Genomic DNA, 55425 nt, shown 5'->3' with positions numbered 1-55425 from the left:
GGGGCGGCGGCCATACCCTGCAGTTTCAGCACTGCTTGCTGATGGTGGTCGCCTGGTTGTGGATGGCGGCGCATCTCGGGCAGCCCTCGCCAGTCTCGGGCCGTGCGCTGAGTGTGTTTTTTGGCTTGGCGGCGTTGCCGCTGCTTGCCGTTCCGGCAATTTACCTGTTCGTTCCGGCAGGTTCATACGAGCACATGGATCTCTTTGCCCGGCTGATGATCTGGGGACACCCGTACATGGCGCCGCTCATCGTGCTCGCGGCGCTCCTGCTCTGGCGCGTACGCAAGGTGCCGGCCGCTCCCGCGAAGTCGGCTTTCGTCGCCTCGTTCGTGCTTTTTGCCCTGGGCGGCGTGCTTGGCTATCTGATTCAGGGAGTGAACGTCGTCATCCCGGCGCATTACCACGGATCGACGGTCGGTGTGACTCTCGCCTTCATGGGATTGGCGTACGTTCTACTGCCGCAACTCGGTTTTGCCCGTGCCGACGGGCGGCTGGCACTCTGGCAACCTTATGTCTACGGCGCCGGACAGTTGATCCACGTTGTCGGTCTGGCGTGGTCGGGCGGCTACGGCGTGCAGCGCAAAGTCGCCGGTGCGGAACAGATGCTGATCAGCTTGCCGCAGAAGATCGGCATGGGGATGATGGGCCTCGGCGGGCTGATTGCCGTCATCGGTGGCCTGATGTTCGTGCTCGTCTGTCTGCGCGCGATGAGCCGGCGCCAACGCACATGACACGTTCGGCGGCATTCCGGCTGGCGCTGGCCGCCGGCATCGTGACGCTGGCGACGGTCGGGCTGCTCGGCTACCGCCTGATCGCCGGCACGCGCAGCGCGAGTGACGGCTTGCCGCCGGCTGGCGCGGTCGCGCGCGCGCTCACCCGCGAGGACGCGCAGGCGACCGCGCAGGCGGTTTCCCGCCTGCGCTTGACCGATCTTGACGGTCGGTCGCAGCCGCTCGCGCAATGGCAGGGCAAGGTGCTGGTGATCAATTTCTGGGCGAGCTGGTGCGCGCCTTGCGTTGAGGAGATGCCCGTCTTTTCCCGTCTGCACGAACGCTATGTCGGGCAGGGGGTGCAGTTTGTCGGCATTGGCGTGGACGAAGCCGACAAGTTGCGCAGCTTCGTCAATGCGCGACCGGTCAGCTATCCGGTGCTCGTAGCCGGGGGCGAAACGACTGCGCTACCCGGAGTGAATTTGCGTGGCTTGCCCTACACGCTGGTGCTCGACCGTAGCGGGCAGGTCGACAGCTTCCGCCTTGGACGTCTCGACGAAGCGACACTCGACCCGATTCTCCGCCGCCTGTCGGCGCCATGAGCTTGGCTCGCTCGATCAGCGTTTCTCTTCGCTGAGCGACAGATTCTCGACATGCAGCTGTATTGGCGGGCTGAAGGCCAGTTTGCACGCGTGTTCGTGCCCGACCAGCGCCTTCGGCAGGGGAACGACGTCGACCTCGGTCACTCCGACCTCGATCATCCCCAGGCGTACCGCTGCCTCGCGCGACAGGTCGATCAGGCGCGTGCGATGGCCCATCCGGTCGTTGATCTTGACGACGATACAGCGCGCCGACGTCTGGCGGCGGACGGCGACCAGCGTTCCAAGCGGGAAGCGATTGCTCGCCGCGGAGATGCTTTCATGGTGGAAGGGCTCGCCGGAAGCGGTTTTTCGCCCGGTGAAGCTCGCTCCGTAGAAGCTCGCGCGTCCGGATACGATTGGCGGCGTGCTTGGCCATTGGCCAAGTGCGCCGAGCAGCGGGGTGGTGTCGGCGGCAGCGGCAAAGCCGGGCAAGAGTGCAGTCAGAAGAAGCCCGACGAGCTGGCGTGCATGGCTGGCTTTGGCGATCGGTGAGCACGGCCCGGGCGGCCGGCTGTTTGGCGGCAGCTTGTCTGAGGCGGCTGGCGGGCTGTTCGCCGGAGGTCGTCGCTGCGTCGTCGCCAGGCTGCGTGTCGCTACCGCTGGGTAGCTCACTTGCCGAGCGCGCCGAAAACGCTTTGCAGGAGTTTTGATCCGGTGCCGATCGGGTCCTTGCGGATCGCCTTTTCCTGCTCCGCAATCATCAGGAACAAGCCGTCGAGCGCTTTCTGGGTGACGTAGCTGTCGAGGTTTGCATCCTTGTCGTCAAGCAGGCCGAGCTTGGCTGCCTGGCCGGCGTAGCGGTTGTATTGATCGCTCAACTGGACCTTGGCTGTCGCCTGTTTGACGATCGGCAGGAAACGTTCGCCGATCGGCGCGGAAGTCGTGCGCTTGAAGTACTGTGTGGCTGCGTCGTCACCTCCGGTGAGGATTCCTTTCGCATCGCTGAAGCTCATGTTGCGCACCGCATCGAGAAGGATGGGTTTGGCTTCGACCACCGCCGACTCGGCCGCGCGATTCATCGTCGCGATCAACTCGTCGGCTTGTTTCTTCATCCCGAGACGGCGCATCATTTTCTCGGCAGGGCGCAGCGAGTCGGGTAGTGGGATGCGCACGCGCGCGTCGCCCATGTAGCCGTCGGTCTTGCCCAGCTGGCTGACGGCGACGTCCGCGCCGCGTATCAGCGCCTCTTTCAGACCGGACGAGGCGTCGCCCGCCGACAGTTCGCCGAGACCGCCGGCGAACGCGTGTCCACCGATCAGCAAAGCGCTTACAATGCCAAGAATTCGTAGCAGGCGTCGCATGATGAGTCTCTCCCAATGGTCGGTTGCCGGCGATCAGCGCAAAAATCCGACAAGGATAGCCTGTGCGCGGCGCGAAGTACAAGCCTCAAGGCCACCAGCGGGCCGCCGATCGCTCGTCAAACCCGCTCAGATCCGCCGCGCATGAGGACGCACGTTCTGCCCGACTGGTTGCGCCGTCTGCTGATGCGCAGCGTCGGCCATCGCTACTACTCGCTCGTGGTGAGCGTGATTGCTTTTGCGGCGACCATTACGTTCAGCTTTCCCTTTGTTGCCGTCCTCATCCCGGCAGTTCTCCTGGCGCCCAGGCGTTGGCGCACGCTCGGCCTCTGGTGCGGCGTGGCGAGCGGCTGTGGCGCTGCCGTACTGGTCGAAATCTTCCAGTATCTGGGCTGGGAGTTCATCCTGGTCCGCTATCCCGAGTTGGTGCACAGCGAGGCTTGGCGCATGGCCAGCGAATGGCTGCAGCGCTGGGGACTTGTCGCGATGCTGGTGATCGCCGGCTCGCCGATGCCGCAGACGCCGGCCTTGCTCTTCTGCGCGCTGGCCAACGTGTCGACGCCTGGCATCATGCTTGCGGTCGGCGTTGGCAAGACGGTCAAGTATCTGTTTCTCGCCTGGGCCACCGCCCATTACCCGGCGCGCTTCGTTCGCTACCACTGATGCCGTCAGGTGGCGCGGCGTGCCCGGCCCGCCCGGTGCGCCACGCTCAGGTGAGCCCGGCGTCGTGGGCTTGCGCATCGGCCCAATAGCTTGAGCGCACCAGCGGACCGCAGGCAGCAGCACTGAAACCCATTGCGCGGGCTTGCTCTGCGTACGCGTCGAAAGTTGTCGGATGGACGTAGCGAGCGACTGGCAGGTGGTGGGTCGAGGGCGCCAGATACTGTCCGATAGTGAGCATGTCGACCGCATTGGCGCGTAAGTCGCGCAGGACTTCGATGATTTCTTCGTCGGTCTCGCCGAGTCCTACCATCAGGCCGGACTTGGTCGGCACCTGCGGATAGCGGGCCTTGAAAGCACGCAGGAATGCCAGCGAGTGCGCGTAGTCTGCGCCCGGACGCGCTTGCCGGTAGAGGCGCGGGACCGTTTCGAGATTGTGATTCAGGATGTCCGGCAAGGACTCGCCGAGTACCTCCAGGGCAAGCGGCATGCGCCCACGGAAGTCGGGAACGAGCGTTTCGATCGTCGTTTCAGGTGAGGCCCGGCGAACGGCGGCGAGTACCTCGACAAAATGGCGAGCGCCGCCGTCGCGCAGATCGTCGCGGTCGACGCTGGTGATCACGACGTAACGCAACTTCAGACGGGCGACGCTGGCGGCGAGCTTGGCCGGCTCCTCGGGGTCGGGTGGTAGCGGCTTGCCGTGGCCGACATCGCAGAACGGGCAGCGCCGCGTGCAGATGTCGCCGAGGATCATGAAGGTCGCGGTACCGCGCCCAAAGCACTCGCCGATGTTCGGGCAGGCTGCCTCTTCGCAAACCGTGTGCAGCTTGTGGTCACGCAACAGGCGTTTGATCTCGCCGAAGCGGCCGCTCTCGTTTCCCGCCTTGACGCGAATCCATTCCGGTTTTCGCTGCGGTGGCTGCGCGACGATGCGTAGCGGAATGCGCGCCGTCTTCAGTTCCCCCTTCTGCTTGCTGCCGGCAATGCGCACGTTCAATGGCGCTGTCGCATCGTCTCTGTCGTGCTCGTTCATGAGCGGCCCTCCAGTTGTCTTGCCAGTTGCTCGACGAGCGCTGCCGACGCCTGCCGGGGAGTCAGCGCCAGGCCAAGGTCGCTGGTCTGCGTTACCTGCAGGCCAGGATAGCCGCAGGGGTTGATCGCCGCGAACGGGGCCAGATCCATGTCGACATTGAGGCTCAGTCCGTGGTAGCAGCACGCTCGACGTACGCGCAGGCCGAGCGCGGCGATCTTGGCGCTGCCGACATAAACGCCGGGTGCGGCCGTGCGGCGCTGTGCCGCGATGCCGTGTCCGGCGAGGAATTCGATGACCGACTGTTCGATCAGGGTGACCACCTCGCGCACTTTCAAACGTCGTCGGTTCAGGTCGAGCAACAAGTAGATGACCACCTGGCCCGGCCCATGATACGTAATCTGCCCGCCGCGGTCAGTGCGCACCAGCGGAATGCCGATGTCGGCGAGCAGGTGCTCCGGCCGCCCGGCTTGTCCCAGGGTGAACACCGGTGGGTGCTCGCAGCACCAGATCTCGTCGTCGGTTTCCGCCGTCCGTGCCAGCGTGAAGTCGACCATGGCTTGCCAGGTCTGCCGATACTCGCAGCGGCCGAGATTCCGGATACGTAAGAGGCACGCTGCGGCATCAGCGGGATCCGGTGGCCAGGCCGCCCGGTCAGCGCCGGGCGCGCCGGGCGTTTCGTTCATAGCACCATCCTGACCAGCGCATGCGTGCACAGTTCCCGATAAAGTGCGTCGAGCTGTTGCCGGCTGACGGCGTTGATCGTACAGGTCAGGCTGAGATAACTGCCGGCGCGCGAGGCGCGCACCTGCATGCTTGCGCCGGAGAAGTCGGGTGCGTGCCGCTGGACCACGGCAAGCACCGCTGCGGTCAGGTCAGGGTCGGCCCGCCCGATGATTTTCAGCGGAAATGCGCAGGGGAAGCCGAAGAGATCGTCCGCCGGGTGCGACGCCGGCGGCGCTTCTCCTGCGCCGTTCACGGACACGCGTCAGGCCGCAGCCGACCGTCGTGCAGGCGGGCGCGCCTCATTTCTGCGTTTCGACCATCACCAGCGGCTCGTCGGAGCTCTCCACCGGCACACGCTGCCGGCGGGGAGGTCGCGGCGCGCTCGCCGCAACGGCGGGCGGCAGCGGCGAAAGCTTCTGCGGGCTGGTTTCAACCATGATCAGTCCGCTGCTCGCCGCCGTTTCGCGTATCGTTTCGCGCAGGTTCTGAACAGGCACTGTGCTCACTGCTTCGGCTACCTCGCCGGTGGCGTCGGCCGCCTTGGTCTGCAGGACGCGCTGCTGGAGCGTTTGCTGCGTCGGCGCAGGCCGGTCCTCCGGCGGAGCTGCGGGAACCTGTGCCAACGCATCCGTCCTGTTGGGCGCGCTCGCCGGCACGCCGTTCGCCGTGGCAATGGCGGGCGGTGCGGGCGCTTCGCCGTCTGCCGCTGGCGGGCGATCGGGTGGATGGGTCACGCCACCCACCTCGCGCGCACTGACGGGCAGCAGTGCGGTGCCGCCGGCCATCGCATCGACGACAAGCGCCTTGGCCTGATGGTGCTCGACCGCCCGCGGCGCCGATTCCGGCACGTTGCGCCGCGCTTGTCCGGCTGACTCGGCGGCGACCGATGTCGCCTCAGCCGGTGGACCTGCATCAGCCGGCCGCTGGCGGTTGCTCGGTGCGCTTCTGATCGCCCCATCGGCGGCGCCAGCGGTACCGTTGAGCAGATCAAGCTGGCCTTCGGCGGGCTCGCCGCGCTCGCGTCGGCCGCCGCGCCGACCGCGCCGACGCGTTCCGTTGGCGGTCTCGTCGACGCCGGTTTCGTTCGCCGCGACCGGTGTGCGTGGCACTGCCGGGAGTGTTGCCGCTACGCTTTCGCTCTTGTTCTCGTTGCCAGCGGGCGCCGCCGCCGGGTCGCGCCGCTCGCCGCGCTGGCGACGTGCTGGGCGCGGCTCGCGGGGTTCACGCGTTTCGCGCACCTCGCGGGTGTCACGTGCTTCGCGCGGTTTGCCCGCCTCGCTGCGCGTGCTGCTGTTCATCATCGGCCCAGCCTCGCGCGCGTTGCGGGCAGCTTCACCGGGTTCGCGGCTGTCCTCACGACGGGTGGAACGAGGATTCTCACCACGGGCAGCCTCGCGCGTCTGGCTACGCGCTGCGGCGACGCGCTGCGGGCGCGCTTCCGGTTGCTCGCTGGGCGCCGCCGGCTCAGCTTTGTGGCGGAACCAGGAAAGGACCCGGCTGAGGAAGCGGCCGGCCGCAGTTGGCGGTTTCTCACTACGCGGCTCGGCAGGCTCGGCGACGATCGGGGCAGGTTGCGCGGCCGTGACCCCCTTGATTGCGGCTTCTGCGCGCGGCGCGCGGCTGTCCGCCGTGCTTGTTCCTTCCTTGCCGCTCTCCTCGGCCGGTGTGCCGACCATCCGGTACGACGGCTGCTGAAGCTCTTCCTGACCGGTTTCGTCGTGTCGGATGCGGCTCACCGAATGCTGCGGCGTCTCCAGGTGCATATTGGGGATCAACAGAATGCTCACCTTGTGCCGCTGCTCGACGGCCTGCACCTCGCTGCGCTTCTCGTTCAACAGAAAGGTTGCGACGTCGATCGGGACCTGCGCGTGCACCGCTGCCGTGCTGTCCTTCATCGCTTCCTCTTCGAGGATGCGCAGGATGTGCAGCGCGGCCGACTCGGTGCTCCGGATATGGCCGGTTCCCGAGCAGCGCGGGCAGGGGATGTAGCTGGTTTCGGCGAGCGCTGGTCGCAGGCGCTGGCGGGAGAGCTCGAGCAGACCAAAGCGGCTGATCTTGCCGGTCTGCACGCGAGCGCGATCGAAACGCAGCGCATCGCGCACGCGGTTCTCCACCTCGCGCTGGTTGCGCTGGTTCTCCATGTCGATGAAGTCGATGATGATCAGGCCGCCAAGGTCTCGCAGGCGCAACTGGCGGGCCACTTCTTCGGCGGCTTCGAGGTTGGTGCGCAAGGCGGTCTCCTCGATGTCCGCACCGCGCGTTGCGCGCCCCGAGTTGACGTCGATCGAGACCAGCGCTTCGGTGTGATCGAGAACAATCGCGCCACCCGAGGGCAAGGTGACCTGGCGCGAGTAGGCCGATTCGATCTGGTGTTCGATCTGAAAGCGCGAGAAGAGCGGTACATCATCGCGATAGCGTTTGACCCGGTTCACCGTTGCCGGCATGACATGCGCCATGAACTGCTGCGCCTGTTCGAAGACCTCGTCGGTGTCGATCAGGATTTCTCCGATGTCCGGCTGAAAGTAGTCGCGGATTGCTCGAATGACCAGGCTGCCCTCCTGGTAGATGAGAAAGGCGCCCTTTTGTTGTCCGGCCGCCGATTCGATGGCCTTCCAGAGTTGCAGCAGGTAGTTCAGGTCCCACTGCAGTTCTTCGGCGTTGCGGCCGATCGCCGCCGTGCGCGCAATCAGGCTCATTCCGGGCGGGACCTGAAGCTGATCCATCACCTCGCGCAGTTCGGTGCGCTCGCTACCCTCGACCCGGCGCGAGACGCCGCCGCCGCGCGGGTTGTTCGGCATCAGCACGAGATAGCGTCCGGCCAGGCTGACGAAGGTCGTCAAGGCGGCGCCTTTCGTGCCGCGTTCGTCCTTGTCGACCTGGACGATCAGTTCCTGGCCTTCGCGCAGTGCTTCCTTGATCGTTGCCCGTCCGCTATCGACGCCGGCCTGGAAAAAGGCGCGCGAGATCTCCTTGAAGGGGAGAAAGCCGTGCCGCTCCGAACCGTAATCGACGAACGCGGCCTCCAGGCTGGGCTCGATCCGGGTGATGACCGCTTTATAAATGTTGCTCTTCTTCTGTTCCTTGGCGGCCGATTCAATGTCGAGGTCAATCAGCTTCTGACCGTCGACAATGGCAACACGCAGTTCCTCGGCCTGTGTTGCGTTAAAAAGCATGCGTTTCATGGGTTTTGGCTCCCACGCGCGTAATCACGGGGGAAATACCTTGGGCAGGCAGCAACGAACTAGTTGTCGGCGGGATGCATGGGGGGCGTTTCCGGTAGTGCAAGCGATCGGGATATTTCGTCGACTGAGTGGCCGGTCAGGCCGTGCCAGTCGACAACTGGCCCATCTGTCGGGGTCGCTCGGTGGGTGCTAGGCGCGTGCAGTACAAGGGGTAACGCTACTTCGTGGTGAGCGTACTTAACCAGGTGATCGGCGTTGGGCAGCCTTGCGCAAGGTCAGCGCAAGCGAGGCGGCTGAGGCCAGCCGCAAAGTGCGTCGCAATTCCTATAGAATCAAATCGGCGATGCTCGACGGTCTCACGGGTCAGCGCCTCTTTCAACCCTGAACGCAAATCGCGTGAAGTATATTCAAAATGACCGAAATTAGCAAAAACTCGGTGATTCATACACTGATTACCGAGAATGAGGGCGGCCAGCGACTCGACAATCTCTTGTTCAAGAAGTGCAAGGGCGTTCCCAAGAGTCACGTGTATACCGTCGTACGCAGCGGACAGGTAAGGGTCAACGGACGGCGGGCGGATGCCGCCTACCGTCTGCAGATCGGCGACGTGCTGCGCATTCCGCCGATGCGCGTGGCCAGCGCCAACGGCGAACAGGCAGCGATTGCTGGTGCCGAACTGAAGGTGCATCTGCCCGTCCTGTACGAGGACGAGGCGCTGCTGATCGTCGACAAGCCCGCCGGCATCGCCGTGCACGGGGGCAGCGGCGAGAGTTTCGGGGTGATCGAAGCGCTGCGTCGGCAACGCCCGCAGGCGCGCTTTCTTGAGCTGGCGCACCGGCTCGACCGTGAGACCTCGGGCATTTTGTTGCTCGGCAAGAAGCGCTCGGCCCTGCTTGCCCTGCACCAGATGTTCCGCGAGGGCGGGCAGGCGGGCGCCGTCGGCGCGGCCGACAAGCGTTACCAGGTGCTCGTCTGCGGGCGTTGGTCGGAGCCGCTGCGGCATGTTCGCCTGCCTCTGCTGAAGTATCTGCTCAGCTCTGGCGAGCGACGCGTGCGCGTTGCCGACGATGGGCGGGCTGCACATACCGTGTTTCGCCTGCTTGCCCGCTGGGAGCGCTTCAGTCTGCTCGAAGCGGAATTGCGCACAGGCCGTACGCACCAGATTCGGGTTCATCTCGCGCATCTCGGTTTTCCGGTGGCCGGCGACGAGAAGTACGGCGATTACACCGCGAATCACGCACTGGCGCGCGAAGGGCTGAAGCGCATGTTCCTGCACGCCTGGCAGATGCGTTTCCCTCATCCGGTCGATGGCCGCCGGATGGTCGTGCAGGCGCCGCTGCCGGAAGCACTGACGCGCTTCGTCGAGCGCCTGGCGACGCCCGAAAGTCTGGCCAATGGGCGCTAGATTCGATCTCCTGGTCTTCGACTGGGATGGCACGCTGCTCGACTCGGCGGGGGCCATCGTGCGGGCGATTCAGGCGGCGTGTCGCGACTTGGGGCTGCCGGTTCCGCCGGAAGAGCGCGCCCGTCATGTGATCGGCCTCGGTTTGAGCGATGCGCTGCAGTACGCCTTGCCCGACTTGCCGGCAGAACGTTATCCGCAACTGGTTGATCGCTATCGCCATCATTATCTCGCGCACGACCACGAACTGCACCTGTTCGACGGAGTGCCGGAGTTGATTGGCGAACTTGCCGAAGCGGGTTTCCTGCTCGCGGTGGCGACCGGCAAGAGCCGGCTGGGGTTGCAGCGGGCGTTCGCGCACAGCGGGATCGGTCAGTGCTTCCACGCTTCGCGCTGTGCCGACGAGTGTTTCTCCAAACCGCATCCGCAGATGCTGTGTGAACTGATGGACGAACTCGCGGTCGGTGCTGAGCGCACGCTGATGATCGGCGACACGACCCACGATCTGCAGATGGCACGTAACGCGGGAGTTGCCGCGCTGGCGGCCGGCTATGGCGCGCACCCGGCCGCGGCGCTCGACGCGCTGGCCCCTCTGGCGCGCCTGCAGGCGATCGGCGAACTGGCAAAATGGCTCAGGGACAACGCCTGAGCGTTCATTTTACGACGGTTCCGGGCTATACTCCGCCCGCGCGATGTGCTTTGATCGTGGCGCAGATCGCCTGCAGCGCGATGCTTCGATTTTCCCGGGCAGTACAACGGGAGCGTGCGGCGAAGCGTCACGCGGCGTGAGCGCGGCCGCAGCTACTGCGCGCCAAGCATGGTGCCATCAACTCTATCGAGAAGCGAGCAGATGCCTTGAATACGCCTGAGAACGAACCCGGATGGGAACGACAATTGTTGGAGAAAATCGCCTTCGCCTCGCTGCAGGAGCAGCGGGCGAAGCGCCGCTGGGGCATTTTCTTCAAGCTTGCCGGGCTCGCCTATCTGGTTGCCGTTCTCCTGATGCTGGTCGACTGGGGGGCCTCCGAGCAACTCGGTGATGGTCGGCACACGGCGGTGATCCATGTGCATGGCACGATTGAGAGCAGTGGTGAAGGCAGCGCGCAGAGCATCGGTGAAGCCCTGCGCTCGGCGTTTGCCGACAAGGGAACTGCCGGCGTCATCCTGCGCGTCAACACGCCGGGCGGCAGCCCGGTACAGGCCGGGATCGTGCACGACGAGATTCGCCGCCTGCGCACCAAGCATCCGCAGATTCCGCTGCATGTCGTGGTCGAAGACCTGTGCGCTTCCGGTGGCTATTACATCGCCGTGGCCGCCGACCAGATCTTCGTCGATAAGGCGAGCATCGTCGGCTCGATTGGTGTGTTGATGGACGGCTTTGGTTTCACCAGTGCAATGGACAAGTTGGGCGTCGAGCGTCGCCTGCTGACCGCTGGCGAGAACAAGGGCTTTCTCGACCCATTCTCGCCGCAGGACGTGAAGCAGAAGGAGCACGCGCGGGTACTCCTGCGCGAAATCCACCAGCAGTTCATCGAGGTCGTGCGGCGCGGGCGCGGCCAGCGCCTGAAGGAGACACCTGACATGTTCAGCGGCTTGATGTGGACCGGGAGCCAGAGCATCCAGCTCGGACTGGCCGACGGCTTTGGCACGGTCGGCTCGGTTGCGCGTGACATCATCAAGGCGGAAAGGGTGGTCGATTTCACGATCAAGGAGAATATTGCCGAACGCTTTGCCAAACGCCTGCGCGCAGAAGGTGCTGGCCTTGGCGCTCTGTTCGGCAATGATCGCTTCGTGCTGCGCTAGCTTGCCGGTATTGGCGGGGTCGCTCAGGCGAGCAGAAGGAAGACTGTCGGGCGGCGATTGATCGCGGGCAGGGCGTGCTTCTGCCACTCGGCGACTTGGCGCGTCGTGATCTCCTCGCTCGCCAGCGTCAGATCGCTCGCCACGCAAACGCGCGTCGCTTGCGCGCAGACAGCGAGCAGCGAGGCAAGAAGCTGTTGATTGCGGTACGGCGTTTCGATGAAGACCTGTGTCTGGCGACGTTGGCGCGATTCCTTTTCCAGTTCGCGCAGTCGTTGTTCACGCTCGTTCCGGCTGCTCGGCAGGTAGCCATGGAAAGCGAAGCGCTGGCCGTCCAGTCCGCAAGCCATCAGGGCGAGGAGGATGGACGACGGGCCGACCAGCGGAACCACCTGGATTCCCTCGCGATGCGCCAGGGCGACGAGCGCCGCGCCCGGGTCGGCAACTGCCGGGCAGCCGCTCTCCGAAAGCAGACCTACATCGTGACCGGCGAGCAGAGGCGCGAGCAACTCGGGGAGCAGCGTGGCCGGCGTGTGCTCGTCGAGCTGACTGATTGCGATCTGTTGCAGCGGGGCGTCACTCGGCAGAATCTTCAGGAAGGCGCGTGCGCTGCGCGCGCTTTCAGCGACGAAATGGGTCAGTCGGCGGGCGCAGGCGAGCGTCGCTGGCGGCAGCGCAGTGACGCCCAGCGGCGAGCCGAGCGGCACCGGGATCAGATACAGCCTGCCGCGATTCTGCGCGTCCTGCCTGACCAGCGGGACGTCAGAAGCCGGCTCAGAGGATGCTGACACGCTCGTTGCGCAGCAGCTCGCAGAGTGCGATCAGCGGCAGTCCGATCAAGGCATTCGGATCGTCGCCCTCGATTCGTTCGAGCAAGGCGATGCCCAAGCCTTCCGATTTCGCGCTGCCAGCGCAGTTGTAGGCTTGCTCGCGCTGCAGATAGCGCGCGATCTCGTCGTCAGACAGGGCGCGGAAGGTCACCAGCGTGGTCACGCTGCGCGTCTGCGCGCGGCCGGTCGGCGCGTCGAGCAGACAAAGGGCGGTAATGAAACTGACGCTGCGCCCGCGCAGCGCGCGCAGTTGCTCGACTGCCGCCTGGTGGGTGCCAGGTTTGCCGAAAACCCTGCCAGCCAGGCAGGCAACCTGATCGCTCCCGATGATCAAGGCGGTTGGGTGGTCGCCTGTCACCGCTCGCGCTTTCGCCTCGGCCAGCCGCAAGGCGGTGGCCGCAGGTGCTTCGTCGGCGAGCGGCGTTTCGTCGATGGCCGGGTTGGCGATGACGAAGGGTAGACCGAGACGGCCGAGCAGTTCCCGCCGATACGGTGAGCTTGAGGCAAGAACGATAGGACGGGTGGGCATCGGACGCTTGGCCGGGCAGCATGGGGAAAGAGGAAGGGGGCAGCGGTGACGTAGCGGACAACGACGCGGAAGTGGTCGGTGCGCAGCAGGCGCTTTGACTTCAAAAGCCGAAAATAATATCATGCGCGCCTTATGTCGCGACGAGTACTGATTGACACTCTGGCTTTTGGACGGGAGAGGGGGGTGCTGGACGGCGACCTCGCGGTTTCGTCGTTGACCCGACTGCACGACGCGCTGACCGAAAGCAGCGGCACGCTGATCTATCATGTTGAGGGCGATGTCGGGTGCGATGGGCGTAGCCAGTTATCGCTCGCCATCGGAGGCAGCTTGTCCTTATGCTGTCAGCGCTGCCTGGAGGCTCTGGACTATCCTCTCGACCTGCACAGTCTGCTCGAATTCGTCGATGACGAGCATGATCTGACGCAGGAGGAACTGGAGGATGATTCACGGGACTTCCTGCCCAATCAGAAAGAGCTGGATGTCGTGGAATTGATCGAGGACGAAATTCTTCTTGCGTTGCCGACGGTTCCGCGGCACGACAGTTGTCGGCTGCCGGCCGGCAGTGACGCGGCATCCGGCAAGGTGTCACCATTTTCAGTCCTGGCGGCCACCCGTCGCCAGGCTTGACGAGTTTGATCTCAGGAGTTTGTCATGGCTGTTCAACAGAACAAGAAGTCCCCCTCAAAGCGCGGCATGCATCGCTCGCACGATTCGCTGAACAGCTTGCCGCTGGCGGTCGATCCAAGCAACGGCGAGGTTCATCTGCGCCACCATATCAGCCCGAGCGGTTTCTATCGCGGTAAGAAGGTGCTCAAGGGCAGTGCCGAGTGAGTCTTCCTGACCAGGCAGGCAACTTCCGGTAGCGGTGGTTTGCCTGCCTTTTGTTTTGTCTGCCGGCTGATGAGCATTAGAGTTGCGATCGACTGTATGGGCGGGGACCACGGACCTCAGGTCACCGTGCCAGCGGCGCTCGAGCTGGTGCGCACCGACGCCGATGTTCGCGTGATCCTCGTTGGCCGTCAGGCAGACATCCGGCCCCTGCTCGGTGAATGCAGCGACGAGCGCGTGAGCGTCCGGCATGCGAGCGAAGTGGTCGCGATGGACGAGTCGCCGTCGCTCGCCTTGCGCACGAAGAAGGACTGCTCGATGCGCGTGGCGGTGGATCTGGTCAAGCAGGGCGAGGCAGACGCCTGCGTTTCGGCGGGCAATACCGGTGCGCTGATGGCGATCTCGCGCTTTGTCCTGAAGATGCTGCCGGGAATCGATCGACCGGCGATCTGCGCTGCGCTGCCAACGCTCACCGGGCATACCCACTTGCTGGACCTCGGCGCCAACGTCGACTGCAGCCCGGATCATCTATTGCAGTTCGGCATCATGGGCGCCTCGCTGGTCGCTGCCGTCGAGCACCGCGACCGGCCGAGCGTCGGCATCCTGAACATCGGCGAGGAAGAAATCAAGGGGAACGATGTGGTCAAGCGGGCCGCCGAACTGCTCGCGAGTTCCGGGCTGAATTTCGTCGGCAACGTAGAAGGTGACGGCGTATACAAGGGCGAGGCCGATGTCATCGTCTGTGACGGCTTCGTCGGCAACGTGGCGCTGAAGACCTCGGAGGGGCTGGCGCAAGTGCTCGCCACCTTCCTGCGCGAGGAGTTCAAGCGTAATCTGTTTAGCCGCTTGACGGCACTGGTTGCGCTGCCGGTCGTCAAGCGGTTCAAGAGCCGCGTCGATCACCGGCGTTACAATGGCGCCAGCCTGCTCGGCCTGCGCGGAATCGTCGTCAAGAGCCATGGCTCGGCCGATGCATTTGCCTTTGGCTACGCCCTGCGGCGGGCTGCCGAGGAAGCGAGAAGCGGATTGCTGGCGCGGATCAGTGAGCGCATAGCCGCGCAACAGCCGATTCAGGAGACCGCTTGACATGTACTCGCAGATTACTGGTATCGGCAGCTATCTGCCTGGCCCGCCGATCGGCAATGACGAGCTGGCGCGTCGCGGCATCGACACCAGCGACGAGTGGATCGCCAGCCGGACCGGGATCAGATTCCGTCATCTGGCTGAGAACGGCGAGACTTCAAGCGATCTCGCGCTGCACGCCAGCCGCCAGGCATTGGCTGCCGCTGGCTGCGCGGCGGTCGATGTCGATCTGATCATCGTCGCCACTTCGACGCCGGATTTCATTTTTCCCAGTACGGCCTGTCTGCTGCAGGCCAAACTGGGCAATCAGGGCGCAACCGCTTTTGATGTGCAGGCCGTGTGCAGCGGGTTCGTCTATGCGCTGACGGTGGCCGACAAGTTCATCCGTTCGGGTAGCCATCGCCGTGCGTTGGTGGTTGGGGCAGAAGTCTTCTCGCACATTCTCGACTGGTCCGACCGGACGACCTGCGTTCTCTTCGGCGATGGGGCTGGAGCCGTCGTCCTCGAAGCAAGCGACAAACCGGGCATTCTGGCGAGTACGCTGCATGCCGACGGCGCGCACCATGCGATCCTCTCCGTACCGGGCAGCGTCTGCAAGGGCGTGGTGACCGGCGATCCTTTTCTGCGCATGGATGGGCAAGCGGTCTTCAAGTTCGCCGTGCGCGTTCTGGCCGAGGCTGCCGACGAGTGTTGTCGGATCGCCGAGGTTTCGCCGTCGACGATCGACTGGCTGATTCCACATCAGGCGAACATTCGTATTCTCGAAGCGACGGCTCGGAAGATGAGAATTCCGCTCGACAAGGTGGTCATCAGCGTCGACCGGCATGGCAATACGTCGGCGGCCTCGGTGCCGCTGGCACTCGACGAAGCGGTGCGCGCCGGACGCATACGTAGCGGGCAGAGAATCATGCTTGAAGGCGTCGGCGGTGGATTCACCTGGGGCGCTGTGCTCCTCGATTTTTGACAGGACAAAGCATGACTTTCGCATTCGTTTTCCCCGGCCAGGGGTCGCAATCGGTAGGCATGATGGCGGCCTATGGTGATTCGCCGGTCGTCCGCTCGACCTTCGACGAGGCGTCGGCGGCGCTCGCCCAGGATCTGTGGCAACTGGTAGCCGATGGCCCGACCGAGGCCCTGGCGCATACCGTGAACACGCAGCCGGTGATGCTGACGGCTGGGATTGCGGCTTATCGGCTGTGGCTGGACAAAGGGGGGCGGTTGCCGGCGGTCGTTGCCGGGCATAGTCTCGGTGAGTATTCAGCGCTCGTCGCCGCGGGTGCCCTTGCTTTTCCCGATGCGGTGCAACTGGTTCGCCTGCGCGCTGCCGCGATGCAGGATGCGGTGCCCGTCGGGGCGGGTGCGATGGCGGCGATTCTTGGGCTCGACGACGACAAGATCGGCGAAGCATGTGCCGAGGCGATTGCCGAGCTGGGTGGCGATGCCGTCGTCGAAGCGGTCAATTTCAACGGGCCGGGGCAGACGGTAATCGCTGGCAGCAAGGCGGCGGTCGAGCGCGCCTGTGCAGCCTGCAAGGCGCGCGGCGCCAAGCGCGCCTTGCTTCTGCCGGTTTCAGCGCCTTTCCACTCCTCGCTGATTCGACCGGCGGCCGACAAGCTGGCTGCTCGCCTGGCCGAACTGGACTTCGCGGTACCGCGGATACCGGTCGTCAATAACGTAGACGTGGCGGTCGAGTCGGACCCGCAGCGGATAAAGGATGCTTTGATTCGCCAGGCGTACTCGCCCGTGCGCTGGGTCGAAACGATTCGGGCGATCGCCGCGATGGGTGTCGGCAGCGTTGCCGAGTGTGGGCCGGGCAAGGTGCTCACCGGCCTGAGCAAACGCTGCGTCGAGACGCTGCAGAGCGTCGGGCTGGCCGACCTGGCGACGATTGAAGCGGCCGTCGCCAACTTGGAGTAAGCCGTCATGCTGAGCGGACAAACAGCCCTCGTCACGGGTGCATCACGTGGTATCGGTCGGGCGATCGCGCTCGAGTTGGGTCGCCTTGGTGCAGCGGTCGTTGGCACTGCGACCAGCGCGGAGGGCGCGGCAGCGATCTCCGAATATCTGGCGGCTGCCGGCTGTCGCGGCGAAGGTCAGCTGCTCGAGGTGCGCGATGCGCTGCGCGTCGAAGCACTGGTTGGCCAGATTCAGAAAGCCTGGGGTGCCGTATCGATCCTGGTCAACAACGCCGGCATCACGCGCGACAACCTGGCCTTGCGCATGAAGGACGAAGAATGGGATACGGTGCTGGATACCGATCTCAAGGCTGTCTTCTCGCTGTCGCGGGCGGTGATGCGCGGCATGATGAAGGCGCGGTACGGCCGCATCATCAACGTGACTTCAGTGGTCGGACACATCGGCAATGGCGGACAGGCCAATTACTGCGCCGCCAAGGCGGGCGTCGCGGGAATGAGCCGCGCGTTGGCGCGTGAGCTGGGCAGTCGCAACATTACCGTCAATTGCGTTGCGCCCGGTCTGATCGATACCGACATGACACGTGCGCTCGACGAGACGCAAAGGGCCGCAGCCCTGGGCAGCATACCGCTTGGCCGCCTTGGTTTACCGGAGGACGTGGCGTCGGCGGTGGCCTTCCTGGCTTCGCAGGGAGCGAGTTACGTTACCGGCACGACGATTCATGTCAATGGCGGTATGTTCATGAGCTGAAACCGCCGGCAGGCGAAGCCGGACGGTTGGCTCGGGCGCCGTGCCGACTGGCAACTTCCGGTCATTTTGTTAGAATGGCGCACTTTTCTTTTACACCCGAACCGTGGGAAGGAGCACTTTGATGGAAAATATCGAGCAGCGTGTCAAGAAGATCGTCGCTGAACAGCTTGGTGTCAATGAAGCAGACATCAAGAACGAGTCGTCGTTCGTCGACGACCTGGGCGCCGACTCGCTGGATACGGTCGAATTGGTGATGGCTCTGGAAGAGGAGTTCGAGTGCGAGATTCCAGATGACGAAGCCGAGAAGATCACCACGGTCCAGCAAGCGATCGACTACGTTCTGGCTCACAAGAAATAGGGCGATAACGCGCACACGTACTGCCGACGGGTGCTGCCGGCGGTTCTCCCCCAGAACCATGATCCGACGCTCGGCAGGCGGTGCACAGCAGATCTCATTTCCGAATCTCCTTAGCCTTTGGAGCACAAGGTGGCAAGTCGAAGAGTGGTCGTCACCGGTTTGGGCATCGTCTCACCGGTTGGCAATACGGTCGAGGAGGCCTGGCAAAACGTTTTGGCCGGACGCTCCGGAATCGGTCGGATTACCCGGTTCGATGCGTCGTCCTTTCCGGTGCAGATCGCGGGCGAAGTGAAGGGTTTCGAGATCGGGACCTATTTGTCACCGAAAGAAGCGCGCCGGATGGATGTTTTCATCCATTATGGTATGGCCGCGGGTATTCAGGCGATTCGCGACGCTGGCCTGGAAGTCGGTCCGCCCAATGCCGAGCGAATAGGTCTTTCGATCGGTTCGGGTATCGGCGGACTGCCGATGATCGAAAGCACCTGCGACGATTTTGCCGCCGGGGGGGTGCGCAAGATCTCCCCCTTCTTCGTGCCCGGTTCGATCATCAACATGATCTCGGGCAACCTATCGATCATGTACGGTTACAAGGGGCCCAACCTCTCTCTGGTCAGCGCTTGTGCGACGGGAACGCATAGCATAGGTGACGCCGGCCGCCTGATCAGCCATGGCGACGCCGACATCATGATTGCCGGCGGCGCCGAGGGCTGCGTCTCGAAACTCGGCCTCGGGGGCTTCTGCGCGCCGCGCGCGCTATCGACGCGCAACGACGACCCGGCAACGGCCAGCCGCCCGTGGGATCGGGACCGTGATGGTTTCGTCCTTGGCGAGGGCGCTGGCGTCGTCGTGCTCGAAGAGTACGAGCACGCCAAAGCGCGCGGTGCGCGTATCTACTGCGAACTGGCCGGTTTCGGCATGAGCTCCGACGCGTTTCACATGACCGCGCCGAGCGAGGACGGTGCAGGAGCGGCGCGCTGCATGCGCAATGCGCTGCACGATGCGGGACTCGCTCCGCAAGACGTGCAGTACGTCAATGCGCACGGCACATCGACCCCCCTGGGCGACAAGGCGGAAACGATCGCGGTCAAACGCGCTTTCGGCGACCAGGCGAGAAACCTGGTCATCAACTCGACGAAGTCGATGACGGGTCACCTGCTCGGTGCGGCCGGCGGTGTCGAGGCGCTGTTTACCGTGCTGGCGATTTACCATCAGGTTTCGCCGCCAACGATCAACATTTTCAATCAGGACGAGTCGTGCGATCTTGACTATTGCGCCAACGTTGCGCGCGAAATGAAGATCGAGGCGGCGATTTCAAATTCCTTCGGCTTTGGCGGGACCAACGCGACCGTCGCTTTTCGACGGATATAGAAGAACGAAACGGGCGCATGCTGGCGTTCCCGATCCATATCGAGCTGTGTCGCTCGCGTTTGATGCTGGTCGTCCTCGTTACGCTACATGCAGTCGCCGCAGGTGGCTCACTCCTGCTGCTTCCCTGGCCGTTGGCGGCGCGCATGCTGGTGGTCAGCCTCGCCGCCTTTTCCTTGTGGCGCTCTAGCCGCCGGTCGCCGGTTGTTGCGCTTCATTTGGGCGAGCGTGGCGACCTCGCATTGTCGTTCGCCGACGGTAGTCGGCAGTGTTGCGCCGTGCACCCAGGCACGGCGGTTTTCGCTCAGCTTGTTGTCCTGCGTGCGTCGGCAGACGAAGCAGAGGCGGCCGGCGAGCGTTACAGCCTCGCGCTGGCGGCAGACAGCATGCGCCGCGAGCAATTCCGGCTGCTACGCCTCTGGCTACGGTGGCGGGTCAGCGCGGGCGCCTCAGGGCGGTCGGCCGCGGTCGCTTGAGCACGGTATTACGCGCTCGTGCATCGCTTTCCGGGTAGTTGCGGCTGAAATGCAGACCGCGGCTCTCGCGGCGTTTGAGCGCGCAGCGGATGATCAGGTCGGCAGTAACGACGAGGTTGCGCAACTCGATCAGGTCGTGACTGACGCGGAAGTGCGAGTAAAAGTCGTCGATTTCGCGGACGAGCAGGCGAATCCGGTTCTTCGCGCGCTGCAGGCGTTTGGTCGTACGAACGATGCCGACATAGTCCCACATGAAGCGGCGCAGTTCGTCCCAGTTGTGCGAGATGACGATCTCTTCGTCCGGATCACTGACCCGACTGGCGTCCCACGCCGGCAACTCGGGTAGCTCGCCGGCGGGCTGTTCGACGATGTCCTTCGCCGCTGCCTCGGCGAAGACCAGGCATTCGAGGAGGGAATTGCTGGCCAGCCGGTTTGCCCCGTGCAAGCCGGTGCATGAGGCTTCCCCGGCGACGTACAGGCCGGCGATTTCGGTGCGTGCGCGCAAGTCGGTCATCACCCCACCGCAGGTGTAATGCGCTGCCGGGACGACGGGTATCGGCTGCCGAGTGATGTCGATACCAAGCTCGAGACAACGTGCCAGGATATTCGGGAAATGCTCGCTCAGGAAGGCGGCCGGCTTGTGCGAGATGTCGAGGTAGACACAGTCGAGACCGCGCTTCTTCATTTCGAAGTCGATCGCGCGTGCGACCACATCGCGCGGTGCCAACTCGGCTCGTTCGTCGTGCCAGGGCATGAAGCGGCTGCCATCCGGCAGTAGCAGCAAGCCGCCCTCGCCGCGTACTGCTTCCGAGATCAGGAAGGATTTTGCTTGCGGGTGGTACAGGCAGGTCGGGTGGAACTGGATGAATTCCATGTTCGCGACCCGGCAGCCGGCACGCCATGCCATTGCGATGCCGTCCCCGGTCGAGGTATCGGGGTTCGTCGTGTAGAGATAGACCTTGCCGGCTCCGCCAGTGGCGATCAGCGTGTGGCGCGCGCCGATCGTCAAGACCTCGCCACTGCGGCTGTCGAGTACGTAGGCGCCGTAGCAGCGGTCTACGCTCAAGCCGAGTTTGCCGCCGGTGATCAGGTCGATGGCGATGTGGTGCTCGAGGACGGTGATCCTGGATTGCTGGCGAAGTTGCCCGGTCAGCGTATTCTGCACTGCCAGGCCGGTAGTGTCGGCGACGTGGATAACCCGCCGGGCGCTGTGTCCGCCCTCGCGTGTCAGGTGGTAGCCCGCCTCGTGGCGGGTGAAGGGGACGCCTTGTTCAATCAGCCACTCGACGGCACGACGACCATTTTCGATGACGAAGCGCGTCGCACGTGCATCATTGAGGTGGGCACCCGCCGCGATGGTGTCCCGAATGTGCGCTTCGATCGAATCGCGGTTGTCGAGCACGGCGGCGATCCCGCCCTGTGCCCAGCTCGATGCACTGTCCTCGACGGTGCGCTTGCTGATCAGCGCTACGCTGTGCGTGCGCGCCAGTCGGAGCGCGGCGGCTTGACCCGCCAGACCGCTGCCTATGATGAGGACGTCGAAACAAAGAGCCATGGTGAAGGACCCGCCTGCCAAGGGCCGCCACTATAGCATGCGTGTAGCAAGGTGGTAAGGCGGGGGCAGAGGCGCTTGCCGCTCGAATGACGTTTGTCTTCCGGCCAGCAGCTTCGGTTGACGCCGCGCGACTCGCTCATTGCTGCCAATGTCCAAGGTAGCCATGTTCGCCCTGTCCATCTCGGGAAAAGCGCATCCGTGATCCCGGCGATTAGCGCTCGTCAGGAGGCGCGTTTGTCCATTGATGACACGTCGCGCTCTGCTGGCAACTGCCGACGGTAATCAGCCGCTGCCCCTGGCGTGACGGCCGCTTGAGGTGCTGCCTGGCCTGTTCCCGCTATTGCCTGTTTCACGGGTTACAATGACTCGATGACGCACGATACCGGCTACAAGTTGCTTTTTGCCCACCCGGCGATGGTGCGCGATCTGTTGCGCGACTGGGTGCCGGGTGAGTGGCTGGCGGAAGCTGACTTGTCGACGCTCGAACGGATCAGCGCGAGTTACGTTGCCGAGAACGAGAAGGAGCGCCACGACGACATGGTCTGGCGCCTGCGTCTGCGCGACCGTTGGTTGTGGGTCTACCTGGTGCTCGAGTTCCAGTCCGAACCCGACCGCTGGATGGCTTTGCGCATGTTGGTCTATGCTGGACTGCTGGCGCAGGATCTGGTCAGGCGGGGCGAGCTGGCCGACGGAAAACTGCCGCCAATCCTGCCGGTCGTTCTCTACAACGGCCTGCCGGCATGGCGTGCGCCGACCAATGTGAGTGATCTCTTTGCCTCGTCACCGCCTAGCCTGGCTGACTATCAGCCGCGTTTCACCTATCATCTGATCGACGAAGCGCGTCTGCGGCTGCATCCGGCAACGAGTGTGCGCAACGCAGTCGAAGCACTTTTCCGGCTCGAGCACGGGCGCACGCCGGACGACTTGCGGCGCGTCATCCAGGCGCTCGACATGCTCCTGCGCGATCCCGAGCAGCAAGCGATGCGTCACACGTTTGTCGCCTGGATCAAGCAACTGTTGCACCGCAAGAGCGCTTCGTCGACACTCTCGGCGATGGCAAACGAGATTGACGCAATCAGTGATTTGATGGAGGCCGACAGCATGCTTGCCGAACGTATCGAAGCATGGTTTGAGGAAGCAACCCGGCGCGGACTGCAGACCGGGTTTCAGCGAGGCATGACGGAAGGTCGCGAGGAAGGTCGCGAGGAAGGTCGCGAGGAAGGTCGCGTGGAGGGCCGTCACGAGGGTGAGGTCCGCCTGCTGGCCAAGCAGTTGAGCCGGCGTTTCGGGGTACTGCCCGAGTGGGTAGGCGAGCGGCTGGCGCAAGCGAGCGAGGATGAGTTGCAAGTCTGGGCGGAGGCCGTGCTTGATGCGCCGACGCTGGCCGCGGTATTCGGCGAGGCGAGCCACTGATTGGCCGCTTGGCGGGCGATCCAGCGACGGCTTTCGAGGGCGTCGGGACGGCGGATGGCGCGGCGGATCGATCCCACCGCGCGCGCCGCGCTGCGCAAGGCTGAGAGCACTGCTGCTCAGCATGGTAGAATCCTTCCACCATGCAACTTCTGATCAACGGCGAACGCCGCCATTTCCCTGCCGCGCTGACGGTCGCCGAACTCGTCGAGGCGCTAGACCACACTGGCAAGCGAATCGCCGTCGAGCGTAACGGTGTGATCGTCGCGCGCGGGCGTCATGCCGAAACGGTGCTGAGTGACGGCGACCAAATCGAGATCGTCGTCGCTGTCGGCGGCGGTTGAGCCACCACGCAAACGATAGGCACGCATGCCAGATTCTGTTCATAGCCTGACCGTCGCCGGTACCACTTACCGCTCACGCCTGTTGGTCGGTACCGGCAAGTATAAGGACTTCGCCGAAACCCGGGCGGCGATTGACGCCTCCGGCGCACAGATCGTCACGGTTGCCATTCGGCGGACAAACATCGGCCAGAACGCCGACCAGCCGAACCTGCTCGATGTGCTACCGCCGACGCAATTCACCATTCTGCCGAACACGGCAGGCTGCTACACGGCGAGTGATGCGGTACGTACGCTGCGTCTGGCACGTGAGCTGCTGGATGGGCATGCGCTGTGCAAGCTGGAGGTTCTCGGCGACCCGCACAGCCTCTTTCCGAACATGCCGGAGACGCTTGCTGCAGCGCGAACACTTGTCACGGAAGGTTTCCAGGTGATGGTCTACTGCTCCGACGATCCGATTCAGGCGAAGATGCTCGAAGAGATCGGTTGTGTCGCGGTGATGCCGCTCGCGTCGTTGATCGGCTCCGGGATGGGCATCGTCAACCCGTGGAATCTGCGTTTGATCATCGACCAGGCGAAAGTTCCGGTGCTCGTTGATGCCGGTGTCGGGACGGCTTCCGATGCGGCGATTGCGATGGAACTCGGGTGTGATGGGGTATTGATGAATACCGCCATCGCCCATGCCGGTAACCCGGTCATGATGGCTGCTGCGATGAAGAAGGCGGTCGAAGCTGGGCGCGAAGCCTTTCTTGCCGGTCGCATGCCGCGCAAGTACTACTCGGCCGATCCCTCCTCGCCGACCGGTGGGCTGATCGGCTCGTAGTCCGCATGCGGGAAGAGGCAACGCGCGGCACGGCAGGCCGCAACGAGCACATACGAAGCTTCGTTCGCCGGCAGGGCCGCGTGTCAAACGCGCAGCGCCGCTACTACGACGAAATGATGGCCAAGGTCGGCGTTCCCTATCGTGCAGCGGCAATTGATTTCGACCGGCTGTTCGGCCGTCGGGCGCCGCGTGTGCTTGAGATCGGTTTCGGCATGGGCGAGACCTCGGCGCTGATTGCTGGGCGCCACCCCGAAAACGACTATCTCGGCGTCGAGGTCCATACGCCGGGTGTCGGCAGCCTGTGCAAGTTGATTGCCGAGAACGAGCTGCAGAATCTTCGCATTGTCCAGCACGATGCGCTCGAGGTGATGCGCGAGATGATCGCGCCGGGGTCGCTTGCTGGTGTTCACATCTTCTTTCCCGACCCGTGGCCGAAGAAGCGGCACCACAAGCGCCGTCTGTTGCAGCCACCTTTCGTCGCCTTGCTTGCCAGCCGTCTGCAGGTCGGCGGCTACGTGCACTGCGCGACCGACTGGGAAGAGTATGCGCAGCAGATGCTGGCGGTGCTCTCGGCCGAGCCTCAACTGGAGAACGCGGCGGCCGATTTCGCACCGCGCCCGCCAGACCGTCCGAGCACGCGCTTCGAGCAGCGTGGCCAGCGCCTGGGACACGGTGTGCGGGACCTGATCTTCCTGCGCCGAAGCGCAGCGCGCGGCACGCCGGACAGCGACGCCTGAGCATCCCGGCGGCACTTGGCAGAGGGACGGATATCTTCATGGGTGAACCGTGGACCTTGGTGCGTCGGGCCAGGCGGCCGCGTTGGGTTGCGGGCTGGCTGTGGGCGGCGTGCTTCTGGCTGATCCTGGTGGCAGGGACGCAGGCAGCGGCGCCCGATCCGGTGACTTTTGGCTTGGCAGTCGAGCGAGGCGACCGGCGCACCGTCGAGCGTTGGCTCGACGATGGACTGGATCCGGAGTTCGAGGCGGCACAGATCGGTAGCGGCCTACTGGTTGCCGCCTGGTACGGCCGGATTGAGATGCTCGCCTTGTTCGTCGAACGGGGCGCCGATGTGCGGCGCAGCAATCGCAACGGCGAGCAGGCGCTGCAGCTTGCCGCCTGGAACGGGCATCAGGCAGCCGTCGACTGGTTGCTGGCGCACGGTGCGCCGCTCGATCGCTCGGGCAACGAGTGGAGCGCATTGCACTACGCGGTGTTCAATGGTCATCAGCACATCGTCGACGACCTCCTGGCACGTGGCGCCAAGGTCAACGCGCGCGCGCCGAACGGTTCGACGCCGCTGATGATGGCGGCGCGCGAAGGGCGCGATGAACTCGCTCGACGCCTGCTCGAAGCCGGGGCAGACAGCCGCCTGGAGAGCGACTGGGGCGACTCGGCGCTGACCATGGCGATGCGCTACGGGCATTATCGCCTGGCGAAAATGATCAGTTCACCGGAGGAGTTCGCCATTGCTGTCAGGTCGCCGCCGGAGGGTTTCGGCGAAGCAAGCCGCTCGCTGGCCGCGCCAGGCGAAATCGATCAGATTCTGGAACAGATTCGCAACGCCGAGGCGGCCGGTCGGCCGAGCGGTGAACTGCGCAAGAAGCTGCTGGCGACGGTCAGCGCCTGGCGCAATACGGGCGCGTCGGCACTGCGGCCAGCGGCGCGCGCGAGCGCACCACGTGCCATGCTGATCACTGCGCGGCGCGGCCAGCCGGGTGGCGAGCGCGCGCAGTTGATCGTCGACGAGCGGCTTTCGCCACGCCCGGTCGGCGGCGGGCGCCAGGGCCCGCCGCTCACCACGGTCAAGGCAGCGGCTCCGGCGGGAGCGGCGGGTAGGGCAGGAGGTGCGCCGCGTCTCAGCCCGCAGGTCACGGTCGCCGATCTCCTCAGGCAGATACGTCTTGCCGAGGCACAAGGGAAATCGAGCGAAGCACTCAGGGAGCAGCTTTATCGGGCAGTAGACGCGCTGCCGCGTTAGTTGGAACTGCGGGACGGTCCCGCTCTTGGCGCGTCACTCGGTAGGAGCGCAACGCGCTCGATCCACGGTTCGAGGCGTTGACCGACGGCGAGTTGCACTTCGTAGCGCGGAACTGACCTGTCCGGCTTTTCCTGCGGCTCGCTGCGCAGCGCGTCGAGCACGCCCCGTTGTGCGTACGGCACGTGGATTTCCTGGATCGCGATCGCGCTCAGCTGGCCGGCCAATGCCCATTGGCCGTTCCGCAGGCGCTCGGCCGGTCGCACGGTGCCGCGCAGGATCAGGAAACGGTCGCGCTGGGGGTAGCGCTCGCGCAGTGTCGCGGTGTCGCTTCCCGCGTCGATCGCGAACAGTCGCGTGCTTTCTGCCTCCTCCTGCACGACGAAATCGCGCGCTGCCTTGGCTTTTTCGGCGAATTCACGGTTGCCGCGGTTGGCCGCGGCCGCCGCAGCGTGCCGGCTGGCGTTTTCGCGCGCCTGCTGCAGCGCGCGCTGCCAAGCCGGACCGGCGAGCTCGAAAACGATCAGGGCTGGGCGCGATAACTGGCGCAGGAAAGCCTGACGCGCTTCCGGCGTTGCTGCGCCCTTGCGTGTGTCGAAGCCGAGACCGGCCATGCGCGTTTCGTCGAGCCAGTCGGGTTGGCGTTCGTAGCGGGCGTAGGCGAGGTTGCGCATGGTGTCGCCGTCAGTTGCGACGCGCCATTCGAGGTGTAGGGCCAGTCCGCTGTTGCTGCGCCGGCTGGCGGTGGCGTAGGGCAGGGCGAGTTCGCGCTCGCTGAGGAGCACGCTGCTTTCCGGTTCGCCGGCGCGGTTGAGCGCGGCAGCGGACAGCACGACGGCATTGGTCAGGACGATCAGGCTGAGACCGACGAGTAGCCAGCGCCGCTGGCTGGGCAGGTTCATCGCGCTCCCCGACAGGTAGACTGGCGCACGCGCTTCAGGACGAGCAGGATGAGTAGCGCGATGAGCCCGAGAACAAGAAAGAACAAGTACTTTGGCATCGCTTCCCACCACCAGTCGAAAAACTTCGTGTACAAGAACACGACAAAGAAGGTGGTCCCGATGTTTACCGTGTCCGGCCAGTCACGCCGGACGCCGAAGTAGACGGCCAGCGCGCTGCCGACGAAGCCGAGCACCTGATAGCCGCCTTCGATCAGATCAGGCGGCAGGTCGAGATAGCTTCCGTCCCCCCAATGGCTGAGCACGAGAATCGGGATGAAGACGGTCAAGAGGCCGAAGACGCGGTAGCTTGCGGCAAAACCCGGATAGCGCTGCTGCCAGTCGAGTTTCGCCAGGGCAAGGAGCAGCGCGGCAGCCGGGAAGAAGTTCTCCGGCCGCTCGCCGGCATGCAACCAGTAGATTCCGCTCCACGTGCCAACGCGGGCGGCAACGAAGCCGATCAGGCAGAGAATTCCAGTGACCAGCAACAGGCGCTGCTCGCCCGAATAGGCGAAGACCAGGGCAAGCACTGCCCACGGCAGCAATGCCTTTTCGGTCGGCGTGATATTCAGAATGCTGCCCAGCATCGAGAGGTTGAGGACGAAACACGTGAAGGCGACGAGCGCTGCCAACTTGCTGAAGTAACCTGTCGCGTCACGCTGTTGCAGCCAGTTCGCCAAGTAGAAGGTAGCGAGCGCAGCGGTCACCAGAATGCTCGCCTGGGCGACCTCGGGAAAGTATCCCCAGAACTGATAGAACAGGAAAAAGACGCTGGCGGCGAGCGCCAACGCGCCCAGGAAGGATGCCACGCGCATGCCGAGTGATAGTTGCTGGGCGCGCCGCGTCGGGTCGATATCGAAATCGCGCGCATAGCGCGCCAGTAGTTTGGCATGATGGCTGGCGATCGCCTGCTGCTGGCTGCTGTCAAGCGCCAGCACGCCCTCGCTCTGCAGGCGCGCCAGCTCGTCCTGGCAGGCGGCAATACGATCAGCGTGCGCTTGCGCCAGGCGCCGGTCCGGCAGATTGGAGGTCGCAGATCTCATATGGCTAGCGCTGCTTGGCCGTGTTGCTCACGCCCGGCAAATTTTCCCAAAAACATTATGCCGCGTTTCATGGCGCTGGGTGTATCTTCTGCGGTCGATCGGTTCACCTGTGGAGCGTACTCGTCATGCGCATTCGCTTGCTTCTCGGTTTGGCGGTCGACCGCGGGTTTCGCCTGGCGGCCATCCCGCCGATCTGTATTCACGACTCCAGTCCGTCAGGCCGCGCTCGCGATGGGCGCGGGGCAAGCCGGGCTTGCTTACCAAGTAGCGTGACATGAGCCTGGTTACCTTGATTCACGCTGGCATGCAACGCCGCGAGCGGCCAACTGTGGCGCTCGTGCTGATGGGTGGCGGAGCGCGTACGGCGTATCAGGTCGGCGTCCTGCGTGCGCTGGTAGAACTCCTGCGCGCCTCGCCCGGCCAGCACAGTCCCCGGGGCAGCGCAGCAGGCGCCTGTTTTCCCTTCCAGATTCTGATCGGCACTTCGGCTGGCGCGATCAACGCAGCGTTTCTGGCTGGGCGTGCCGCTGCCGGGCTGGCAGCCTTCGACGAGCTGGCTGCTTTCTGGAGCCGCCTGCGCTCGACCGACGTTTACCGCTTATCGGTGCCCGCTTGGGCGCGCGTTCATCGCTTTGCCGCGATCGTCAGCCTCTCGCGGCACATTCAGGCGCACGGGGCAATGCTCGACAGCACGCCACTGCGCGAGATGTTGCGCGCCGGGATTCGCCTCGACGGCGTCGAGCACGCGCTGCGCACGCGGGCGATCGATGCGCTGGCGGTAACCGCTTCGAGCTATTCGAGCGGCGTCCATTGGACCTTCTGCCAGACGGCGCGCCGAGAGCTTTTCCAGCCCTGGTCGCATCCCGGTCGGCGGGCCGACTTTCAGCCGCTGACCATCGAGCACCTGATCGCCTCGAGCGCCATCCCCTTCCTGTTTCCGTCCGCGGCGCTGCGCGTGGACGGGCGCGAGGAGCACTTCGGCGACGGCGCCATGCGCCAGATCGCACCGCTCTCGCCGGCCTGGCATTTGGGCGCAAGCCGGGTGCTCGTCGTTGGCGTCGGACAACCAGAGAACTGGGAGGTGCCGGGCGAGGCGACGACCGCCCAGCGGCGCGGCCCGACCTTGGGCGGCATGGCTGGGCATGTGATGGCGAGCGTTTTCCACGACACGTTGCAGGCGGACATCGAACAGACGGCGCGCGTCGCTGAAACGATCAGCCGACTGCCGGCGGAGGCGGCTGCGGCGATGGCTTACCGGCCGCTCGATGTTCTCTCCATTGCGCCGAGTTGCTCGCTCGACGCGCTGGCGCAAGAGCATACCGATGAGTTGCCACTGGGAGTTCGGCGGGCGTTGGCGGCGCTCGGCGTGCTCAAGGGAAGTGGCGGAACTCTGGCGAGTTACCTCTTGTTCGAGCCGGGCTTTGTCAATGCACTGATCGCTCTTGGTGAACGCGATGCGTTGGCGCATTGGAGCGAACTCAGGCAACTGGTCCTCGCTGACGAGCAGGTGCAGGGCTGAGTGCGGGTAAGCCGCACGCCGCGCCCGCGGTGTAGTGGCAGCTTGTGTGGGTGTGCTGTTGGCCTTCGGGTGTCGACTTTTCTTACACATGCGGCTGGAGCAGCACGGTTTGGCCGAACAAATACCTGATTAGTTTGCTCAAGATTATCCCGGCATGGAACGTGCTTCACAGAGCACGCAACTGTGCGTGGGCAACCCGTACCAACTGGAGACCAAACGAAGAGGACGGAGGAGACTATGAAAATGAAACTGCGGTTCAGTACCACCCTGGTTGCCGGTTTGTTGTGTGTCGGGGCTGCTGTCAGCTCGACACCGGCGCTGGCGACGGTTATCGAATACCGGGCGTTGCTCAGCGGGCCGGCCGAGGCGACGCCGAACAACTCGCCCGGGACTGGAACGGCGGAGGTCTTCTTCGACGATCTGGCCCATACCCTGCGGGTGGTGATCAACTACTCGGGCCTGCTCGGCAGGACGACGGCCGCACACATCCACTGCTGCACAGCTTTACCGGCGACCGGGGCGGTCGGTGTGGCGACGCAGTTGCCGAGTTTTGGCGGCTTCTTGCTGGGTGTCCAGGCAGGTAGCTACGACCAGACTTTTGACCTGACACAGGCGGCGTCCTACAATCCAACTTTTGTCACCAACAATGGTGGCAGCGTGGCGACTGCCGAAGCCGCGCTTGGCGCTGGCTTGGCGGCGCGCAAGGCTTACCTCAACATTCACACGGACGCATTCCCCAGTGGCGAGATTCGCGGCTTCCTGATTCCGGAGCCGGCCTCGCTCGGGCTCCTCGGCCTTGGGCTGGCCGGCCTCGCGGCATCGCGTAGACGGCGCGGCAGCAGCTAGTTCGAGCGCGAGCGGGCCGCTTGCCGGCCCGCTGCTGCGCCGCGCGGCGTTGGCTGTCGGGTGCGGCCAATTGGCGTCATCAAGGAGTTTCGCATGAACCTCGTCTCATTCGACTGGTCGCAGAGCGCCCCATTGCTGCTGGCGCAAGCGGTGCACGAGAGCGCCAGGGATGGCGAGCTGATCGACCAGATTTTGCACGGTACCCAGCTTTTTGATTCGTGGGTGATCGCCAACCGGATTCTCCCGTTTCTCCCGCAATCCAGAACCATCAGCTTTTGCCTCGCTCTTTCCGCAGCAGAGCAACTTCAGGCACGGCTCGCCCCCCTGACCGACGGCAGTGCTTTCGCGTGCACCGCCGAGGGCGTCTGGCTGGCGCTGGCGGCCGCCGACGCTCAGCGCGAGATTGGCCACATTGGCGAGCGTTACGCTGCCGGCAAGTGTTGGCACGAGGGTTTTCAGGCGAACCTGCACTTGGTCGAAGACGCTTGTCGTCCGCTCTCGCCACTCGATCTGGCCAATCTCTGGGAAGAAGCGACCGGCACCCGGCCCGCGGGCTTCGCGACCGGTCTGCTCGACCATGTCCAGGCTTTCGGGCTGGAGGCGATCGACCGGATCTTCCATACCCCGGGGCGTCTCGGCCTGTAGCTGGTGCGGCTGCGGTCGGCGGCGGGCAAGCGCGCTACGGGTCCGAGCAGGCGCGGTCTGTGCGCCCCCCTTTTCTAGGGTGTCTTTGATTTAGATCAAGATGCGGGCTGGCGCCCTGCGGTTATTCTCCCTTCTACGCATGGTGGATGTTTGGCGCCCTGCCGAGCAGACAGTCGCGCGCCCGCTTGGCGCAGCCAGGCGAATACATCCATAAATCAGCCTGGGAGTCCTCATGAGAGTACGTACTCTGGTCATCTGCCTGTCCATGCTCGGCAGTTACACCCTTGCCTCGGCAGCGGCCGATGAGCCGATCCAACCCATTGCACCGGCAAAGATTACCAATCCGGCGATGGTCGAACTCGGCAAGAAACTCTACTTCGATCCACGCCTTTCCAAATCCGGTTTCATTTCCTGCAACTCGTGCCACAACCTTTCGATGGGCGGCTCCGACAATTTGAAGTCCTCGATTGGCCACAACTGGCAGAAGGGGCCGATCAACTCTCCCACCGTGCTCAACTCGAGCCTCAACCTTGCGCAGTTCTGGGACGGAAGGGCGAAGGATCTGAAAGCGCAGGCTGGCGGTCCGATCGCAAATCCGGGTGAAATGGCGTTTACGCATGAACTGGCGGTCGCCGTCCTGCAGTCGATTCCCGGCTATGCCGCTGAGTTCAGGCAGGTGTTCGGTTCGGACAAGGTCGATATCGATCGTATCACGCAGGCCATCGCCGCTTTTGAAGAAACCCTGGCGACGCCGAACTCTCGTTTCGATCAATGGCTGAAAGGGAACCGTAAGGCCTTGAGCAAGAGCGAACTGGAAGGCTACGCCCTGTTCAAGGACAGCGGCTGCGTTGCCTGCCACAATGGTTCCGCAGTCGGTGGCAACTCGTTCCAGAAGATGGGCGTGGTCGAGCCCTACAAGGCCTCGAGCCCGGCCGAGGGGCGTGTCGCGGTCACCGGGAAGGATGCCGACCGCTTCAGCTTCAAGGTGCCGACCCTGCGCAACGTCGAGCTGACCTATCCGTACTTCCACGACGGGGCAGCCGACACGCTATCTGAAGCAGTGGATACGATGGGCCGCGTGCAGCTTGGCCGGAAGTTTTCTCCCGAGGAAAACGCGAAGATCGTTGCCTTCCTGAAGACCTTGACTGGCGAACAGCCGAGCTTCAGGCTTCCGCTGCTGCCGCCGTCAGCCGACACCACGCCACGGCCGACGCCGTTCGAGAAGTAGGTCGGCGATTGTTCCGCCCATTGCGTCGTTGTGCGGTGGGCGCTGTCCAGAGACCCTCTTTGCAGCCCCGAGGGTCTCTCGGCGTCGGTCGTCGGGTCTTGTCCAGACCGGAGCCTGCAGCGCCTGCGCGGCGGACGACACGGTGGATGTTCCAGCGCTTTTCCGGGGCGAACTGGCAATATGGGTGATGGCTGCCCCGATTTCTCGGGAGGGAGGAGACAGATGATGAGCGAAGGCCAAAACGAGGCCCGCCTGCTGGCCGAGTTTCGCAGCAAGTTTCAGGTCGAGGAACTGCTGATTGCCCAGACGAAGGCGTGGTCATGGTCGGTACGGCCAGCCCAGCCGACGCTCGGCGCGGGAATCTTGTCGCTCAATCGCCATGCCGAGTGCTTTGCGCAGGTGCGCGGCGACGAAATGGCCGAACTCGGCGAACTGATCGGGTTCGTCGAAAAGTCATTGCGGGCTGCCTTCGCTTACGACATCGTTAACTATCTGATGCTCATGATGGTCGACCACCAGGTTCATTTTCATGTCATTCCGCGCTACGCGGCGGCGCGCCGATTTGCTGGCCTCGACTGGGCGGACAACGGCTGGCCGTCGTTGCCGGCGTTGGCGGAGCGGCAGCACGCCGACCAGCCGGGGATTACGGGCGCCATCTGCCAGGCATTGCAGGCGGCGAACCAGGGTTGAGGCGACCCTCTCAGCTTCTCGTCACGGCGTTGCCGGCGCAGCGGCGGCCGGCTCGGAACTGGCGGGTGTCGTCGTAGTAGTCGGCGCATTCGTTTGCGGCAACGACACCTGGAATACCGAGCAACGGCAAGGGCTGGAAATCGCGCGGCCGGGAATACACGCCGGCTGCCAGATCGGCGGCCAGGCGTGCGTCGAGCATCGCAGTCAAGGGCCCAGCGGAAAGGCGCAGGCAGTCATCTTCGACGACGTAGAGCACCGACTTTGCCGTCAGGCCGAAAAAGGGTGCGAGCAGCGAATGGTAGGTGGCATGGCCAAAGACAACAAAACGCATGGCCGCGATAACGTCGCTGCGCCGGTCAACGAACAAGGTCTTCCAGCAGAAGGAGCGCAACAGTTCGAGCAGTTCTGGGCGTGTGGCGAGAACGACAATTCCGCATTCATCGAAATGCGTCAACGCGTCGCGCGCGCTTCCTCGGGCTGATCCTTGCGCTGGCGGTGCGGCGACATGCGCGGCGTTGATCGTCGCCTTGCTTTTTGGGAAGGTCAACCAGACAAGCCCGTTGAAGAAGTCGTGCCAGTTGTCGCTACGCGTTTCGACGTTGCCGGTCTCCCAGATGCGCTCTTCGTAAGCACGGCCATCGGCGTACGGCCGGCTGAATCGGATGCGTTGGCCGCTCGCGGCAAACACTGGATAGCGTTCCGCCAGGCGCGACAGCGCTCGTTGGTCAGGGTGCGGCGGAAGCATGTCGAGCCATTGGCGCAATGGCGCGAAGAGCGGCGAAGCGTATGGCGCAGCGGACTGGCTCAAGGAATTCAGGGTCGGCGGTGGGCTCACGATGCGCGGATTCTACGCTGTGTTCGGCCCGCCGGTCGTTCCTGCCGAGAGGGCATTGCCGCAGCGTGGTGGCCCGTGCAGCGGTCAAAGTTCCGCCGCGGCAGGCGGACAGCAAAGCGTCGCTGGCGAACTTTTCGCGGGTGTAAGATAGGCCTGTTTTGGCGGATGGCCCGGCTGTCCATCGCGTTGAAATGCCGACCGCTCCCCTACAGCCAGAAGGAGATAGCCATGTACAAGTCCTCACTGATCGTTCTCATGCTTTCCGGTGCCCTCCTCACGCTTCAGGCTGCTGCCCAGCCTGGGCCAGGAATGGGCGGAATGGGCGGCACGCAGCCGGGGATGGGTGCCGGAATGGGTCCAGGAATGGGCCCAGGAATGGGCCCGGGCGCCGGCATGGGTGGCATGCGACCCGGCATGCGGTCGCCAGGCAATTGTCTGCGCGCGGGCGATCCGGAGCAGTGCCAGGCTCGTCAGGCAGCTCATCGCCGGATGCTCGAGGCGTGCAAGGACAGCTTCGGCCCGGCACGCCGGCAATGTATGCTGGCTCAGGCGCAGAAGACCGACTGCAGCCAGGCGCGCAACCCGCAGCAGTGCGAGGCGCGCAAACAGGCGTACGCTGCCTGCGGTGATTCGACCGGGGCGCAGTTCAAGCTATGCGTGCAAGACCGCATGCCGCCGGTTGATTGCAGCCAGTCGATCGACCCAGCGCGCTGTGCGCTGCACCAGAAAGCGCGTGAACAATGCCGGGACAAGATTGGCCCGGAGCACCGCCAGTGCTTGCGCGATGCTTTGCTCCCCGGCAAGTGACACGCCCGCCGGTTTTGGCTCAATCTGGCTGGGCGTGCGCTTGCCGCGCGCCTGATCACGCGCTGCGCGTAGCGCTTCCGATGCCAGCAGTCGCCCAGCGCGCCAACTTCTTTTCGAAAGCCAGCGTATAGGCTGGACTGCTCGAAGGAAGAATGGCCGCGGTGAAACCACGCGCGGCGAACCAGGGGGCGAATCGACCGGCCGCCTGGCCGTTGAAGGCGATGTGCTGTAGCTGCGGGGCGAGTTCGCCAAGGCACGAGAAGTCATTCGTTTCGCCAGCTTCGATCGCCGAGTCGAGTGCACCAGACCGCCGGCAGCGGGCATAGACGTCCCAGACGCCGATGCCGCTGGCGAGCAGGCGCGATTTCCGCCTCGGGTAGTCGAGTTCGACCAGCGCTTCGCCGAGCAGCGCGCTCAGCAGGCGCCAGAACTGATTCCTGGCATGTGCATAGTACTGCTGTGCCGCCAGTGAAGCCGGCGAAGGGAAGCTGCCCAGGATCAGCGTCCGTATGCCGGGGTCGATGATCGGCGGCAGGCCGTGCAGAAGCGGCGGCCCGCCGTCGCCCATCAGCGGCCGCTACCGAGTGAGAGCGCGAGCATCAGGTCGTTGATCCGGCGGACGAAGCCGGCCGGGTCGTCGAGGGTTCCGCCCTCGGCCAGCGTTGCCTGTTCGAGCAGGAGGTTGGCCCAATCGGCGAAGCGTGTCTCTTCGTACTTGAGGCGCTGTACTGCCGGATGCGTCGGGTTGATCTCGAGAATCGGTTTGCTCGCCGGCGCTTGCTGCCCGGCTGCCTTCAGAATGCGCTGCAGGTTGCCGCCGATGTCGTACTCATCGGCGACCAGGCACGACGGCGAGTCGGTCAGGCGATGCGTGACGCGCACGTCCTTCACCTTCTCGCCCAGCGTCGTCTTTACTTTATCGATCAGCTCCTTGTACTCGTCGGCGGCTTTCTCGGCAGCCTCCTTCTCGGCTGCATCTTCCAGCTTGCCCAGGTCGAGCCCACCCTTGGCGACCGACTGCAGCGGCTTCCCGTCGAATTCGGTGAGATTGCCGGTCACCCATTCGTCGACGCGTTCCGACAGCAACAGGACTTCGATTCCCTTCTTGCGGAAGATTTCCAGGTGGGGGCTGTGCTTGGCGGCGGTAAAGGTTTCCGCCGTGACGTAGTAGATCTTTTCCTGTCCTTCCTTCATGCGCAACACATAGTCGGCGAGCGAGACCGTTTCGTCAGCGGTATCGGCGTGCGTCGAAGCGAAGCGCAGCAGCTTGGCAATTCGCTCCTTGTTGGCGAAGTCTTCGCCAACGCCTTCCTTGAGGACGCGACCGAACTCCTTCCAGAACTTGCCGTACTTCTCGCGATCGGCAGCTTCATCGCTGTCGGCCAGTGCTTCGAGCATGCCGAGCACGCGCTTGACGCAACCTCCGCGTATCGTCTCGATATCGCGTGACTGTTGCAGGATCTCGCGCGAAACATTGAGCGGCAGGTCGTTCGAGTCGACGACGCCACGCACGAAGCGCAAGTAGAGCGGCATCAGTTGCTCGGCATCGTCCATGATGAAAACACGCCGAACGTAGAGCTTGATGCCGTGCCGGGCCGTCCGGTCGAACAGGTCGAAAGGCGCTTTCGACGGAATGTAGAGCAGTTGCGTGTACTCCTGCTTGCCCTCGACGCGCGCATGCACGTGCGCCAGCGGCTCGTCGAAGTCGTGCGCGACGTGCTTGTAGAACTCGTTGTATTGTTCGTCGCTGATCTCCGATTTTGGGCGCGTCCAGAGCGCCGACGCCTGGTTGACAGTTTCGTCTTCGTCGGTCTGTACGTGCTCCTTCTTCTCGTCGTTCCACTCCTCCTTCTTCATCACTATGGGTAGCGTGATGTGGTCGGAGTACTTGCGAATGATCGAGCGCAACTTCCAGTTCGAGAGGAATTCGTCCTCGCCGCTCCGCAGGTGCAGTGTCACTTCGGTGCCACGTTGAGCACGCTCGATCATTTCAACGGTGAAGTCGCCCTCGCCGGAAGACTCCCAGCGCACGGCCTGACTGGCCTCCAGGCCGGCTCGCCGGGAAATCACCGTGACCTTGTCGGCAACGATGTACGACGAGTAGAAGCCGACGCCGAACTGTCCGATCAGGTGCGCATCTTTCGCTTGGTCGCCGGTCAGGGCCGAGAAGAACTCGCGTGTGCCGGACTTGGCGATCGTCCCCAGATGCTGGACTGCTTCGTCGCGCGAGAGGCCAATCCCGTTGTCACTGATTGTCAGCGTGTGCGCCTCCTTGTCGAAAGCAACGCGGATCTTCAGTTCGGCATCGTCGCCATAAAGACTTGTGTTGTTCAGCGCCTCGAAGCGCAGGCGGTCGCAGGCGTCGGAGGCATTCGAAATCAGCTCGCGCAGGAAGATCTCTTTGTTGCTGTACAGCGAGTGGATCATCAGGTTGAGCAGTTGCTTGACTTCGGCCTGGAAACCGAGCGTTTCCTTTTGTGCACCCATGCAAAACTCCGTCAGAAACGTTGAGGAAAGCGGATGTGCTCGCGGCGGAAGCGACGCGGAGCAAGCATTAGACCGGCAAGTGGGGGCGTCGGGGCAGATTTCAAGACCTGCAGCACGCCCGTTTGGCAGTTTTCGGGGAGACCACAGATAGCCCTGGAGCAAGCGTCGCCGCGGCCCGGGGGAAGCCCCGCCCGTGCCTCGGTTGGATCTGGTTTGACCCCGTTAGATCAACACTCTATACTAACGCGGCAAGCCCAGACGTTGCCACCTTCGCGCCTTGCCGTGCTGGTCAGAAGTCTGCTGCGGGTGCTTTGCTAGGCTTATTTCAGACCGGAAACCAGGCTCTCAGGATTGGTCGATGTCGCTCAAGTTCAGGCTCCTCCTTCTCGCCCTTGTCCCCCTTTTTTGCCTCATTCTGTTCGCCGGGCGCGCCACGCTGGAGAACACCTCGCGCGCCCGTGAAATGGAGGATGTCGAGGATCTGGCCAGGCTGGCGGCGGCGATCGGCGCTCTGGTGCACGAGCTGCAGAAAGAGCGCGGGATGAGCGCCGGGTTCATCGGCAGCAAGGGGACGAATTTCGCCAGCGAGCTGCCGCAGCAGCGAAGCGAAGTCGATACCAAGAGAACGGGCTTCAGCGCACAGCTGGCAGAGTTCAATGCCGGACGGTTCGACCAGCGCTTGCAGGCGCATCTCGCCGAAGCCGGTCGACAGCTCACCGAGCTCGTCACCACGCGCCAGTCGGTTTCCGACCTGCGGCTCAGCGGTTCGCAAGCCATCGCCTTTTACAGCAAGACGATAGGCAGCCTGCTGGCGGTCGTCGGCCAGTCTCCATCGATGTCGAGTGAGACGGATGTGGCGCGCGTTGCGAGCGCCTACAACGCATTGCTGCGTGGCAAGGAGTTTGCCGGAATCGAACGAGCAACCCTGTCGAATGTCTTCGGCGTCGACCGCTTCGCTCCCGAGATGTTCGTCCGCTTTCTGGGCATTTCGTCGGCGCAGCAGACCTGGTTCGAAGTCTTTCAGCTTTATGCCGACGCGTCGCAGACGTCCTATTTTGCCAGTCAGGTGAGCGGTCCGGCGGTCGATGAGGTGGTCAGGATCAAGCAGGCGGCGATCGAGAATGCGCAGAATCCGTCGCTTGGTATGGACGCCAAGGCGTGGTTTGGCAGATCGACCGAGCGGATCGATCTCCTCAAGAAGGTTGAAGACAAGCTGGCGGTCGACCTGGTCAACCTGGCGGCAGCGCGTCGTGCGGATGCACGCCTGATGATGGTCGCTTCGCTCGGACTGACGCTGCTGGCGGTTGGGCTCACACTGCTCGTCGGCTACCGTCTGATTCGCGACATCCTGCGCCAGATCGGCGGCGAACCCAGTCAAGCCGCCGAAATTGCCCGCAGGATTGCCGAGGGCGACTTGGCGCACGAGGTTTCGGTCGCCGCGGCCGACACGACCAGTCTGCTTTCGGCGATGCAGGTGATGCATCGCAAGCTCGTGCACATCCTGGTCAGCATCGAGGAGAGCGGCCGCCACATGGGGCAGTCCGCTTTTCAGATTTCGACCATCTCGACGGATATTGCCGAGACGACACGCCTGGAAGAAAGCCGCTCGGCTGCGGTCGCCGAAGCGACGCAGAGTCTGACGCAGATTGCCGACGGGGTGAAGCAGCAGGCCGAGACTGCCGCCGAGCGAACCCGCCAAGTCGAGCAACAGGCGCATGACGGAGTGGGTGCCGTCGAACGCAACATTGCCGAACTCGACAGCGTAACCGGTGAGGTTAGTCGCGCGGCGGGCGAGGTGACCGAGCTCAGCCACGCGGCCGACAAGATCACGCAGATCATCGAGGCGATTCGCGAAATTGCCGGGCAAACCAACCTGCTGGCGCTCAACGCGGCGATCGAGGCCGCGCGTGCGGGCGAGCAGGGGCGCGGCTTTGCCGTGGTCGCCGACGAAGTGCGCAAGCTCGCCGAGCGAACCGCTTCATCGTCGCTCAAGGTGGGCGAGATCGTTGGCGAGATCACCAGCCGCGTTCAGGATCTGCAGCAGGCGATGCAGGCGCTCGTGGCGCGGGTTGAGCGTAGCCAGCAGGTGGCTGGCGAAACGGCCAAGGCCATCAACTCGATGGCCGCTGGCGTATCCAAGGCGGCGCGCAGCAACGACGCTATCGCCGAAGAAAGCCGCCACCAGATGACGCAGATCGAGCAGCTTGGTGCATTGCTCAAACACCTCTTTGCCACGCTGGCTGACAGTGCGGCCAAGGTCGAGGCGACCGCTCACATCGGCGCCGATCTGCACCAGGCGTCGTGCGACCTGAACGATCTGATGGCGGGCTTCAACTTCAATCGGCAGACGCTGATCGCGACCGCGGCGAATGACGAAAGGCGCGCCTATCCGCGCCTCGAACGGGGTGTGTTGACCCGTGTCGACACCGAGAGCGGAGCCAGTTTGGAGTGCCTGGCGATGGATGTCAGCCTGACCGGGGCGCGGCTGGTCATGAGTCGCCGATTGCCCGAGAACGCACGCCTGCGGTTGTCGGTCTTTCTGCCGCAGCCGGATCTCGATCAGTACCGACGGCAGCAACCGGTGGCGATCAACGCGCAGGTGCGCTGGCAGCGTGTCGACGGCGATCGCTTCCTGTGTGGCGTTGAATTCGAGCGCCCGACGGCGATCGAGCAAGCCCGGATCAAGGCGATTTTCGCCTTTTACAACAAGTCGAGCGAGCACTGACCGGCGGTTTGCGCCAAATCTGCCGGTCACTCGCGGGCCCGTCCGCCGCTCAGTCAGCGCTCAGCGTGGCGTGCGCCGGGCAAGCGGCGCCGGCGCGGGTGCCGACCTAGGCGAGTGGCTGGTGGCCGACGGTTACCTCGAGCGGCGGCGAGCGCAACCAGCGGTCGAGTTCGGCGCGTGGTAGTGCACGTCCATACAGCCATCCCTGCACCGTGGTGCAACCGAGGCGACGCAGGACGGCAGCCTGCTCGGGCGTTTCGACACCTTCGGCGACCGATTGGACCTTCAGGTCACCGGCCAGGCCAACAATCGTCTCCGCGTACAGACCTCGCTTCTCCTGGGCAATTTCCTGAATGAAAGTGCGGTCTATCTTCAGGCGATCGATTGGCAGGTTCTGCAGCTGCCCGAGTGACGAGAAGCCGGTACCGAAATCATCGATGGCGATGCGCACGCCCATCTGCTTGAGGGCGTCCAGGCTCTGCCGCACGATCCTGGGCTCATCCATGGCGATGCTTTCAGTGATCTCCAGTTCGAGAAGTTCGGCGGGCATGCCGCTGTTTTTCAGAGCACGCGCGACATCGTCGACGAAGCCGGCCTTGCGGAACTGGCCAATGCTGACATTGACCGCCATCGTCAGTCCGGTGAAACCGTTCTGGGCGAGCCGGACGTGTTCGGCACAGGCCTGTTCAAGCACCCAGACGCCGATCTGCACGATCAGCCCCGAGTACTCGGCGAGGGGAATGAAGACATCTGGCGTTTGCGTGAAGCCCCCTTTCCCGTTGGGCCAACGCACCAGGGCTTCAAGGCCGGTGACCGTATGACTCGCCAGAGCAACTTGCGGCTGGTACCAGACCTCCAGCTTGCCCGCCTGAAAATCCTGCCGCAGTTGGCGAAGAACTTCGACGCGCCAGCGGGTATTCTCCTCGAGCTCCGGTCGATAGTCCTCGTAGTGCGAGGAGAAGCTGCGCTTGGCTCGGTTGAGTGCGATATTGACCCGCTTGAGCAGCGTCAGACCGGTCGCACTTTCCTCGAAGTGGCGGCAAAGACCGATACTCACAGTGATCGGCAACTGATACTCGCCGACCTCGAAAGGCTCATAGCAGAGAGCGCCGAGATGGTCGGCATTGACGACCGACGCGGAGCCCAGAACGCCGAAAACGTCGGCTCCGATGCGCGCCAGCCGGCATCCGTCGCCCAGGTGTTCACGCAGGCGCGTGGCAAAGGCAATCAGCAGCAGGTCGCCAACATCAGGGCCCAGGCCATCATTCAGATCGGCGAAATGATCAATGTCGATCAGCGCAGCGATCACGTCGCGACGCGCGCGCGCGGCGCTCTCAAGGTCCGCGATGTACTGCAGGCGGTTGGCGAGCCGCGTCACCTGATCTTCGAAGGCGAGGTCGTGCAGTCGCTCGACCAGTTTGACGTTGCGGAAACACGCGGCGATGTTGGCGACGAACACTTCGAGCAGCGGGCGATCCATCGCCGCCACCGCATTGCCCGAGTCGACGAAGATCGCCGCTTCCTGGTTGGGTGCAGCTTTCAGGTAAAGCACCGTGTGGTCGGGAGCGAAGACGTGCTGCCGCTTGGCAACACAGACCTGGATGCTGCGGACAACCCGGCGGTCAGGTAGCTCGTCGAGCGGCCGCGCGATGTAGGCAGCGTGCCGCCCGGCGGCTCCGACGACATAGCATTTCTCACCGTCACCGCCGAAGGGTGCTCCGCGCTGACTGCAGACGATTCCGTCGACGGGCAGTTTGAGCAAGGCTGCGAGCTGCGTCAGGATTCCCTCGGCAAGGTTGGTGATGGCGTGTTGCTCCATGAGGTCCGCCGCCGCACCAACGATCAACTCCAGTCCGCGGCGGTGCTCGGCCAGTGCATGCAACTGCTGGTACGAGCGAAGGGCCGCGCTGACCGTCGTGATCAGTCGGGTGTTGGTCAGTTCGGCCTTGGTCCGGTAGTCGTTGATGTCGTATTGCTGGATTACCGCGAGTTCCGGTGCGTACCCCGGTTGCCCGGTGCGCAGCATGATTCGACACTCGCTCAGGTGCAATTCATCACGAATGTAGCTGACCAGATCGAGCCCGGCACGTTCAGTTTCCATGACCACATCGAGCAGGGCGAGAGCGACGTCTGGGTGGGAGCATAACTCGCTGCGTCCCTGACGGCTGTCGTACGCGTGATAGAGTTGCAGCGGCCGACCAAGGATCCGCAGATTGCCGAGAACAAAGCGGGTCACGGTGTGGACCTCGTCGTCGTCATCGACGACCAGCAGCTTCCATGGAGGTGGGCTGCCGGCTGGCGAGGCGCCCGAGCTCGGCAGGTCGTCGCTCAGCAGGACCAGTTCGTCGTCGATCATTTCGTCGTCGATCATTTCGAGGCTCCAGAAATCGGCTGGGCAGCCGGACTACGCGGCAGAATGATGGAAAAGCGGATTCCCCGCTCCTGCGGCGGGCAGACGGTAATCGTCCCGCCAAGAACGGCCGTGACCAGGTTGTAGGTGATGTAGAGCCCTAGCCCGCTGCCGCCGCTGCCCAGGCGCGTCGTAAAAAAGGGTTCGAAAATGCGGTTGTACAGCGCTTCCGGGATTCCCGTGCCGTCGTCCGTGTAGTCGATTCTTACGTTGCCCGGGTCGGCTGGCTCGGCCCGGATGCGAATCGTTCCCGCGTCCATTCGGGCAAAGCCGTGCGTAAGAGAGTTGTTGATCAGGTTGCACAGCACCTGCTCGAGAGGGCCCGGGTAGCTGTCCATCTCGAGCCCGGAAGGGATATCCAGTTCGATGCGATGTGCTGTCCGTTTGAACTGGGGTTGCAGGGTGGTGAGCATTTCATCGATCGTTTCGCGCAGAGCAAAACGCCGGCGGCGTGCACTCGTCTGGTCGACGGCCACTTCCTTGAAATGTCCGATCAGGTCAGCCGCACGGATCGCGTTCCGCTCGATCAGGTCGACGGCTTCGCTGCAGCGTGTCTGGAAGCTGCTGACTTGCGAGCGACGCAGCGCTCCCGAGTCGACCGAGTGGCCGAAGGCTCTCACCTCTTCGACCAGGGCGGTCGACATCATGCGCACGTTGCCCAAGGGTGTATTCAACTCGTGTGCGACGCCGGCGACAAGGTGGCCGAGCGCGGCAAGTTTCTCCGCCTGGACGAGTTGTTGCATGGCGTGACGCAGTTCGGCGGTGCGCTCGGCGACAAGTTCCTGCAGCTTTTCGCGATGCCGTTCGAGTTCAGCCTCGGCCTGCTTGCGCGTTGTGATATCAAGGACGGTCGTACTGCTCCCGACATAGGCTCCGGTGTCGCTGCGGATCGCGCGCACGAAGGCGATCACGTCGATGACCTCACCCGACTTCCCGATGCAGCGTCGCTCGGCGACGAAATCCTCCTGTTCACGGTTGATCAGGCGGCGCATGTCGGCAACATCGATTTCGCGGTCGTCGGGATGCGTCAGATCGCTCAGGCGCATCCGGTTGATGATTTCGTCGCTCTCGTAGCCGACCATTCTGCAGAAAGCCGGGTTCACCTGGATGAGTCGCATGTCCGGGTCGGCAATGCCGATGCCGAACAGAGAGTTCTCGAAAACCGAGCGATAGAATGCCTCGCTGATGCGCAGGGCTCGTTCAGCCTCCTTGCGCTCGGAAATATCCAGAATGACGCCGATGATTCCCGCGACACAGTTGTCGGAATTGAGGAAGACGGCCTTGTGGAAAACCACGTCGTGGATACTTCCGGCAGGATCGGTCGTCTGACCTTCATAGGCTGCCGGGCGCGGCTGGCCGAGGAGTTCAAGGTCCATGACGCGATGCGTTTCCGCCTCTTGCGCGGGCATCAGCTCAGAGGCTGTTTTCCCGACTACATCGGAGCGCGTCTGCCCGATCGATTCGGCGAAGGCCTGGTTGCAACCCAGATAGTGGCCATTCGTGTCCTTGTAGAATACGGGTGCCGGAATGGCATTGAGCAGTGTGTTGAGGAAGATGCTGTTTTCGCGCAAGGCCGCCTCGCTTTCCTTGCGTGCGGTGACGTCCGTATTGGTTCCAACCAGGCGCAATGCCGATCCATCGGCCTCGCGTTCGATGGCCTTGCCCCGACTGTTGATCCATTTCCAAAGGCCGCTCTTGGCGCGCAAGCGAGCCTCGACGTTGATCTCGGGCACGAGGTTGGCCAGATGCGCGCGAACGACGGCCTCGGCCGATTCCAGATCGTCCGGGTGGACGCGATCGCGCCAGGCCGAGTAGCCAGCCGGGAACTCGCCGGGCTCGTAGCCCAGCATCGTATACCAGCGATCGCTGAAGAACATTTCCTCGGTACGCACGTTCCAGTCCCAGACTCCGTCGCTGGTCGCTTCGATCACCAGGCGCAGGCGCTTTTCGCTCGCATCAAGGGCACGGTGCGTCTTGACCAGATCGATCGCGCGCGCTTCAGCCAGGCGTTCGAGGCCTTCGCGCAAGCGCTTCAACTCGAGGTGGGTATTGACCCGAGCCAGCACTTCTGCGGGTTCAAACGGCTTCGTCACATAGTCGACGCCGCCGACGGCGAAGCCCTTGACCTTGTCGGCCGTGTCGTTCGACGCGCTGATGAAAATGACCGGTATCGATTGCGTGTGCGGGTCGCTTTTCAGGCGTTCGCAGACCGTGTGCCCATCCATCTCCGGCATTCGCACATCGAGCAGGATCAGGTCCGGCGGTTTGGCTGCAGCCGAGCGTAGCGCCAGCGACCCACTTGACGCCGGGCGGACGCGGTATCCCTGTTGACACAGCAAATTATCGAGTAGCCGGAGGTTGGCAGGCGTGTCGTCTACCAGCATGATTTCGGCTGCTGCACCGTTGAACATGGCAAATACCCTTTGCTGGATGCAATTGTTCTGATAAGGGCCACCTTCTGCTGCGGGAGGTGGGCGCTCGTGCGCACCGCCAGCGCTTGTCCAATGAGAAAGGAAGCGCTCACCTCGAGCCTTGACCTGGTTCGCAGAACACGGATCTACCTACGGCAGGTCCGGCGCGAACTTTAGCCAAGGGCGCGGAATCGTGCGCGTCGCCAGCTTAGCGGATATCGGGCAGCCAGCGGGGCTGGCGTGGGGTTGAGGAGGCTTCTCGACGTTCAGTTTGCAGCACAGGCGGTGCACGGCGCGCAGGCCGACACCCCGATTGCTGACGTAGGCGCGGGCGGCGGAACGCGAACGAGAGCCGGTCGGTGGGGTCGTTGCCGATCGCGTGCATCGCCGCGCTGGTCGAAACAGAACACTCTTGCAGTAGTCGGAAAATCGTGCGACATTCGCCGTTGTCTATTGACCGATCGACGCAAGAAGTGTGCGCTCTTGGTCGCGCAAGGTGCGACCGATGAGCGGAGAAGAAACAAATGATGCGCGGCGAGCGCAGCGATGTCCCGACCCGAACCGGAGGAGATACCAGCAATGGCGCTTACCAATACGAACGTCGACGGGAATGTCGGCACGATTACGCTGAACAACCCGGAGAAGCGCAACGCACTGAGCGACGCCTTGGTCCACGAGGTGGTCGAAGGCTTGCGCGATTTCAGCGCTCGGCGCTTGCGCGCGGTGATCTTGCGCGCGATGCCCGGGGTCAAGGTGTGGTCGGCCGGGCACGATGTTGGTGAGCTCCCGGAAGGCCGGCGCGATCCACTCGGCTGGGATGACCCGCTACGCCACCTGATCCGCGAGATCGAGGATTTTCCGGCGCCGGTGATCGCGATGATCGAGGGGACCGTCTGGGGCGGCGCCAGCGAGACCGTTTTTGCCTGCGATTTGATCGTTGCTTCGCCGGAAGCGACTTTCGCCGTTACTCCGGCGAAACTGGGCGTACCGTACAACGTGACGGGAATGCTGACTTTTCTTAACGCGGCCAACATTCGCATTGTCAAGGAACTGTTGTTCACCGCCAAGCCGATGACCGCCGCGCGCGCCGAGCGGGCGGGCGCAATCAACTACGTCGTCCCCGCTGCCGAGTTGGAAAGCTTTACCTACGGCTTGGCGAACGACATCGCTTTGTTGGCGCCACTGTCGATTGCCGTGATGAAGGAGCAACTTCGCGTGTTGTCCGGCGCGCACCCGGTATCGCCGCGCGGTTTCGAGCGCGTCCAGGGTCTGCGCCGCACCGTCTATGATAGTTTCGATTACGGCGAAGGAATCAGCGCGTTTCGCGAGAAGCGTAGGCCCGTATTTCGCGGCGAGTGAACGAACCCGGCGCAGCTTGGTGGCGTGCGCACGGGAGGTCTGATGGAAGACTGAGGGAGGGCCAGCGTGCTATCGCCAGATCGTAGGACAGTCGCCGATCGAGCGGGCAGAGCGCCTGCCGATGGTAATCGTTGCTCAGGGCACGACCGACGCGGTTCTCTTGCCGCGCTCGGTGCGGTCCTGCTCCTGGCTTGCCTGCCGTTTGCGGCCTGGGCTCAGAAGGCGGCCAAGGCGGTTCCGGCGTTTGTCATGCCCTATACGGGAACGCTCAAGAAGATCAATGACCAGGGCGTCATTCGCTTGGGCTACCGGGAAAACTCGCCGCCCTTTGCCTTTCTGGCCGACAACGGTAAGCCGGTCGGCTATTCGCTCGACTTGTGCGAGGTCATCGTCGAGGAGCTTGCCGGCGAACTGCGCAAGGACATTCGTGTCGAAATGCGGCCGGTGACTCCCGAGAACCGCTTTGATCTCATTCGCTCGGGCGAGATCGACCTCGAGTGTGGGTCAACGGTGAATAGTATAGAACGGCGGAAAGTGTTTGGCTTTTCTCCGACCATTTTCGTCACCGGTGCCAAGACCTTAGTCCGCCGCGGAAGCGGCATCCGTTCGTTTGCGGACCTTGGCGGCAAGACCGTCGTCCTCACCCGGGGCACCGTTCATTCGGAAGTCATTCCGAAAATGGCGGCGCGACAGAAGCTTGCGATCACTTTCATCAGTGCGGCCGACCATCAGGAATCGTTTCAGGCGCTGGTTTCCGGCAAGGCAGACGCCTTCATCAACGACGATGTACAACTCCACGGCATGCTTGCCGAAACGCGTTCAGCCGCCGACTTTCGCATCGTCGGCGACTTCCTGACCTACGCCGACTACGCGCTGACGATGCGCAAGGACGATACCGATTTCGCGGAAGTCGTCGACCGCGCGTTTACCCGGCTCATGGGCAGCCGCGAAATCGTCGCCATCTACGAAAAATGGTTCCTGCGGCCGCTGCCGCATGGGGTTCGCCTGAATCTCCGGATGAGTCCTCATCTTGAGGAACTCTTCCGCGTTCGGGGGATGCCGTCCGATTAAGCGCAGGGCTGTGCGCTTAGCCCCGCGGCAAGGCCGGAAACCACGACAAAGATAAATCAACGAGGAGGGAAGAATGTCGAATGTAGCCGAAGCGAGCGCTACCCGGAAAGTCCAGCAGCCGTTCTACAAGAGCCTCTATTTTCAGGTCATTGTGGCCATCATCATCGGTGTATTGCTGGGACACTTCTACCCCGAGACGGGTGCGGCGATGAAGCCTCTCGGCGACGGTTTCATCAAGTTGATCAAGATGATCATTGCGCCGATCATTTTCTGTACCATCGTGGTTGGCGTGGCTGGCATGGAGGACATGAAGAAGGTGGGCAAGACCGGCGGCTATGCCGTTCTCTACTTCGAGATTCTGAGTACTGTCGCGCTGATCGTCGGTCTGCTCGTGGTGAACACGCTGCAGCCGGGTGCCGGGATGCATGTGGACGTGTCGACGCTCGATACCAAGGCGATTTCGCAATACGCCGCGCCGGGGAAAATGCAGACGACTACCGATTTTCTGCTCAACATCATCCCGGTCAGCGTCGTTGACGCCTTCGCCAAGGGCGACATGCTGCAGGTACTCTTCTTTTCGCTGCTCTTTGGCTTTGCCCTGCACAGTTTTGGCGCCGCCGGCAGACCCCTTTTCGAAGCCATTGAGCGCATTTCGCACGTTCTTTTCGGTGTCGTCGGGATCATCATGAAAGTCGCACCCATCGGCGCTTTCGGCGCGATGGCTTTCACCATCGGCAAGCATGGGGTCGGCAGCCTGGCGCAACTGGCCAAACTGATGGGTGCCTTCTATCTTACCTGTTTCATTTTCGTTCTCGTCGTCCTCGGCGTGGTTGCCCGGTTCCACGGCTTCAGCGTCTGGAAGCTGATCAAGTACATCAAGGAGGAACTGTTCCTTGTCCTGGGGACTTCTTCGTCCGAATCGGCACTGCCGCGCCTGATGGTCAAGCTTGAGCGGGCTGGGGCCGAAAAATCGGTCGTTGGCCTGGTCGTGCCGACGGGCTATTCGTTCAACCTGGACGGTACATCGATCTATTTGACGATGGCGGCTGTTTTCATTGCGCAGGCGACGAACACCGAGCTCGACCTGGTCCAGCAACTGACCTTGCTGGGAATTCTGCTACTCACCTCGAAAGGTGCGGCGGGTGTCACCGGGAGTGGTTTCATCGTTCTCGCTGCGACCTTGAGCGCCGTGGGCACCGTTCCCGTCGCCGGGCTGGCGCTCATTCTCGGCATCGACCGCTTCATGTCGGAGGCGCGGGCGCTGACCAACTTCATTGGCAACAGTGTTGCGACGCTGGTCGTCGCCAAGTGGTGTCATGCGCTTGACAGCGAGAAACTGGCGCGCGCGCTGAACGGCGAGGATCTTGACGACGAACTGATCGAGGTGCCGGCTGAGGGTTGACGCGGATGCTTCGTCGGCGTCGCCTGATCGGGGTGTTGGCAAGAGCACTTGCGGCGGATACGCCACGCGCTCGGCGAGCCGCGCTCCGGACGACACGGGTAGTGGGTTTTTGTGGAGAATGGACCTATGGCCAAGGACAGGATTCTCGGCATCGTGCAAGGCGGGCTTTTCCGGCGCTTGACGCCGATCAGGGATGTTGCTGGGGGTTGTCGCCTGACTCGCGCCAAGGCAAAGGACAAATCACGGAGCGTCGACGCGAAGGCGATCGATCTGGCCGCGTACGAGGGTATCGCCTTGCTCGTCGAGGGCCGCAACGAGGATCTGTGGGTGTTCGACGTCAAGATCGTCGAGCGGGCGGGGCCCATCCTCAGTGGCGTGGTCCAGTATGTCCTCGGTGGGGGTCTGTCTCGTTTCGACGCGCTCTCGGAGGCGGAAGAGGCGGGCCAAGGAGCTGATCAATGATGTTCTCTTCCGCGAGGGCGGAAGCCTGCGGTGGCCCGAGGCGACGCAGCAGTCGTCGTGTCCGGCCCGCGTCCAGGCGGCTGGGTCGGCGCGAGCGGCAACGTCAGCCAGCGGAAAACGGGGTGTAGTGACGCATGGGAAAAGCATCCGACCCGTCGCTAAGGAATGCGGTGGCGCTGACCTACGGGAAGACCGAAGCAGCGCCGCGCGTCGTCGCCAAGGGGCGCGGTCTGCTTGCGGAACAGATCATCGCGCGGGCGCGTGAGCATGGCGTCTACGTTCATGAGTCGCCCGAACTTGTTTCCTTGCTGATGCAGGTCGATCTCGACCAGCATATCCCGCCGCAACTGTATCTGGCGGTCGCTGAATTGCTTGCTTGGCTTTACCGACTGGAGAGCGGCGAACGCTTGGCGCCGCCTCCAGCCTTCGTCGTCCCACCGGAGCCTGCGCCTGGCGTCTGAGCGGGGGTGCCCGCGCGTCACGCGTACGGGAGGTGCATTTTTGCATTAAACTGCCCGTTGTTGTCGAAGCCGGGGAACGCGATGGAAGAAATCGAAACCGATCAGGACGTGCAGACGCCGCTGCAGTTCGAGATCGAACAGCCCGAGGAATACGCCCAGTACCTGCTGCACGCGAAGGCGGAGGTGCTCGCCATTCTGCGCTCGCTGAACCAACGCCGGGCCTTGATCAGCGCCTATTTCGATGAAGGCCGGACGTTTCTACTGACCTCCCTGCTGGCGATCGATGGCGACAACCTGATCCTGGAACTGGGCCGTGACGACGAGGTAAATCGCCAGGTACTGGCCGCCGACCACATCGTTCTGACCGCGACGGTGGACAAAGTGAAGGTCCAGTTCACGTTGCCGCGCCTGGTTGCGGCGCGTTATGGTGGCCGGCCGGCTTTTGGCGCTGTCTTGCCCGACAAGGTTCTGCGCCTGCAGCGCCGCGAATACTTCCGGCTGAGCACGCCGGTCGCTCGACCCGTCAAGTTCTCCAGTTCGATCAAGCGGCCGGATCGCAGCGTGATGACGATCGAGGCGTCGCTGCTCGACATCAGTGGGGGTGGCGTCGGCCTGATGGCGACGCCGGCGCTGGCCGCGCTACTGCCGCGCGGCTGCGTCCTGGCCGACTGCAAGATGGCTCTGCCGGACGAGGGCTTGCTGGTCGCCAATCTGTGCGTGCGCAACAAGTATGAGGTGACGACGCGCACCGGCTCGCGTTACGTCCGTATCGGCTGCGAGTTCATTGCTTTGCCCGGTGCACGGATGAGCATGGTGCAGCGCTACATCACGCGCGTCGAGCGCGAACGCAAAGCGCGACTGAGCGGGATGGCCTAGCTCGGGTAGCTCGTAGCTTGCCGCGGGCGCAGCAGCGGCGCCGTCTTCGAGCGTTCGTACTCGTAGACTGGCGCCGTTGCCGGCCTCCTGCCTAGAAGCCAATGGCGAGCAGCGTATACCCGGCGATCACGGTTCCGACCAGCGCCAGCCCATAGCAGAGCAGTTTGGCGCCGACGCCGGCATGAATCCCGATGTCGTGCAGGCTGTGGAAGATGCGGTGCGCCGCATGCCAGAGGAAGAGCGCAATGACCGCAAAGACGAAGCCCTTGCCGATCCAGTGCTGGACGAAGGCGAGAACGCGAGAATAACTGAGGGTGTCTGCCGGCAGGAGCAGGCCGAGCGGAATGGCGAGGCCGGTGATGAATACCAGCATTGGGCCAAAGAGCGCCGACAGCATGCCGCCGGCACCGAAGAGGGCCCAGAAGATCGGTGCGTTCGAGCGTTTCAGTGGGCGTTTCATCGTGCCATCCCCCATACCAGAGCGAGCAGCGCGAGGCTCGCGGCGGCCGCAGCCGCCAGACCACCGGCGGTGATCACCCAGCCGGCCAGCTTCTTGCCGCCGACGATGACCGGCGGCATCGTACGCGGCATGATCTTGAACCACGTGTAGGTGTGGTAGCTGATGGCGACCAGTGCCAGCAGGTGAAAGAGGATCGCCCAGCCGCCCTGCAGCGTCGCCAGCCAGGCGGTCCACGCCGCCTCGCCCTGCGCCAGTCGGAGCAGGCCAATCAGCAGGACGGCGGCGTAGGCAGCGACGAAGAGGGCTGTTGCCTCATGAATCATATACTCAACGAAGTAGGGGTTCTTCCGCCACCAGCCATCCATCGGGCGAACGTATGGGCGACGCTTATTCACTTGGCACCTCCCTTCGGCGATAGGAATCGGAGAAAATAGTCGGCCGCACTATTGGTCTTGTTCTGATTGACCGCGTTGGCCGGGTCGACGTGCTTCGGGCAGACCTCGGAGCAGTAGCCGACCGCGGTGCAGTTGAAGACGCCTTCTTCGGAATTGATCAGTTCCATCCGTTCCGCCTGGGCGCCGTCGCGCGAGTCGACGTTGTAGCGGTGCAGCAGAGCGGTTGCCGCCGGGCCGATGAAACCTGGGTTGAGACCAAACTGTGGACAAGCGGCGTAGCACAGCAGGCAGTTGATGCATGAACTGAACTGTTCGTACTTGGCGAGTTGCTCAGGCGTCTGCAGATACTCTCCCTGCGCCGGCGTGCGCGGCTCCTTGGGAATGATGTAGGGCTGGATGCTCTCCAGCTTCTCGATGAAGCCCTCCATGCCGATGACCAGATCGCGCTCGATCGGAAAGTGCGCCAGCGCTTCGACGCGTACGCGCGCCGGGTAATAGTCGCGCAGAAAAGTCTGGCACGAAAGGCTGGGGATGCCGTTGATCATCATGCCGCAACTGCCGCAGATCGCCATCCGGCAAGACCAGCGAAAGCTCAACGATCCGTCGAGGTAGTCCTTGATGTACTGCACGCCCTGCAGGACCGACATGTCGTCTGTAAAAGGGACTTCGAAGACCTGCGTATGAGGGGTCTTGTCCTTTTCCGGGTGATAGCGCAGAACTTCGATTTCTATCGTTTTCGGTTGTTCAGCCATGGGAAGCCTTCCTTTCCTGCTCAGCCTTTTCGCCAGCGGCACCGTAGGCGCGCGTGCCCGGCTGCGACTTGGTGATCTTGACCGGCCCATAGTCGATGCGCGGTGCGCCGCCGGCGACATAGTGGGCCTGAGTGTGCTTGAGGAAGTTGACGTCGTCGCGTTGTTCGAAGCCGTCGAGCCGTTGATGCGCGCCGCGTGATTCGCGCCGGTTGATCGCCGAATAAGCCATCGCCTGCGCCACGTCAAGCTGATACTCGAGCTCGATGGCGAGCAGCCAGTCGGTATTCCAGACGCTCGATTTGTCTTCGACGCGGACGTTCTTGAAACGCTCCTTGAGTTCGTCCAGCTTGTCGCAGGTCTTCTGCATCGTTTCCGCCAGGCGGTAGATGCCGCAGCCGTCTTCCATCGTCTGCGCCATTTCCTTGCGCAGCGTCGCGATCCGCTCGTTGCCGCGCGTGTTCTGCCGGATGCCGAGCACGCGTTGCTCCACCGCCTGCGCCTGGGCGAGGACGCTGGCCGGCGCTGCGGGGGCGACCGAACTGGCGAAACGGGCGGCTTCTTCACCTGCGACGCGGCCGAAAACCAGCAACTCCGAGAGCGAATTCGAGCCCAGGCGGTTGGCGCCGTGGATGCCGACACTCGAGCATTCGCCGGCGGCGTAAAGGCCGGCGAGCGGCGACGCGCAGCGCCCGTCGACGAGAATGCCGCCCATCGTGTAGTGCACCGCCGGACGAACCGGAATCGGCGCCAGCGCCGGATCGACGCCGAGAAACTGCTCGGCCAGCTCGTAGATCTGTGGTAGCCGCTCGCGCAGCTTTTCTTCGCCCAGGTGGCGCAGGTCGAGATGGACCACTGATCCGTGCGGCCCTTCGATGGTTCGCCCCTTTTGCTGTTCATACCAGAACGCTTGGCTCAGCCGGTCGCGTGGGCCGAGTTCCATCGCCTTGTTGCGCGGCGTCGGTTCGGCCGGGCCGAGGCCGTAGTCCTGCAGGTAGCGGTAGCCGTCCTTGTTGAGCAGAAAGCCGCCTTCGCCGCGGCACGCTTCGGTAAATAGAAGTCCTGTTCCGGGCATGCACGTCGGGTGGTACTGAACGAATTCCATGTCGCGCAGGGGTACGCCGTGCCGGTAAGCGAGGGCCATCCCGTCGCCGGTAACGACGCCGCCGTTGGTGTTCTCGCGGAAGACGCGACCGGCACCGCCGGTGGCAATGACGGCGGCGCGCCCCTCGACCAGCGTGAATTCGCCGGAGGCGATCTCGATGGCGACGACGCCGGCGATCCGGTTATCCTCGACGATCAGATCGACGCAGAAGTGTTCGTCGAAGCGCTTGATCGACGGATACTTGATCGACGTCTGAAAGAGCGTGTGCAACATGTGGAAGCCGGTCTTGTCGGCGGCGAACCACGTACGTTCGATCTTCATTCCGCCAAAGGCACGTACATTGACGTGTCCGTCCTCGGTTCGGCTCCACGGGCAGCCCCAATGCTCGAGCTGGGTGAGCTCTTCGGTGCAACGGGCGACGAAGTACTCAACGACGTCCTGTTCGCACAGCCAGTCACCACCATGGACCGTATCGTTGAAGTGGTAGTCGAGGCTGTCGCTCGCCTTCTTGACCCCGGCGGAGCCGCCTTCGGCCGCCACTGTGTGGCTGCGCATCGGGTAGACCTTGGAGACGAGGGCGATCTTCAGGGCGGGGTTGGCTTCGGCGACGGCAATCGCCGCGCGCAGGCCGGCGCCTCCTCCCCCGACGATGATTACGTCTGCTTTGTATATCTCCACGTATGCTCCTTTCTCGCACCCGCTCAAACGGGGAACGATCACATCAGACAAAGCCCGCCAGCGTTTCCGGAGTGCTTCCGGAGGTGTCGGCGGAACGTGTTGTTACATCTAAGGCAGCTTGCCGTTACGATTCTACTGAGTTGTCGGCTACTCAAGTGCGGGTCAGGGTCAACATCTGATAAAGCCCGCCAAAAAAGCGCTGCCTGCCGACGACGACGAAGCCGCCGGCCTTCGGCAGCCAGGCATCGATCTCCTCACGGAACAGGTCGAAAGCAAAAGGCTCGAGCCGGTCGAGCACGGGCATCCAGAAGTAACGCAACGGGTTGTAGCGGCTCGGTGCGGCATAGTCTACGATGACCAGCCGCCCGCCCGGCTGCAGCACGCGCAAGGCCTCGGCCAAGGTCTTCTCGCGAACCGCCTGGGGCTGCTCGTGCAGGAGGAAGAAAAGCAGCGCCTGGTCGAAGCTTGCATCGTCGAAACCCAGCGCTGCCGAATCCATGCAATGGAGTTTGATCGGCAGATCGCGTGCCAGCTTGCCGGCCAGGTTCTCCAGTTGTATCGGCAGGATGTCGGCGATTTCCAGAAAGCCGCCGGGCGCCACGCAACTCGCCAAGCGTGGCGTCAGGTCGCCGTAGGCACAGGCGATCTGCAGCGTTCGGCCGGGCAGGTGGCGGCCATAGGCCCCCAGTACGGCATCACACAAGCGGTCGTAGTTTCCCCACAGGATAAGGTTGACCAGCCACTGGCGCTCGAAGAAGTGCACCGCACGTGGATGGATGTAGGCCCACCAGTAGTGCGCCTGCAGATACTGGGGAACCGCCGGCGGGCCTTTGCTGACCGCTACGCAGGTCGCGCCCGGTCGATCGGTGAGGTTTTTCATGTTGAAAAGTCGACGTTCTTACGTTCAGCGGAGCGCTGCTCGAGCGTCCGGTCCCGACCGCAGTTTCCCCAAGGATCTCGTACGCACGCCGGTCGAGAGGCGCCCAATCCTGCCTTTTCTTTCTTTTTTCCCGTCGTTCACCGGCTACGAAGCGCGGGACGACTAACCAATGAGGTCGTACCCTAACCGATCAATCGGCCAAACGCAACCGACCGAGAACCTGTCGGGCGTTCGCTGTGGTTTTCCTGGCCAGATCGTCGGCGGGCGCCTGGCGTAGCTCGGCGAGTATGGCGAGGAATCGCGGGAGTTCGGCCGGCGTGTTGCGGCCGCCCGCGAGCCATGCCGGTGGCATGTCCGGTGCATCGCTTTCGAGGACGATTGCATCCTCTGGCAAGGTCGCTGCGAGTTGCCGAATGCGGCTCGCACGGGTCTGGCTCAGCGTGCCGCCGAAGCCCAGCTTGCAGCCGCGTCGGAGGAACTCGTCGGCTTGCTGGCGACTGCCGCTGAAGGCGTGCGCGATGCCGCCAATGACACCGATACGGCGCAGGCCGGCAAGCACCTGGTCGATCGCCCGGCGGGTGTGCAGAAGAACCGGCAGACCGGCGTCGCGGGCAATTCTCAGTTGTTCAAGGAAAAAGTGCTGTTGGCGTGCGAAATCGGCCTCTCCGATCAGGAAATCGAGGCCAATCTCACCGACTGCAACCGGTGCCTGTGTGCCGTCTGCTTCCTGCTCCAGCCAGCGCCGCAACTCCACCAAATCCTGCTCGCCAGCGTCGCCGACGAAAAAGGGATGAATGCCATACGCCGGAACGCAGCCGGGATGCTGCTGGCAACAGTCGCGCACTGCAGCAAAATCGGCGGTGCCCAGCGCCGGGACGACGAGTGTTGCGACGCCGACTGCCCGGGCAGCGGCGACGACCGCCGCGCGATCCTCGGCGAACGCGCTGGCCGCCAGATGGCAATGCGTGTCGATCAGCACGGCGTCGGCCTGTGCTCGGCGTGCCGGCAGATCACGCAAGACGGCCTCAAGCGCCGCGGGTTCCGGCACGCGAAAATTCGGGCTCGGGCGTACGTCCGCTGATCAGGTCGGCGAGAACCGCGGCCGAACCGCAGGCCATCGTCCAGCCCAGAGTCCCATGCCCGGTGTTGAGATACAGGTTGGCGATCGCCGAACGTTCGACGAGTGGCACGTTCGACGGCGTGGCTGGCCGCAAGCCACACCAGAAGGCGATTTCGCCGCTTGGGTGCAAGTCGGGA

General features: G+C 63.6%; 56 protein-coding genes (2 of these 56 only partly in view). 33 read left to right on the top strand and 23 right to left on the bottom strand.

The features are described from left to right. Positions 1-731, top strand: the 3' portion of a protein-coding gene (locus Q1L59_RS06665) for a cbb3-type cytochrome c oxidase subunit I (RefSeq protein WP_300329796.1). Its footprint begins 634 nt before the window's first position; the window shows 731 of its 1365 coding nt (coding positions 635-1365); its start codon lies off the left edge, out of view; it ends in the stop codon at positions 729-731. Next, positions 728-1312: a redoxin domain-containing protein gene (locus Q1L59_RS06660; protein ID WP_300329793.1), complete on the top strand. Its 585-nt coding sequence runs from the start codon at positions 728-730 to the stop codon at positions 1310-1312. Before Q1L59_RS06665 ends, Q1L59_RS06660 begins: the two co-directional genes overlap by 4 nt. A 15-nt stretch (positions 1313-1327) precedes the next feature. Here Q1L59_RS06660 and Q1L59_RS06655 read toward each other — a convergent pair whose 3' ends face one another. Next, complete coding sequence (locus tag Q1L59_RS06655; protein ID WP_300329790.1) at positions 1328-1963, bottom strand: septal ring lytic transglycosylase RlpA family protein; 636 nt, start codon at positions 1961-1963, stop codon at positions 1328-1330. Next, the gene (locus Q1L59_RS06650) at positions 1960-2652 is read right to left on the bottom strand and encodes a DUF4197 domain-containing protein (RefSeq protein ID WP_300329787.1); all 693 of its coding nucleotides are present in this window, start codon (positions 2650-2652) and stop codon (positions 1960-1962) included. Before Q1L59_RS06650 ends, Q1L59_RS06655 begins: the two co-directional genes overlap by 4 nt. Before the next feature lie 141 nt (positions 2653-2793). On the opposite strand from Q1L59_RS06650, the gene Q1L59_RS06645 reads away from it, so the two are divergent. After that, positions 2794-3312, top strand: coding sequence for a hypothetical protein (locus Q1L59_RS06645; protein WP_300329785.1), 519 nt, complete (start codon positions 2794-2796; stop codon positions 3310-3312). A 46-nt stretch (positions 3313-3358) separates the two neighbouring features. Here Q1L59_RS06645 and lipA read toward each other — a convergent pair whose 3' ends face one another. Genes lipA through Q1L59_RS06625 form a run of 4 tightly spaced genes read right to left on the bottom strand, consistent with a single transcriptional unit; the run spans position 3359 to position 8247 of the window. Further along, entirely contained in the window at positions 3359-4342 is a 984-nt protein-coding gene (lipA, locus tag Q1L59_RS06640; protein WP_300329782.1) for a lipoyl synthase, read from the bottom strand. After that, positions 4339-5025, bottom strand: a complete 687-nt coding sequence (lipB, locus tag Q1L59_RS06635; protein WP_300329779.1) for a lipoyl(octanoyl) transferase LipB — start codon at positions 5023-5025, stop codon at positions 4339-4341. Before lipB ends, lipA begins: the two co-directional genes overlap by 4 nt. Next, positions 5022-5318 (bottom strand): DUF493 domain-containing protein, encoded by a 297-nt coding sequence (locus tag Q1L59_RS06630; RefSeq protein ID WP_300329777.1) that lies wholly within the window; start codon positions 5316-5318, stop codon positions 5022-5024. Before Q1L59_RS06630 ends, lipB begins: the two co-directional genes overlap by 4 nt. A 46-nt stretch (positions 5319-5364) precedes the next feature. Continuing rightward, the gene (locus Q1L59_RS06625) at positions 5365-8247 is read right to left on the bottom strand and encodes an Rne/Rng family ribonuclease (RefSeq protein ID WP_300329774.1); all 2883 of its coding nucleotides are present in this window, start codon (positions 8245-8247) and stop codon (positions 5365-5367) included. A gap of 412 nt (positions 8248-8659) precedes the next feature. Between Q1L59_RS06625 and Q1L59_RS06620 the strand changes: the two genes are divergently transcribed. The 3 genes from Q1L59_RS06620 to Q1L59_RS06610 all read left to right on the top strand — a co-directional run bounded on the left by Q1L59_RS06620 (position 8660) and on the right by Q1L59_RS06610 (position 11452). Then, positions 8660-9652, top strand: a complete 993-nt coding sequence (locus tag Q1L59_RS06620) for an RluA family pseudouridine synthase (protein ID WP_300329772.1) — start codon at positions 8660-8662, stop codon at positions 9650-9652. Then, positions 9642-10298, top strand: a complete 657-nt coding sequence (locus Q1L59_RS06615) for an HAD-IA family hydrolase (protein ID WP_300329769.1) — start codon at positions 9642-9644, stop codon at positions 10296-10298. Before Q1L59_RS06620 ends, Q1L59_RS06615 begins: the two co-directional genes overlap by 11 nt. 206 nt (positions 10299-10504) lie before the next feature. Further along, positions 10505-11452, top strand: a complete 948-nt coding sequence (locus Q1L59_RS06610; RefSeq protein ID WP_300329766.1) for a S49 family peptidase — start codon at positions 10505-10507, stop codon at positions 11450-11452. Between the two features lie 23 nt (positions 11453-11475). On the opposite strand, the gene Q1L59_RS06605 is transcribed toward Q1L59_RS06610, so the two are convergent. Both Q1L59_RS06605 and Q1L59_RS06600 read right to left on the bottom strand, forming a co-directional pair. Next, positions 11476-12240 carry an SAM-dependent methyltransferase gene (locus Q1L59_RS06605; protein WP_300329762.1) on the bottom strand — a complete coding sequence of 255 codons (765 nt, stop codon included), beginning with the start codon at positions 12238-12240 and terminating at the stop codon, positions 11476-11478. Next, positions 12224-12808, bottom strand: a complete 585-nt coding sequence (locus tag Q1L59_RS06600) for a Maf family nucleotide pyrophosphatase (protein WP_300329760.1) — start codon at positions 12806-12808, stop codon at positions 12224-12226. The genes Q1L59_RS06605 and Q1L59_RS06600 overlap by 17 nt, the downstream gene beginning before the upstream one ends. Positions 12809-12991: 183 nt before the next feature. On the opposite strand from Q1L59_RS06600, the gene Q1L59_RS06595 reads away from it, so the two are divergent. From Q1L59_RS06595 to Q1L59_RS06555, 9 genes are all read left to right on the top strand, one after another. Further along, entirely contained in the window at positions 12992-13435 is a 444-nt protein-coding gene (locus Q1L59_RS06595; RefSeq protein ID WP_300329756.1) for a YceD family protein, read from the top strand. 24 nt (positions 13436-13459) lie between these two features. Beyond that, positions 13460-13639, top strand: coding sequence for a 50S ribosomal protein L32 (rpmF, locus tag Q1L59_RS06590; RefSeq protein ID WP_300329754.1), 180 nt, complete (start codon positions 13460-13462; stop codon positions 13637-13639). Between the two features lie 69 nt (positions 13640-13708). Further along, a complete protein-coding gene (plsX, locus tag Q1L59_RS06585) occupies positions 13709-14722 on the top strand; it encodes a phosphate acyltransferase PlsX (RefSeq protein WP_300329751.1) in 1014 nt (337 codons plus the stop codon). Between the two features lies 1 nt (position 14723). Beyond that, on the top strand, positions 14724-15683 hold the full coding sequence (locus tag Q1L59_RS06580; protein ID WP_300329748.1) for a beta-ketoacyl-ACP synthase III: 960 nt from the start codon (positions 14724-14726) through the stop codon (positions 15681-15683). Between the two features lie 11 nt (positions 15684-15694). Then, positions 15695-16636 carry an ACP S-malonyltransferase gene (gene fabD, locus Q1L59_RS06575; protein WP_300329745.1) on the top strand — a complete coding sequence of 314 codons (942 nt, stop codon included), beginning with the start codon at positions 15695-15697 and terminating at the stop codon, positions 16634-16636. A 6-nt stretch (positions 16637-16642) separates the two neighbouring features. Further along, positions 16643-17383: a 3-oxoacyl-ACP reductase FabG gene (gene fabG, locus Q1L59_RS06570; protein ID WP_300329743.1), complete on the top strand. Its 741-nt coding sequence runs from the start codon at positions 16643-16645 to the stop codon at positions 17381-17383. Between the two features lie 121 nt (positions 17384-17504). After that, positions 17505-17741, top strand: a complete 237-nt coding sequence (gene acpP, locus Q1L59_RS06565; protein WP_015766075.1) for an acyl carrier protein — start codon at positions 17505-17507, stop codon at positions 17739-17741. Positions 17742-17870: 129 nt separating this feature from the next. Beyond that, positions 17871-19109, top strand: a complete 1239-nt coding sequence (gene fabF, locus Q1L59_RS06560; protein WP_300329740.1) for a beta-ketoacyl-ACP synthase II — start codon at positions 17871-17873, stop codon at positions 19107-19109. Between the two features lie 17 nt (positions 19110-19126). Continuing rightward, the gene (locus Q1L59_RS06555) at positions 19127-19582 is read left to right on the top strand and encodes a protein YgfX (RefSeq protein ID WP_300329737.1); all 456 of its coding nucleotides are present in this window, start codon (positions 19127-19129) and stop codon (positions 19580-19582) included. On the opposite strand, the gene nadB is transcribed toward Q1L59_RS06555, so the two are convergent. Beyond that, on the bottom strand, positions 19542-21137 hold the full coding sequence (nadB, locus tag Q1L59_RS06550; RefSeq protein WP_300329734.1) for an L-aspartate oxidase: 1596 nt from the start codon (positions 21135-21137) through the stop codon (positions 19542-19544). The genes Q1L59_RS06555 and nadB overlap by 41 nt on opposite strands. Positions 21138-21506: 369 nt before the next feature. Here nadB and Q1L59_RS06545 point away from each other — a divergent pair, with 369 nt between their 5' ends. The 5 genes from Q1L59_RS06545 (at position 21507) to Q1L59_RS06525 (ending at position 25689) form a co-directional block, all read left to right on the top strand. Continuing rightward, entirely contained in the window at positions 21507-22550 is a 1044-nt protein-coding gene (locus Q1L59_RS06545; RefSeq protein ID WP_300329731.1) for an Rpn family recombination-promoting nuclease/putative transposase, read from the top strand. A 140-nt stretch (positions 22551-22690) separates the two neighbouring features. Next, positions 22691-22891 (top strand): sulfur carrier protein ThiS, encoded by a 201-nt coding sequence (thiS, locus tag Q1L59_RS06540; protein ID WP_300329729.1) that lies wholly within the window; start codon positions 22691-22693, stop codon positions 22889-22891. A gap of 25 nt (positions 22892-22916) precedes the next feature. Further along, positions 22917-23711: a thiazole synthase gene (locus Q1L59_RS06535; protein WP_300329727.1), complete on the top strand. Its 795-nt coding sequence runs from the start codon at positions 22917-22919 to the stop codon at positions 23709-23711. Between the two features lie 5 nt (positions 23712-23716). Further along, positions 23717-24448: a tRNA (guanosine(46)-N7)-methyltransferase TrmB gene (gene trmB / locus Q1L59_RS06530; protein WP_300329725.1), complete on the top strand. Its 732-nt coding sequence runs from the start codon at positions 23717-23719 to the stop codon at positions 24446-24448. 38 nt (positions 24449-24486) lie between these two features. Next, a complete protein-coding gene (locus Q1L59_RS06525; protein ID WP_300329722.1) occupies positions 24487-25689 on the top strand; it encodes an ankyrin repeat domain-containing protein in 1203 nt (400 codons plus the stop codon). Here Q1L59_RS06525 and Q1L59_RS06520 read toward each other — a convergent pair. Both Q1L59_RS06520 and Q1L59_RS06515 read right to left on the bottom strand, forming a co-directional pair. Continuing rightward, complete coding sequence (locus Q1L59_RS06520) at positions 25686-26588, bottom strand: DUF4824 family protein (RefSeq protein WP_300329719.1); 903 nt, start codon at positions 26586-26588, stop codon at positions 25686-25688. The genes Q1L59_RS06525 and Q1L59_RS06520 overlap by 4 nt on opposite strands. Beyond that, the gene (locus Q1L59_RS06515; RefSeq protein WP_300329716.1) at positions 26585-27667 is read right to left on the bottom strand and encodes a DUF2157 domain-containing protein; all 1083 of its coding nucleotides are present in this window, start codon (positions 27665-27667) and stop codon (positions 26585-26587) included. Before Q1L59_RS06515 ends, Q1L59_RS06520 begins: the two co-directional genes overlap by 4 nt. Before the next feature lie 274 nt (positions 27668-27941). On the opposite strand from Q1L59_RS06515, the gene Q1L59_RS06510 reads away from it, so the two are divergent. From Q1L59_RS06510 to Q1L59_RS06490, 5 genes are all read left to right on the top strand, one after another. After that, the gene (locus tag Q1L59_RS06510; RefSeq protein ID WP_300329713.1) at positions 27942-29186 is read left to right on the top strand and encodes a patatin-like phospholipase family protein; all 1245 of its coding nucleotides are present in this window, start codon (positions 27942-27944) and stop codon (positions 29184-29186) included. Positions 29187-29429: 243 nt separating this feature from the next. Then, positions 29430-30032, top strand: coding sequence for a CHRD domain-containing protein (locus Q1L59_RS06505; protein ID WP_300329711.1), 603 nt, complete (start codon positions 29430-29432; stop codon positions 30030-30032). A 93-nt stretch (positions 30033-30125) separates the two neighbouring features. Continuing rightward, complete coding sequence (locus Q1L59_RS06500) at positions 30126-30677, top strand: hypothetical protein (protein WP_300329708.1); 552 nt, start codon at positions 30126-30128, stop codon at positions 30675-30677. A 232-nt stretch (positions 30678-30909) separates the two neighbouring features. After that, complete coding sequence (locus tag Q1L59_RS06495) at positions 30910-31905, top strand: cytochrome-c peroxidase (RefSeq protein ID WP_300329706.1); 996 nt, start codon at positions 30910-30912, stop codon at positions 31903-31905. A gap of 225 nt (positions 31906-32130) precedes the next feature. Next, positions 32131-32595, top strand: coding sequence for an HIT family protein (locus Q1L59_RS06490; protein ID WP_300329703.1), 465 nt, complete (start codon positions 32131-32133; stop codon positions 32593-32595). A gap of 10 nt (positions 32596-32605) precedes the next feature. Here the strand turns inward: Q1L59_RS06490 and Q1L59_RS06485 are convergent, their stop codons facing one another. Further along, positions 32606-33430: a DUF3025 domain-containing protein gene (locus Q1L59_RS06485; protein WP_300329700.1), complete on the bottom strand. Its 825-nt coding sequence runs from the start codon at positions 33428-33430 to the stop codon at positions 32606-32608. 228 nt (positions 33431-33658) lie between these two features. Between Q1L59_RS06485 and Q1L59_RS06480 the strand changes: the two genes are divergently transcribed. Continuing rightward, positions 33659-34237, top strand: coding sequence for a hypothetical protein (locus Q1L59_RS06480; protein ID WP_300329698.1), 579 nt, complete (start codon positions 33659-33661; stop codon positions 34235-34237). Between the two features lie 55 nt (positions 34238-34292). On the opposite strand, the gene Q1L59_RS06475 is transcribed toward Q1L59_RS06480, so the two are convergent. Together Q1L59_RS06475 and htpG are read right to left on the bottom strand one after the other, a co-directional pair. Further along, positions 34293-34805 carry a DNA-deoxyinosine glycosylase gene (locus Q1L59_RS06475; RefSeq protein WP_300329695.1) on the bottom strand — a complete coding sequence of 171 codons (513 nt, stop codon included), beginning with the start codon at positions 34803-34805 and terminating at the stop codon, positions 34293-34295. After that, positions 34805-36724: a molecular chaperone HtpG gene (htpG, locus tag Q1L59_RS06470; RefSeq protein WP_300329692.1), complete on the bottom strand. Its 1920-nt coding sequence runs from the start codon at positions 36722-36724 to the stop codon at positions 34805-34807. The genes Q1L59_RS06475 and htpG overlap by 1 nt, the downstream gene beginning before the upstream one ends. Positions 36725-37082: 358 nt before the next feature. Here htpG and Q1L59_RS06465 point away from each other — a divergent pair, with 358 nt between their 5' ends. After that, positions 37083-39449, top strand: coding sequence for a nitrate- and nitrite sensing domain-containing protein (locus tag Q1L59_RS06465; protein ID WP_300329689.1), 2367 nt, complete (start codon positions 37083-37085; stop codon positions 39447-39449). A gap of 106 nt (positions 39450-39555) precedes the next feature. Here Q1L59_RS06465 and Q1L59_RS06460 read toward each other — a convergent pair whose 3' ends face one another. Next, the gene (locus tag Q1L59_RS06460) at positions 39556-41820 is read right to left on the bottom strand and encodes an EAL domain-containing protein (RefSeq protein ID WP_300329686.1); all 2265 of its coding nucleotides are present in this window, start codon (positions 41818-41820) and stop codon (positions 39556-39558) included. Beyond that, positions 41817-44270 (bottom strand): PAS domain S-box protein, encoded by a 2454-nt coding sequence (locus Q1L59_RS06455; RefSeq protein WP_300329683.1) that lies wholly within the window; start codon positions 44268-44270, stop codon positions 41817-41819. The genes Q1L59_RS06460 and Q1L59_RS06455 overlap by 4 nt, the downstream gene beginning before the upstream one ends. 579 nt (positions 44271-44849) lie before the next feature. Here Q1L59_RS06455 and scpB point away from each other — a divergent pair. The 6 genes from scpB to Q1L59_RS06425 all read left to right on the top strand — a co-directional run bounded on the left by scpB (position 44850) and on the right by Q1L59_RS06425 (position 49901). Beyond that, positions 44850-45629 (top strand): methylmalonyl-CoA decarboxylase, encoded by a 780-nt coding sequence (scpB, locus tag Q1L59_RS06450; RefSeq protein WP_300329681.1) that lies wholly within the window; start codon positions 44850-44852, stop codon positions 45627-45629. Positions 45630-45878: 249 nt separating this feature from the next. Next, positions 45879-46700, top strand: a complete 822-nt coding sequence (locus tag Q1L59_RS06445; RefSeq protein WP_300329678.1) for an amino acid ABC transporter substrate-binding protein — start codon at positions 45879-45881, stop codon at positions 46698-46700. Positions 46701-46773: 73 nt separating this feature from the next. Continuing rightward, entirely contained in the window at positions 46774-48102 is a 1329-nt protein-coding gene (locus tag Q1L59_RS06440; RefSeq protein ID WP_300329676.1) for a dicarboxylate/amino acid:cation symporter, read from the top strand. Positions 48103-48228: 126 nt separating this feature from the next. Further along, positions 48229-48564 (top strand): hypothetical protein, encoded by a 336-nt coding sequence (locus Q1L59_RS06435; protein ID WP_300329673.1) that lies wholly within the window; start codon positions 48229-48231, stop codon positions 48562-48564. Positions 48565-48698: 134 nt separating this feature from the next. Then, on the top strand, positions 48699-49025 hold the full coding sequence (locus Q1L59_RS06430; protein WP_300329670.1) for an EscU/YscU/HrcU family type III secretion system export apparatus switch protein: 327 nt from the start codon (positions 48699-48701) through the stop codon (positions 49023-49025). Positions 49026-49106: 81 nt separating this feature from the next. Then, positions 49107-49901: a flagellar brake protein gene (locus Q1L59_RS06425; RefSeq protein WP_300329667.1), complete on the top strand. Its 795-nt coding sequence runs from the start codon at positions 49107-49109 to the stop codon at positions 49899-49901. Positions 49902-49992: 91 nt separating this feature from the next. Here the strand turns inward: Q1L59_RS06425 and frdD are convergent, their stop codons facing one another. The 7 genes from frdD to Q1L59_RS06390 form a co-directional block, all read right to left on the bottom strand. Continuing rightward, the gene (frdD, locus tag Q1L59_RS06420) at positions 49993-50361 is read right to left on the bottom strand and encodes a fumarate reductase subunit FrdD (RefSeq protein WP_300329664.1); all 369 of its coding nucleotides are present in this window, start codon (positions 50359-50361) and stop codon (positions 49993-49995) included. Continuing rightward, on the bottom strand, positions 50358-50756 hold the full coding sequence (locus Q1L59_RS06415) for a fumarate reductase subunit C (protein WP_300329661.1): 399 nt from the start codon (positions 50754-50756) through the stop codon (positions 50358-50360). The genes frdD and Q1L59_RS06415 overlap by 4 nt, the downstream gene beginning before the upstream one ends. Continuing rightward, a complete protein-coding gene (locus Q1L59_RS06410) occupies positions 50753-51508 on the bottom strand; it encodes a succinate dehydrogenase/fumarate reductase iron-sulfur subunit (protein ID WP_300329658.1) in 756 nt (251 codons plus the stop codon). Before Q1L59_RS06410 ends, Q1L59_RS06415 begins: the two co-directional genes overlap by 4 nt. Beyond that, complete coding sequence (gene frdA, locus Q1L59_RS06405; RefSeq protein ID WP_300329655.1) at positions 51501-53288, bottom strand: fumarate reductase (quinol) flavoprotein subunit; 1788 nt, start codon at positions 53286-53288, stop codon at positions 51501-51503. The genes Q1L59_RS06410 and frdA overlap by 8 nt, the downstream gene beginning before the upstream one ends. Positions 53289-53439: 151 nt before the next feature. Beyond that, positions 53440-54168 carry a rhodoquinone biosynthesis methyltransferase RquA gene (rquA, locus tag Q1L59_RS06400; protein ID WP_300329652.1) on the bottom strand — a complete coding sequence of 243 codons (729 nt, stop codon included), beginning with the start codon at positions 54166-54168 and terminating at the stop codon, positions 53440-53442. Between the two features lie 190 nt (positions 54169-54358). Continuing rightward, positions 54359-55216, bottom strand: coding sequence for a TatD family hydrolase (locus tag Q1L59_RS06395; protein ID WP_366145628.1), 858 nt, complete (start codon positions 55214-55216; stop codon positions 54359-54361). After that, positions 55194-55425: the 3' portion of a D-amino acid dehydrogenase gene (locus Q1L59_RS06390; RefSeq protein WP_300329649.1), read on the bottom strand. The gene runs 1019 nt beyond the window's last position; only the last 232 of its 1251 coding nucleotides appear in the window; the start codon falls outside the window, past its right edge; its stop codon occupies positions 55194-55196. Before Q1L59_RS06390 ends, Q1L59_RS06395 begins: the two co-directional genes overlap by 23 nt.

The sequence above is a fragment of the Accumulibacter sp. genome (genome assembly GCF_029255125.1).
Classification (GTDB): domain Bacteria; phylum Pseudomonadota; class Gammaproteobacteria; order Burkholderiales; family Rhodocyclaceae; genus Accumulibacter.
This window is presented reverse-complemented; position numbering and strand designations above follow the sequence as displayed.

Coding starts and splice junctions, on each gene's coding strand:
- Q1L59_RS06600 (WP_300329760.1), bottom strand. CDS start 12,808: ATGCCCACCCGTCCTATCGTTCTTGCCTCAAGCTCACCGTATCGGCGG.
- Q1L59_RS06625 (WP_300329774.1), bottom strand. CDS start 8,247: ATGAAACGCATGCTTTTTAACGCAACACAGGCCGAGGAACTGCGTGTT.
- Q1L59_RS06465 (WP_300329689.1), top strand. CDS start 37,083: ATGTCGCTCAAGTTCAGGCTCCTCCTTCTCGCCCTTGTCCCCCTTTTT.
- Q1L59_RS06535 (WP_300329727.1), top strand. CDS start 22,917: ATGCCAGATTCTGTTCATAGCCTGACCGTCGCCGGTACCACTTACCGC.
- Q1L59_RS06500 (WP_300329708.1), top strand. CDS start 30,126: ATGAACCTCGTCTCATTCGACTGGTCGCAGAGCGCCCCATTGCTGCTG.
- Q1L59_RS06460 (WP_300329686.1), bottom strand. CDS start 41,820: ATGATCGACGACGAAATGATCGACGACGAACTGGTCCTGCTGAGCGAC.
- Q1L59_RS06505 (WP_300329711.1), top strand. CDS start 29,430: ATGAAACTGCGGTTCAGTACCACCCTGGTTGCCGGTTTGTTGTGTGTC.
- lipB (WP_300329779.1), bottom strand. CDS start 5,025: ATGAACGAAACGCCCGGCGCGCCCGGCGCTGACCGGGCGGCCTGGCCA.
- Q1L59_RS06545 (WP_300329731.1), top strand. CDS start 21,507: ATGACGCACGATACCGGCTACAAGTTGCTTTTTGCCCACCCGGCGATG.
- Q1L59_RS06430 (WP_300329670.1), top strand. CDS start 48,699: ATGGGAAAAGCATCCGACCCGTCGCTAAGGAATGCGGTGGCGCTGACC.
- frdD (WP_300329664.1), bottom strand. CDS start 50,361: ATGAAACGCCCACTGAAACGCTCGAACGCACCGATCTTCTGGGCCCTC.
- Q1L59_RS06495 (WP_300329706.1), top strand. CDS start 30,910: ATGAGAGTACGTACTCTGGTCATCTGCCTGTCCATGCTCGGCAGTTAC.
- Q1L59_RS06555 (WP_300329737.1), top strand. CDS start 19,127: ATGCTGGCGTTCCCGATCCATATCGAGCTGTGTCGCTCGCGTTTGATG.
- lipA (WP_300329782.1), bottom strand. CDS start 4,342: ATGAACGAGCACGACAGAGACGATGCGACAGCGCCATTGAACGTGCGC.
- rpmF (WP_300329754.1), top strand. CDS start 13,460: ATGGCTGTTCAACAGAACAAGAAGTCCCCCTCAAAGCGCGGCATGCAT.
- htpG (WP_300329692.1), bottom strand. CDS start 36,724: ATGGGTGCACAAAAGGAAACGCTCGGTTTCCAGGCCGAAGTCAAGCAA.
- acpP (WP_015766075.1), top strand. CDS start 17,505: ATGGAAAATATCGAGCAGCGTGTCAAGAAGATCGTCGCTGAACAGCTT.
- Q1L59_RS06425 (WP_300329667.1), top strand. CDS start 49,107: ATGGAAGAAATCGAAACCGATCAGGACGTGCAGACGCCGCTGCAGTTC.
- fabG (WP_300329743.1), top strand. CDS start 16,643: ATGCTGAGCGGACAAACAGCCCTCGTCACGGGTGCATCACGTGGTATC.
- Q1L59_RS06435 (WP_300329673.1), top strand. CDS start 48,229: ATGGCCAAGGACAGGATTCTCGGCATCGTGCAAGGCGGGCTTTTCCGG.
- Q1L59_RS06660 (WP_300329793.1), top strand. CDS start 728: ATGACACGTTCGGCGGCATTCCGGCTGGCGCTGGCCGCCGGCATCGTG.
- Q1L59_RS06475 (WP_300329695.1), bottom strand. CDS start 34,805: ATGGGCGACGGCGGGCCGCCGCTTCTGCACGGCCTGCCGCCGATCATC.
- Q1L59_RS06615 (WP_300329769.1), top strand. CDS start 9,642: ATGGGCGCTAGATTCGATCTCCTGGTCTTCGACTGGGATGGCACGCTG.
- rquA (WP_300329652.1), bottom strand. CDS start 54,168: ATGAAAAACCTCACCGATCGACCGGGCGCGACCTGCGTAGCGGTCAGC.
- thiS (WP_300329729.1), top strand. CDS start 22,691: ATGCAACTTCTGATCAACGGCGAACGCCGCCATTTCCCTGCCGCGCTG.
- Q1L59_RS06445 (WP_300329678.1), top strand. CDS start 45,879: ATGCCCTATACGGGAACGCTCAAGAAGATCAATGACCAGGGCGTCATT.
- Q1L59_RS06620 (WP_300329772.1), top strand. CDS start 8,660: ATGACCGAAATTAGCAAAAACTCGGTGATTCATACACTGATTACCGAG.
- Q1L59_RS06510 (WP_300329713.1), top strand. CDS start 27,942: ATGAGCCTGGTTACCTTGATTCACGCTGGCATGCAACGCCGCGAGCGG.
- Q1L59_RS06455 (WP_300329683.1), bottom strand. CDS start 44,270: ATGTTCAACGGTGCAGCAGCCGAAATCATGCTGGTAGACGACACGCCT.
- Q1L59_RS06440 (WP_300329676.1), top strand. CDS start 46,774: ATGTCGAATGTAGCCGAAGCGAGCGCTACCCGGAAAGTCCAGCAGCCG.
- Q1L59_RS06645 (WP_300329785.1), top strand. CDS start 2,794: ATGAGGACGCACGTTCTGCCCGACTGGTTGCGCCGTCTGCTGATGCGC.
- Q1L59_RS06480 (WP_300329698.1), top strand. CDS start 33,659: ATGTACAAGTCCTCACTGATCGTTCTCATGCTTTCCGGTGCCCTCCTC.
- scpB (WP_300329681.1), top strand. CDS start 44,850: ATGGCGCTTACCAATACGAACGTCGACGGGAATGTCGGCACGATTACG.
- Q1L59_RS06490 (WP_300329703.1), top strand. CDS start 32,131: ATGAGCGAAGGCCAAAACGAGGCCCGCCTGCTGGCCGAGTTTCGCAGC.
- fabD (WP_300329745.1), top strand. CDS start 15,695: ATGACTTTCGCATTCGTTTTCCCCGGCCAGGGGTCGCAATCGGTAGGC.
- plsX (WP_300329751.1), top strand. CDS start 13,709: ATGAGCATTAGAGTTGCGATCGACTGTATGGGCGGGGACCACGGACCT.
- Q1L59_RS06650 (WP_300329787.1), bottom strand. CDS start 2,652: ATGCGACGCCTGCTACGAATTCTTGGCATTGTAAGCGCTTTGCTGATC.
- Q1L59_RS06580 (WP_300329748.1), top strand. CDS start 14,724: ATGTACTCGCAGATTACTGGTATCGGCAGCTATCTGCCTGGCCCGCCG.
- nadB (WP_300329734.1), bottom strand. CDS start 21,137: ATGGCTCTTTGTTTCGACGTCCTCATCATAGGCAGCGGTCTGGCGGGT.
- Q1L59_RS06515 (WP_300329716.1), bottom strand. CDS start 27,667: ATGAGATCTGCGACCTCCAATCTGCCGGACCGGCGCCTGGCGCAAGCG.
- Q1L59_RS06410 (WP_300329658.1), bottom strand. CDS start 51,508: ATGGCTGAACAACCGAAAACGATAGAAATCGAAGTTCTGCGCTATCAC.
- Q1L59_RS06520 (WP_300329719.1), bottom strand. CDS start 26,588: ATGAACCTGCCCAGCCAGCGGCGCTGGCTACTCGTCGGTCTCAGCCTG.
- Q1L59_RS06525 (WP_300329722.1), top strand. CDS start 24,487: ATGGGTGAACCGTGGACCTTGGTGCGTCGGGCCAGGCGGCCGCGTTGG.
- trmB (WP_300329725.1), top strand. CDS start 23,717: ATGCGGGAAGAGGCAACGCGCGGCACGGCAGGCCGCAACGAGCACATA.